This is a genomic window from Lysinibacillus sp. FSL M8-0216 (assembly GCF_038595555.1).
Taxonomy (GTDB): Bacteria; Bacillota; Bacilli; order Bacillales_A; family Planococcaceae; genus Lysinibacillus; species Lysinibacillus fusiformis.
In genome coordinates, this window is sequence record NZ_CP152007.1 from 1,383,600 (window position 1) to 1,441,270 (window position 57,671).

The window sequence follows — 57,671 nt, forward strand, 5'->3', positions numbered from 1 at the left end:
GTCGAGCGATACTTCTCCAAACAACGCAATGTATCACACTATTATTTTAGTCACGCTTTCTTTTATAATAAAAGAATTAATGTGCAGGTGGTGCCCCCGATGATATCAAATCAAGAAACCCTTAATTTAAGTCCATATATGGCGATCTACGATATTGTTGTGCCAAAAGATAATATACTTCGCCAAATCAATGAACTTGTTGATTTTTCATTCATTTTAGAAGAGTTAAAACCAAAATATTGTTTAGACAATGGACGTAATGCCATTCCTCCAATTCGTATGTTTAAGTACTTATTATTAAAAGCGATTTACGATGTATCAGACGTCGACCTTGTAGAGCGTTCAAAGTTCGATATGTCATTCAAATATTTCTTGGATATGGCGCCAGAAGATCCAGTCATTGATTCAAGTTTGCTTACAAAATTTCGTCGGCTTCGTCTTCAAGACGTAAGCTTATTAGACATGCTCATTGGGAAAACAGTTGAGATCGCATTGGAGAAAAATATCATCAACCGTCAAACGATTATTGTGGATGCCACACATACAAAAGCACGTTACAACCAAAAAACGCCTAAAGAATTTTTACAAGAGAAATCAAAAAACGCTCGAAAAGCTGTCTACAAAATTGACGAATCAATGAAAGAGAAATTCCCCGCAAAGACCACTTCTAACGAAGTAAAGGATGAATTAACTTACTGTAAGGCAGTTATTTCAGTCATTGAAAAGGAACCACAAATTGCACAAATGCCATCTGTCAAAGAAAAGCTGAATATTTTAAAAGAAGTCGCAGAAGATTTCCAAGAACATCTAAATTACTCTTCTGATACGGATGCGCGAAAAGGGCATAAGACATCGGAATCTTCTTTCTTCGGGTATAAGACACATATCGCGTTGAGTGATGAACGTATTATTACAGCGGCTGTCATTACAACAGGTGAAAAAAGCGATGGAAAATATCTTCAAGAGTTTATTGAAAAAAGCACACAAGCAGGTATGAAAATTAATAAAGTTATTGGAGACGCAGCTTACTCCGAAAAGGCAAATATCGAATATACAAAAGAAGAGAAAATCGCGCTCGTTGCAAAGCTGAATCCTATTCTTACACAAGGACCACGAAAAGAAGAAGACAAGTTTGAGTTTAATAAAGAAGCTGGAATGTTTGTAAGGCCGGTCATCTCGCGACAAGAAAAGCCCGTACGGGTAAAAAAGGAACGAGTAAGAGTCAAAGTCAGACATATTATTTTAACGTTGAAAGATGCAGAGTATATCTAATGAGAGAGGGCTGTTATAAAGAAGGCGCAAAAAGTAAAACATATTCTGTCACAATTAAGTCGGATACACATGTCGAACAAGAGGCATTTCAAAATACGGAAGCATTTAAGCAATTAGCCGTAAATCGCTACAAAATAGAAGCGAAGAATAGTGAATTAAAAAACGGACACGGGTACGATAAAGCATCGACTGCGGGTCTATTTGGCATGGAAATTCAAGGTGCTACAACGATATTCGCTGTCAATTTGAAACGGATATTAAAGCTACTAAACGAAAATGAATAAGGAATAGAGACAGAAATAAGGCACTTCCTGTTCAAAATTGAACAAAAAGTGTCTTATTTTCAACTGAAAAAGGTTCGCTTGTATGAAGACGAAAGTTTTTCAGTGCCCTAGGATTTCCACAGGGCTTTTTTGTTAGTCCACATAGTTTCTACTATTATAATAGGCAACATTATTTATAAGGAAACTCTTTCGGAATCGGTCCGAATGCAATCCAATGATATTTAATATATTTTCCCACCAGAAATACTACAATCCATGTAGCAAATAGAGCAACTATAAAGCCTCCCACACTCCAAACATGAAATAAGAGACTATTGCCACTTACAGGTATTTGACGATAAAGTAAGAGGAAAAAAGGATGTAATAAATAAATGCCAAATGATAGTGTCCCAAGGTTAATAAGGGCATTTACAAAGGTTTTATTCCCTCTTTCATAAATCCAGAAGGAAAGTTGTAACACTACAATACAGGCCGATAAAGATTGGAGCTGAAAAACTAGTTCAAATACGATACTGTTGGCTAAATAGGTTTGGGATGAGTAAACAAAATAATATAGATAAATATTATAAATAGTAGAAAATAACCAAATAGCCCAAATGAAATATATAGAAACAGGGAAGTTTTCTTTTGTTAGCTGGAACCATCGTTTATACTTTTCAAAATAAATTCCTAAAAATGCACCAGCCAGGAAATAAAGTATATAAGAGAATGAAATACTCCCTCTGAATGGATACTGCCAAAACTCAGCATTAAATTGGATAAAAATCCATTGAAGAGCTAGTCCTATCCATATCAGGTGAGGGGATAGGGCGGGTTTTTTCTTTAAAATATATAAGAATAATGGGAACAATAGATAGAACTGCACCATAATAAATATATAGTATAAATGAGTATATGTTTTTCCAATTAGTAGTTTCTCAAGAAATTCAACACTAAAAAGGGCGTGCCATGTTAATGAAAAATCATGTGTCACATAAAATTGCATGGCCGCATAATAAAAGACGGAAAAAAAGAGATAGGGAATAAGTATTTGGGTAACTCTTTTTTTATAAAAACGAACAATCAGTGTTTTTGTGAAATCCTTTTGTATATAGTTGTAAAATAAAACAAACCCACTTAAAAAAATAAAAACAGGGACAGCGAATTTGGGAAAAATATTCAAAAATACGTAAATGGAGTAGAGTCTTGATTCGCTGGATAAAGCTGTAACAGGTGTACTAGTAGAATGGATAAGAAGTACAGCTAGTATAGCTAAGGCTCTAGTAATATTTAATTCATCAATATGTGCTCGTTTCATATGATCATCTCCAAAAATAGTTGATAGTTTTTGAGTTCCCTGAATTTAATGCTCATATACATTAATGGTATGTTTGAGAACATGAATTTAGACAATTTTTTATAACGCTTGACTAGAAGCAACTAGTGATACGTTCATGGCTTACTATAAAGAGCTTTTATGTCAGGTAGATGTCAAACAAAAAAAGCTACCATGCTGAGGCATAGTAGCTTGTAGGAATGAAAGTAGCATGATAAAAGCCTTCCTACATTCATTTGTAAGAAGGCTTCGTTTAATTTATTTATAATTTCACAAGGAATCTACCTCTTGCTTGACCTTTCAGTAACATAGGTAAAACATCTGGAAGTTGCTGCAATGTTACCTCTTGATGAATGAAGCTTTCAAGGTTTGTCGGTTTAAAATCTGTCGCTAAACGATTCCATATTTTCAATCGTACATCCATTGGACAATAAACAGAATCAATTCCAAGTAAATTCACGCCTCTTAAAATGAAGGGGAAGACACTTGTAGGAAGGTTTGTTCCTGCTGTTAACCCACTGCTAGCAACTGCACCTCCATACTGAATTTGGCTCAATAAAGAGGCAAGTGGCTCTCCTCCAACAGAATCGACAGCTGCAGCCCATTTTTGTTTGCCTAACGCTCTAATTTTCCCATCAAATACGTCTCCACGATCTACAATTGAAGTGGCTCCAAGGTTATTCAAGTATTCATGTTCTGAATCTTTTCCTGTACTTGCTTCTACTTGATAACCTAGTGTTGAAAGAATCGAGACAGCAAAACTGCCTACACCCCCAGTTGCACCCGTAACAAGGACTTTTCCTTTCTCAGGATTAATGCCATTTTCTTCGAGTCTTTGAATAGACAAAGCAGCTGTAAATCCGGCTGTTCCTATAATCATCGCCTCTTTGAGAGATAGACCGCTTGGGAGTGGAACAATCCATTTAGAAGGAATACGAGCGTACTCACTAAATCCTCCAAAGTGGGCTACGCCAATTTCATAGCTTGTTGCAATTACCTCGTCACCTTCATGGAAACGGGGATCTTCAGAGGATACAACAATCCCAGCTAAATCAATACCGGGTACGAAAGGATAGGAAGTAACGATTTTACCGTCTGGTATAGTTGCTAAACTGTCTTTATAATTAATGCCAGAGTAGCTTACTTTAATTAATACTTCACCATTTGGTAGATCATTTACAGTAAGATTATTAACTTTCACCGAAAAATTCTCATCTTGATTGACTACCAACGCTTTAAAGTTTTCTAATGTCATCCTAAACATCCTCCTACAATATAATTCCATTAAACAGTATCAAAATTATTCTGACCGGTCAATATAAAATTGGAAATGGCACTCTGTTCATGTATAATGACTTGTATCAAGTCATTGGAGGCTTTTATGAAAAAGAAAGAGGAAGAACGAAAGAAACAAATAATGAAAGCAGCCTTTGAGGCTGTTTCAAATTTAGGCTATGATAATGTTACATTACAAGATATTGCCGATCATGCAGATGTTTCGAAAGGTGTCGTTCACTATTACTTTACGAGCAAGCAAAACATATTATTAGAATTACTGGAATCCACAACAAACAAAATCTATAGTTTTGAAATAAAAGAAATTGCCAAATACGAGAAGGCAATAGAAAAACTTCATGCCTATATAAATGCTGTTTTTGTATCCCCTCAGGACAATAAAAAATTTTACAGAGTGTATTTAGATTTTTTAGCCCAAGCGAATGGAAATGAAGCCTATAAAAAAATAAACTTAAAATTTTATGAGAATTGTTGGGGAATTGGACAAGAAATTATTGAGTTAGGACAGCATGAAGGTGTGTTTTGTGAAGATATGGATTCCTTAGCAAGTGCAAAAATGGTAAGGGCGATGATTGATGGTTCTTTGATACAATGGTTAACCGATGATTTAGAAGAACAACATCAATATTATAAAGAAACGTGTTTGAATAGTATTTTAAAATTATTAAAAACTTAGCAGTTTTAAGGCCCTACTAGCTACGTCGTAGGGCTTTTTTTCTGTCCAAATAATTGACTAAAGCTATTTTAAATAAAATTTTTAGTAGAAAAAAAGAGTGCCTAACATAAACAAAATAGGATGTATTTTCAATATTATGACATTAAATAGTGTTGAAACCTTAAATTACCTTGAAAATTTTCAAAAAAAACTATAAAAAAAGAATAGTTTCACTGTTCTATTTTTGAAATTTCTGACAATAAATGATGTAAAATTGTAAAATATTGTTTGTGTATTCATTACTTTGCTGTTTATGCATTCATTTATGCATGATGAAATCTATGTTTTTAATAATCCAAACTGTATAAAAATTAAAAATAATGTCGAGTTGAGTCAATTTTTCATTTTCTTTATACTGTGAAAGTAATTATTGGAGAGGAGAAAATTATTATGCGCAAAGAAGTGACAATTATTGGGGTGCCAATGGATTTGGGTCAAACGAGAAGAGGAGTCGACATGGGGCCGAGTGCCATTCGATATGCTGGTCTAACAGATCGACTTGAGGGTCTTGGATATTCCATTCAGGACGAAGGGGATCTGACTATCGAACTCGTTCATAAAGATGTAGAAATAGAGGCAACAACTAACTTAAAAAATTTAAAAACTGTAGCTGATGCTAATGACAAGCTTGGTCAAAAAGTAGATCAAGTTATTTCCTCAAAACGCTTTCCTTTAGTTTTAGGTGGAGATCATAGTATTGCCATTGGTACATTAGCAGGTGTTTCCAAACATTATGAGAATCTAGGCGTTATTTGGTATGATGCCCATGGTGATTTAAATACAGGTGAAACATCACCTTCAGGTAATATTCATGGAATGTCTTTGGCAGTAAGCTTAGGACTTGGTCATCCGGCACTTACGAATATTGGTGGCTATGCGCCAAAAGTGAAGCCTGAAAATGTTGTTATTATTGGGGCACGTGATTTAGATCCAGGTGAGAAACAACTAATTAAGGAAATTGGCATTAAGGTGTATACGATGCATGAAATCGATCGTTTGGGCATGACGACAGTAATGTCCGAAACGATTGAATATTTAAAGGAACGCACTGACGGTGTCCATTTATCTTTAGATTTAGATGGCCTTGATCCTAATGATGCTCCAGGTGTAGGAACTCCAGTGGCAGGTGGTATTAGCTACCGAGAAAGTCATCTTGCTATGGAAATGCTATCAGAAGCAAATATTATTACTTCTGCAGAGTTTGTAGAGACAAACCCAGTTTTAGATCAATATAATAAAACAGCTATCGCTGCCGTAGCTTTAATCAGCTCACTCTTTGGCGATACATTACTTTAAGCAAACGATTGGGAAGATGAATGAGCCTATAAGGAAGAACTTTTTTAATAAAATTAGGTCGGCACAACCGAATATTAGAAAATTGCTCTCCCTCATTATAGTTTACAATAGAACGAATTAATGCTCTAGACTAAACGGGAACTTTTATTTGTCAGAAAATTGACTGTTCACAAAATAGATTAAATTTTATAAATCAAATCTATTGATATTTCTACTAGTTATCTTTTTGTACTTACAAAAGTAAGTGCTTACAAGGTAATAGCATAAGGGGTTTTTTTATGGCATCAGAACAATATGAATTAAAAAGAAGTATGAAAGCTAGACACTTGTTTATGATCTCACTTGGGGGTTGTATAGGAACGGGGTTTTTCCTTGGATCAGGCTTTACCATTAATCAAGCCGGACCAACTGGCGCCATTCTTTCTTATTTAGTAGGCGGATTAGTGATGTATCTAACGATGCTTTGTTTAGGTGAATTATCAGTGGCTATGCCAGTATCTGGTTCATTTCAAACATACACGACGAAATTTATAGGTCCTGCTACTGGTTTTGCTGTTGGCTGGCTTTATTGGCTAGGTTGGGCAGTAACGGTTGCCCTTGAATTTTTAGGCGCTGGACAACTTATGCAAAGATGGTTTCCTGAATCACCAGTATGGATGTGGTGTTTAATATTCGGGGCACTGCTCTTTTTGTTAAATGGTTTATCAGCAAAGGCATTTGGTGAAGCAGAGTTTGTCTTTTCTAGCATTAAAATTTTGGCCATCATTATGTTCCTAGGAGTTGGGGGAGCAGCTATGTTTGGCTTGATCGATATGAAGGATGGAACGGAGGCCCCATTCCTTACTCATTTTTATGAGGGTGGACTATTTCCAAATGGTGTAACAGCATTGCTTATAACGATGATCACTGTGAATTTTTCATTCCAAGGAACAGAGTTAATTGGTATTGCTGCAGGGGAAAGTGAAAATCCGGAAAAAACGATTCCTAAATCTATTAAACAAACCGTATGGCGTACACTTTTCTTCTTTGTTCTATCCGTGGTTGTGCTTGCAGGTATGATTCCTATGGATAAAGCGGGAGTTGTTGAAAGCCCATTTGTAGTTGTATTGGATAGTATAGGTATACCTTATGCGGCTGACATCATGAACTTCGTTATTTTAACAGCGTTATTATCGGTTGCTAACTCTGGTCTATATGCAGCAACACGTATGTTATTCTCTCTTTCCGTTGAAAAAATGGCTAGCCCACTTTTAGGGAAGGTTAATAAGAGAGGGATTCCTATGAACGCATTATTAATAACACTTGCTGTAGCCGGATTATCACTTCTGTCTAGTGTTTTCGCTGCAAAAACAGTTTTTGTTTGGCTTTTATCGCTAGCAGGTTTAGGCGCTCAAATAGGCTGGATTGCAATTACAGCATCACAAATCGCCTTTAGACGATCTTATGTGCGACAAGGGGGAAAAGTGGAGGATTTAAAATTCAAAGCTCCACTTTATCCAATCATTCCAATTATCGGTTTAGTCGCAAACTGTATTGTTATGGCTAGCTTGGCATTTGATCCATCGCAACGATTAGCACTTTATTGTGGTGGAGCATTCTTTATCGGCTGTTACATCGTTTATTACTTAAAAGTGAAGAAGACTAAGGCGATAAAAATAAGCCAACAAGAAGTACAGTTAAAATTAGATCAAAAAATGTATCTTTAAGTATGGGGAGTAGCTGCTAAGACGGCTACTCTTTTCTATTTTTCCTCCTCAATCCCACAAATTTAGAAAAATGAAGGACGTATCTCATAAAAAATTGTTCCAATAAAAAGTGAAATATTTTATCGTTATTCGATAAAAAAATATTGAAATTAGATAATTTATCGTATATTCTTCATACAAGAAGAATTTAGTTTTGCACGCTAAGTTCCTCATACTTTGTATCATTACTGAGGTGAATGTATGATGAAGAATTTTTTGAAAGACTTAGGCTACTTTACGTACCATCAATCATTATCTTGTATTTTTCCTGTCGTAATATTTATTACTCTCGCGCTCTCAAAAGTAATTCATATACCAGGCGTTGCAAGATACGATTTCATTTTAATAATCTGTCTTGTGACACAATACTTGATGTATAAATTTGGTCTAGAAACGAAAGATGAAATAAAAGTGATTTGTCTGTTTCATATTATTGGGCTTGTTCTTGAACTATATAAAGTGAATGTTAATTCTTGGTCTTATCCAGAAGAGGCTTGGTCAAAAATTGGAGGTGTGCCATTATATAGTGGCTTTATGTATGCAAGTGTAGCCAGCTATATTTGCCAGGCGTGGCGCAGGTTTGATTTAAAGATTGTCAATTGGCCAAAGAGTTATATTGCTATTCCACTAGGTGCCATGATTTACTTGAATTTTTTCACACACCATTTTATTTACGATTTAAGATGGCTGTTAATGGTGTTACTTTTCATTGTGTTTTACCGTACAGTTGTCAAATTTACCGTACGCAAAAACATCTATCAAATGCCGATTGTCGTATCTTTCTTTTTAATAGGGTTTTTCATTTGGATTGCTGAAAATATTGCTACATTTTTTGGTGCATGGTCATACCCTAATCAAGAAGTAGCCTGGACGATTGTTCATTTTGGGAAAATCAGTTCTTGGTTTTTACTTGTCGTTATTAGCATTATGATTGTGGCACAGCTAAAGTTATTTTATCGAGATTCGGGTGAGTGAATGAGGAATTAGAGTCTCTTTACATTAAATAGTTTGAAGTTGTACCCACAGGTTTTCATCAAACTGTCCCTTTCGTAGGCGCCCTTCCTGCTGTAGACTCCTCTGTAGAAGAGAAATAGGGGGTTAAAAAATGAAAACGGACATTCGAGTGCATCTAAGAGCCTGTACAGATGACAACCAAATAAAACAATTTTTAGAGGTCGCACAAACTGCTTTTCTTGGTTTAGTGGATGAACAAATGCCATATGTTATTCCATTTAATTATGTCTTTAAAGATGAATATTTTTATTTTCATGGAGCGAATGAGGGGAGAAAAATAAATATTATCGAGACCAATCCACATGCATGTATCACAGTATGCGAAACTTTTGGAACAATGGTAGACCCCATTCCTGCTGAAACGGATACAGCATATATGAGTGTGGTTGCGCATGGTCAAGTGGAAATAGTAACAGATTTAAATGAAGCAACTGCTGCGATGCAGGCAATGCTTGATAAATATGTACCAAACTATTACCATAATCAATTATCGAAAAAACATATCGAAAAGTATCAATCTTCTTTAGGGAGTAAAACACTTGTCTTGAAAGTGAAACCTATTACGATAACAGCAAAAGAAAATAAATTAAATGAACAAATGAAATTTTATCCAGGGAGAATAGTAAAACAAGATATGTCCCAAAAATCTGCTCCTACTGCCATCCATTCTTCAAATTAATGCGCTATAAAACAATTAGCTTTACAGAATGGCTTTCCTTTATTTGGTTATAAAGATTTGGAAATATGTTATTTCCGAATCTTTTTTTAGTTGGTTTCGAAAATAAACTATTCTTATTTATAGATATAGCAATAAGGAAGTGCTATAATGCGTGTGAAAAAACGTGGGAAATTCGAGGATAGAAGGAGGAGCAGTTTGTTTGAATATTTTAGTAGTTGACGATGAAAAAGAAATTGCAGATTTAATAGAGCTTTATTTAAAAAATGAAAATTATAATGTATTTAAATATTATACAGCTCAGGAAGCATTGGCTTGTATGGAGCGTGAAGGTTTAGATTTAGCTATTTTAGATATTATGATGCCACATATTGATGGCTTTACCGTTTTACAAAAAATACGTGAAACCTATAATTTCCCTGTCATAATGCTGACCGCTAAGGAAGAGGAAATTGATAAAATAAATGGCTTTTCTTTAGGAGCAGATGATTATATTACAAAGCCTTTTCGACCATTAGAGTTGGTCGCTCGCGTTAAGGCACAGTTACGAAGATTTACGTTATACAACCAAAGCTCGAAGCCACATGAGGATACGATTGATTTTGCAGGTTTAATGATGAACAAGAATACGAGACAAGTCTTGTTAAATGAAAGACAATTATCCCTTACACCTACAGAGTTTTCTATATTATGGTATTTAAGCTCGAATAGAGGAAAGGTTATTAGCTCAGAAGAGTTGTTTCAGGAAATATGGGGAGAAAAATATTTCAATAGCAATAATACAGTTATGGTTCATATTCGGCATTTGCGCGAGAAAATGAAAGATTCTGTAGAGAACCCTAAATTTATTAAAACGGTTTGGGGAGTGGGGTATACAATTGAAAAATGAGTTTGGAAGACTGAAGAGGAAAATGGTTTTACAAATTATTTTTATTCTTGCTGTGGCCATTATATTCGGTTTGATTATCAACTTCGCCCTCATCGATGGTGTTTTGCAAGCGCCTTTCGCTAATGCTTTTATGTCCTTCTGTGAAAATATTTTACAATTAGATTATTATGCAGCCCGACAAGCTTATTTTGTATTATTCCAACAAAATAAACCCCTTTTGCTAACGATAGGATTTATTTTATTACTGCTCGTTATTTTTTATATGGCCTTATCTCGTTTTACTCGTTATTTTCATCAAATTAGTTCAAGTATCTCCATGCTTTCTGACGAGTCAGAACAGGAAATCCACCTACCTCCTGAGCTAGATTTTTTGGAGAAAAAATTAAATGATGTAAAAAATAAATTAGAAAAACGGGCAAGAGATGCGCAAGAAGCAGAGCAACGGAAGAATGACCTTGTTGTTTATTTGGCACATGATATTAAAACCCCTTTGACTTCGATTATTGGCTACTTAAGCCTTTTAGACGAGGCTAAGGACATGCCTGTGGAGCAAAAAGAAAAATATGTAACGATTACGCTAGAAAAATCTTATAGGCTTGAGCACTTAATCAATGAGTTTTTTGAAATCACTCGATTTAATTTACAATCCATTATTTTAGAAAAAGATTCAATTCCTCTAAACTATATGTTGATGCAAGTCGCCGATGAATTTTACCCATTGTTAACACCTAGAGGTCAAAAGGCAATCGTCCATATCGATGGAGATATTACTATTTATGCAGATGGCAATAAATTAGCAAGAGTATTTAATAATATTTTAAAAAATGCCATGGCCTATAGTGATCCTAATAGTACAATTGAAATTACTGCTAAAAAAGAAAATAATGAGACATTTATTTCGTTTTCAAATACAGGAAAGACGATCCCTCCTGAAAAACTAAAGATGATATTTGAAAAGTTCTATCGTTTAGATAATGCAAGGTCCACACAAACTGGTGGTGCTGGACTAGGTTTAGCTATTTCAAATGAAATTGTACAAGCCCATGGCGGAACAATTACAGCTACTTCTAGTAACGAAAAAACGATCTTTACTGTCATGATTCCGGGTAATTCTTAAGAAACCTTAAGAATTCACTAATAGTTAATTAAAATAAAGCTCCTCTTTTTATGTTTGAATAAAGACATAATGAGAAGGAGTTGTTTTTTATATGTTCAAGAGAAAAGGTATTTTAACTATACTATTCATTTTCGTCATGATGTTTGTTTATTTTATATGGGCTAAAGAAACGCCTGTATCCTTACAAGTCAACACGCAATCGTTTGACATTCCAACAAAGAGTGGCGATATGATGAATGTTAATTTATATAGCCCGAATGCTATTTTGGTGAATTTGGATGAAAATAAAGTTCTGATAGATAAAAATAGCGAGGAAGTTATTTACCCTGCGTCATTAACAAAAATGATGACGGTTTTAGTGGCTATCGAGCAGATTCCTAATTTACAGGAAGAAATTGTTTTAGGGAATAATATATTTAATCATTTATACGAAGCGAACGCATCACTTGCTGGCTTTCTCCCAAATGAAAAGCTTACGCTAGAGGATTTATTATATGGTTCTATGCTGCCATCAGGCGCTGAGGCTTCCATCGGTTTAGCTGAATATATTGCTGGCTCGGAAAGAAAATTTGTAAATTTGATGAATGAAAAGGCCCAACAGTTAGGCATGGAAAATACTCATTTTATGAATACTACTGGATTGCATCATACAGAGCATTATACGACTGTCAAAGATATGTCTTTACTTTTGCAATATGCATTAACAAATGATGAATTTCGTCAAGTGTATACAGCGGAAAGATATTCTATCAAACCTACAAATCGTCATCCAGAGGGGATAACCTTTACAAATAAAATGTTTCAAAATATGACAACAAGAGCATTACCAGGCGGAGAAATTTTAGGTGGGAAAACAGGCTATACAGACGATGCGGGTTTATGTTTAGCAAGTTTAGCTACAATAAATGGACAAGAATACATCTTAGTAACAGTAGGGGCTGAAGGGAATTCTCGAACAGAACAATATAATATAACAGATGCATTTTCTGTGTATAGTCAATTATAAATTAGTTTCATGTAGCTTTAGAGATTCATCTGAAATCATGTAATATTGAATTGATAGAAAATTAATAATTATTTTATTTTTCATCTTATAAAAAATGCTTTATAGTAAATGTATTCAAACATATTTGCATCGAAGGAGGATACAATGGGGAGATTAGTTCATTTTGAAATTCATGTAAGTGACATGGAGAGGGCAAAGAATTTCTATGGGAACGTATTTGGTTGGTCATTTCAAGATTGGAGTGACTACGCAGGAATGCCGTATTTTGGAGCGGTAACAGGTGTTGAGGATGAGCATGGCATTGATGGTGCTTTAATGCAACGTCAAGGTCCGCCTCCAGAGCCTAACCAAGCTATGAATGGATTCGCTTGTACGATGGGCGTAGAAAGTTATGATATAACGGAAGCAAAAATTCTAGAAAACGGTGGCCAAGTAGCTATGCCAAAGTATGCATTACCAGGTATGGCATGGCAAGGATACTATAAGGATACGGAAGGCAATATATTTGGTATTCATCAGCCAGATAAAAATGCAAAGTAAGAATGAATAATGTAGCATTTGAAACCCACAATTAATCAAAATTAACCATCTAAAATAACCTGGTAAGACTTATGTTCCTTTACGGACATAAGTCTTTTTTTTGATGGGTGACATCGCAACAACAAAAGGGGCAAAAATGGTGAAAATTTCAAGTTAATGATGTTTTATTTTGGTAAATTTGTTATGGTAAATAAAGGTATTTAAAATGTATCATAATGATCGAGGAGTAATCGTGATGAAAAGAAGAAAACGAATGTTATTTTTGGTGGCGCCCCTATTACTTTTAAGTGCTTGTAATAGTGAGATGGAGGGGGACACGAACAATGAGAAAAAGTATATATCGTCTATTCAAAAAAAGGAAACTTATGAAATTCAACATCCTGCTAAATTTAATATTGCTAGAGGCTCCATAATCAAGAATATGAATAATGCATTAAATATGAATGAAATAGAAAGAGGTTTAATGGATTTATCCATCCATCAATTTTCGACTGATAAGTTTTATTTGCAGGAAGGTCAATATTTAAGTGATGAAACGATTAGTCAATGGCTAAGTAGAAAAACAAATGATGATGTGGGTTTAAACCCTACTATCGAAAATAAAACCGATAATGTTTTAGAGGATGAAAAAAGGTATCCCTTAATCCTTTCCCATGTATTGGAACAAAATTTTATTAATAAAGAAACTAGTAAAATGGAAGGCATGTCGATCGCCATATCGTTAAATGAATATTATGACATACGAGTAACTGATGATGAAGGTTTAATTTACACTGGGCAAGTGAAAGTAGACCAAAACGATGATGGTGTCGATGATGTCAAAAACTTTGGTAAAAAAGTAGCTGAAAAAATAGTTAAAGATATTAGGGGAAATGTAAAAATACCGAATGTTCCTATTTACCTTACGTTATTTCAAGAATCGAATATAAATGATATTATTCCAGGGGTATTTTTAGCGGAAACGTTTATTGCTCAGGGGGAAGCTACCATTATAAAATGGGCTGAAATAGATAAGAAATTTTATATATTCCCCTCGGAAGCGTTATATAGTTTAGATCAAAATATGTATACTAAATTATTACTTTTCAAAGAGGACATTCAGGAAGGATTTAAACATTTAAACCCAAAAATATTTGGCAAGCTACGATATGAAGAAGGTAAATTAACAGATATTCAAATAGAGGTGAACGCTCCACTTATAAATGAACCAGAGTTGATTGGTCTATTACAGCTCATAAGTACCAATTTAAATAGGATATTAATCGATTATATTCCCATTACAGTTCGGATCATTGATCAGCAACAAGATGTAGGAATTGTCCTTTGGGACCCTATTGAAAAACAAGTTTTTGCAAAGCCTATTTAACTTCTCGACAACGTAAATGTTTATTTATAACTAGTATTTGCATGAATTGAAATTAGGGGAACTATTCACATTATTAAAGCTTATGACCCATAGGCTAGCTGTTAATAAAGAGGTCAAACTTTTCATGGATACCACTGCCTTTGGTGATATCTTTTATTATGATAATAGCTATATTTCTCTTTAAAGTAAGTGTTTAAAATAATAACGTCTAGGTGCTCATTCAACTGAGGCACCTCTTTTTTATGGCAAATATGCATTGCAATCTTATACATGAATGAGTATGATGAAAATGATAATCATTTTCATTTAAGGGGAGTGGAGAATTCATGAAAAGACATCTCATTATTGGTATGCATTTAGCTGTGCAAAATAAACATGGTGAGAAAGATGTGTTGATTGATGAGCATATTGCATTCGCGAAGCGTGCGGAGGCGGCTAAATTAGATTTTTTATTTAAAGCAGATTACTTAATGGCTCATCCAGAATTAATGGCTAAAACAAAAGGTACAGTTGGGTTAGACCCTAGCTTTTTATTGACAGCAGTGGCAAGAGAAACGAAGCAAATAGGTTTAGTAACTACCATTTCTACATCCTTTATACCACCCTATTTAATTGCCCGACAATTACAATCCTTGAATTGGATTAGTGGGGGACGTGTAGGATGGAATATCGTGACCTCCATTGATGGTGCCTATAATTTTAGTAACGAGGCTATGCCTTCCTCAGAGGAGCGTTATGCTAAAGCGGCTGAATGTACTAAGGTTGTGAAGCAGCTATGGCATAGTAATCCTTATGAAATGTTAGAAACAGATGGCAATATAGAGAAAATAAAAGAACTTATGAAGCCAATCAATCATGAGGGAGAGTTTTTCCATATAAAGGGACCGTTAAATATACCGATGCATCCGGCGGGAGAAATTCCATTATTTCAAGCAGGAGCATCGGACGTGGGGCGACAATTTGCAGCAACCGTATCCAATGCCATTTTTGCGGCGACACCAGCTATGGAAGTTGGTATTGAAATGCGCAATGATTTACGGAAACGAGCTGTTAACGTGGGACGTACAGCAGATGATATACGTTTATTACCAGGACTCTATTTCTTTATTGGAGATACATATGAAGAAGCATTAGACATGTACCATCATGCACACGCACATTTAACCCTGGAGCGTCGTTACGATGCTTTAGAGTCAGTCATTGGTTTGTATATTCGACATATGGCACTACATGATCCTGTAACAGTGGATATGTTACCACCCGAGAATCAAAAAGTACGCAGTCGAACACATGCTGATCTTGTTCGTCGTTACATCATGGAAAATGAACCATCAGTTGAAGTACTGCTTGCTCGTCCAGAAGTAATTGGTTCAGCACATCTTGTAGCAATCGGCACACCACAGCATATTGTCGATCAAATCGTTACTTTTTATGAGGAGGGGGCATTGGATGGCTTTATTGCTGTTCCAGGTGGTCCTGCGAAATCTTTGGATTTATTCTTTAGCAAAGTTATCCCTCTGTTAATAGAGCGTGGGTTATTTCGAGCTGAATATGAAGGTAGTACATTAAGTTCCCATTTAGGCTTAAACGCGCAATTATCTAATAAATAAACAAAAAAGGGCAAACAAATAGTTTTGCCCTTTTTTTGCTAGAAGCTCATCCGAACATTAATAGGATAAAGATAGGGTGATTCGGGTAGTTCAATTGTTACCCAATTATCAATATGGATGACAGGTAAGCTTGCCCCCCCATATGTTGTTTGACCAATGGTACCGACTACTTCAAGCCATGTATCTTCTGTGAGCGTAGGTGCCTCAGGAAATTCTGTTAGAAAGCCTACGATACTTGCATCAGCGACACAATGGGTAATAAGAAATCTTGAAATAACTAGTTGCTGCTCTGTAAAGCTTTCCTCTTTTAAAACAAAGCCCTTTATTTGAATTTTCTTCCCTAAATAATTAGACAAATTTTGATTGATTTCTTCATAGTAAATGGTATAGTCCTCATCGGTCATTTTCAGCATAGGCTGTTGTGAGAGCCGTTGCTTTAATTGTTCATATTGTTTTTTCGTCATCTCCTGTTTTTCTTCCAGAAGTCGGGGGTCAGCATCATGCTCATCATAAATATTTTCATCGATCATTTCATTTGAAGTCAGGTAATCCTCTATTTTAGATGATTGATTTTGCTGAGTGATCATAAAAGCACCACCCTTTTTATCAGCGATGGCAGCATCCAAAATTTTAGCTGGCACGAAGAAGCCTGTCATGATGGGGGTTATGATAATAAGGTAGGCTAGCCATTTTTTTCGTGTAGAAGGAGCGTGAACATGGTCGTGATTAGAGCAGCAAGCTTGTCCGATTGGATGATATGGATGGGAAGTCTTTGAGAAAGATATAACTGTTGTTGATTGCACAAGAAAAAGTATAAAAAATAAAGCGGCAGCTGTTTGACTAAGGCCTTCATATTTAGGGTTGATGAATTTTGTTAGTTCTCCGGTCCAATGCAGATTGGCTATCATAGCCGAAAAAGCGAGGAGCATTAAGGCTCTTAGTGCTTGTTGCACGTGAAATTTCATAGTTTACCCCCTTAGAGATACGCTGAAAGAATCCATATACTAATGTAGACAACTGTAGCCACTAAGGCGATTAACGAGAAGACAAATTTTAAGCGAAATACGCTCATCAACATGATAGTATTTTTCAAGTCAATCATCGGTCCGAAAATAAGAAATGCAAGAATGGATGGTGTGGAGAAAACTGCGCTAAAGGATGCGCCAATAAAGGCATCGGCCTCCGAACAAAGGGATAAAATGAAGGCTAAACCCATCATGACCAAAATTGAGGAGGATACACCATCTCCAATTTCGACGAGTGCCTTGGTAGATACATAGGTTTGCACAAAGGCAGCTAAAAACGCCCCAATAATGAAGTATTTGCCCACATCAAAAAATTCATCAATGGCATGTTTAAACATATTCATTAGTTTTGTGACGAAGGATGTTTGTTGATTAGTAGTTGTCAATGAATAGGGCTGTAAGGAACGTTTAAATTGTGAGCCTTTAAAAAACAAGCTGATGAGTAATGCGACTACAATGGCAATGACAAAGCCAATTAGCATCCGAAGGCTAGCTATTCTTAAATCATTGCCAAATGCCATATAGGTAGAAAGAATAACGACTGGATTAATGAGCGGGCCAGTTAACATAAATCCCATAGCTGCATGTATAGGTACCCCTTTGGCAATCAATCTTTTAACAATCGGAACAATTCCACATTCACAGGCTGGAAATAAGGCTCCTATAAGACAGCTCATAACAACGGCCAACAGAGGGTTTCGAGGGATCCACCTTTGGATATGTTCCTCTGTAATAAAAATTTGAATAAAGCCAGCAATGAGTATCCCAATTAAGACAAATGGTAATGCCTCAATTAAAATACTTAAAAAAATGGTGTTCAAACTGAGTAAAGAGGAGCTTAGATTGTTCAGTGCAGAGATGTTGAACAAGATTAGCGATAGAATGCTAATAAATAGAATGAAGAGGAACCAAAAATTCAATCCATATTTAGAGTAAGCAAGATGTACCACAAATACCCCACCTTTAAAGTGTAATGATTACGTTTTAATACAAGGTATGTGATAAAAGTTTCTGTTAGTACTTTCAAAAAGAAAGAGAAAATAAAAGCTAGTTCCCACCAACTTATTATTTTCTCTCCTTTAATGATGATTATATTTAGTTCTATATTGCTTAGGGGTGATACCCGTAAATTTCTTGAAAACTTTAATAAAATAGCTTTGGTCAGTGAAATTAAGTAAAGAGCCGATATCTAAGATTGGATAGTTTGTAAATGTTAAGAGCTTCTTCGCCTCATCAATCCTTTGCTGCTGAATATATTCAGTAAAGGAAATCCCTACTTCCTTTTTAAATAGGGAGGAAAGATAATTAGGGCTTAAATGGCAAATAGCTGAAAGTTGATCGAGTGTTATATCTCCGTATAATTGATTTTCAATATAATGAATACAAGTAGTAATGGGAGCCGAATATTTCCTTGTTTTGGCTTGTGCTACACGACTTGTATAGTCGTAAATAGCTTCCTCCATTAACGAAAGAATGTCGATTATACTATTTTGATCCTCTAGTTTTTGAATGTAAAAATCACTTAGTGTAAAGGCTGTTTCTTCGTTTAACCCACCTTCAATTGCTGCACGACAAATTAGGGCAATCCCTGTAATCATCAAATATTGGACACTTTTTAAATTATTACGCTTTGAAAGTACGCCTAGTTCCGCTTGTTCAACAATGGAATAGTTCAAGACTTCTGTTAATTTCTCCATACGCCCATTTTTCACATTGTCTAATAATATTTTTTCATAGTAAAGATTTGTATGAACAATATCATTTCTTCTGGCATACGAAAGCTCAAGCGCTGTATGTCCCTCATGACGAATAAGAGGCTTTAGCTCTTGGTTGTAATGAATTACCGCTGTTTTATTTAATTTCCGCTGATAGATGGAATAATAAACAAATAAACTAATAGCTAAGCGCTGCTGATAATGAAGAGTAGGAATCGGCTCGTGCTCATGATAAGTGGCTTCCTCCAATTGTGGTGAAAGAGAGGGACCGACAATTATGGCTCCTAAATGCTGTTTGTTTATGATGAGGTTGATAAAGAAGAAATTAAAATTAGCGATTGTGAAAAAAATCGGATAGTCCGATGAAGACGTATGGTAAGGATATATTTTCAATTGTTCCTTTATAGAATGATAGGATGGATGATTGAGACATTCCGCTGATGCATATTCAAAAATTATTTCTCCCGATGCATGAATATAAGAGACAGGAAGATGATGTGTTTCATAAACGAGTTGACTTATGTATTGAAGGTCGATAGTGGATATTTTCACGTGTTACACACCTCAGTTCTTCATGGTGCTTTCAAAATGAAAGCAGTTACAATTTTTATGGACAGACAATGGGAAAGTACTATTTTGTGTAAAATAATACAATAAAAAAGGGGAAAGTAGCAATAAAATAGACCATGTATTCAACATACTAGGGAGGAATGGAAGATGGAACTTTTAAATAAAATTGCCGTAGTAACGGGTGCTGGAAGCGGTATTGGAAGAGCAAGCAGTTTAAAGCTTGCTAGCAACGGTGCAAAAGTCGTGATCGTTGATTTCAACAAGGAAACGGGAGAAGAAACATTAAAATTGGTGAAAGAACAAGGCGGAGAGGGAATCTTCGTTCAAGCTGATGTTTCGAAAAGTGAAGATGTAAAGAAATATGTGAATGCTGCCGTTGAAACATACGGTCGTATTGATGTGTTTTTCAATAATGCAGGAGTGATTCAAAAAATTTCCCCATTAACAGAGATTGCTGATAGTGAATATGATCGCATTATGTCAATCAACGTAAAAGGAGTTTTTCTTGGCTTAAAACATGTGATTAAAGTTATGGAAGGACAAGGTAGCGGCTCTATTATAAACACAGCTTCAACGGCTGGTGTTCGCAGCGAGCATAGTATGGCTGTTTATTCTGCAAGTAAGCATGCAGTTATTGGTTTAACAAAATCTGCTTCATTAGAGTATGTGAAAAAAGGTATTCGAATCAATGCGATTTGTCCTGGTGGAGTGGAAACAGCGCTAACAAACAGTGTAACTGCTATGTTTGAAACAGGGGGCTATATTCCAGAGGAAATTCCAAATATGAGAATGGGACGTTATGCTAAACCAGAAGAATTAGCAGAAATGGTTGTTTTCCTAGCATCAGACAAAGCAAGCTATATGACAGGCTCTATCGTAGTAGTTGATGGTGGCTTAACATTATAAAATGAAGAAATCCAGTGAACAACTAGTCACTGGATTTTTTTATGTTTATTTGACAAGCTATAATGTGAATTTTTTAAGCTCACTCATTAATGTATCCGTCATTTTTTGAAGATCGACGATTTTTGTATTTATTTTTTGGAAGGATACTAGTTGTTCCTGTGTTGAGGCTGAAATTTCCTCTGTACCTGCGGCTGTTTCTTCTGTAATCGCAGAAATATTTTCAATCGTACCATTCACTTGCTGGCTCATTTCATTTGTTTGCATCATTTCCTTAGTGAGATGCTGTAAATCATGATGGATATCAGTAATATGATTAGTAATGGCTGCAAATGAATGTTCCGTTTCTAGCATTGATTGTGCTTGCTCATTTGAAAGGTCATGCCCTCTTTCAGCCGTAGCTAGGATGTGATCTATACCACCTTGAATATGAGTAACCATTGAAGAAATTAAATTTGTCGCATGTTCCGTTTTAGAAGAAAGCTTTTTAACTTCATCGGCTACGACGGCAAATCCTTTTCCTGCTTCGCCAGCACGAGCTGCTTCAATAGCCGCATTTAAAGCTAGCAAATTTGTTTGACTGGCAATTGTATGAACAGCATTAGCGGCTCCTTCGATTTCTGTTGTAAATTGTGAAAATTGAGTAACAGCATTTTTAATTGCTAGTGAGGCACCTTGAATATCCTTCGCAATAGTAGATTGTTTTTCCAATGTATATTGCCCATTTTGAACGGCATCCAATGCCTGTTTACCATGTATAGCTGATTGCTCTGTTGTGTGAGCAACGGATTTAAATTGATCCGACATATTATTCATAAGAATCGCGACAGATTGAATATCTTCTGACATCGTGTAACTACCCTTTGCTAATTCGTCCGTAGATACTGCTACTTGATTGCTACCTTCGTTAATATTTTGCATATGGCTTGTTACATCCTGTGTAAATAAACTAACATCCTTGCCTATTTGATCGATGGACAACACGGTGCTCTTTAAATTCGTCATCATTTGTGAAAAACTTTCAGTCAATCGATCAATTTCATAACGGCTATTTGATTGATAGGAAAGGGTGGAGGTATCTATCGTGAGATCCCCAGTAGCCGCGCTCTGTGCACATTCTACAATTTGGTTGATAGGTTTCGTAATTCTTTTAGCAGCTACATAGGAATAAACAATTGTTGCTAAGATTAATAGGACACTACCTATGATAGCTGTTGTAATAATAAAACCGATTTTTTGCTTTGTTACTTGTATCATTTCTTGATACCATTCATTCGTTTCTTTTTTGAGCAAATACATATCATTTAAAATGCCTTTAATTCGAAGAGATTGCTTTTTAACTTCTGGACGATTGTCCTCTTGCAGGCCCGCTTTTGTAGCTTTTTCAAGAGCTGCAAATTTATCTGTAATTTTACTAATTAATTTCTGATGTTCAGGAATTTTCGATAGGGATGCTAATGCATCTAAATTGACTTTTGTTTCTTGTAAGATAGCAAGTGCTTCGTTTTTATTGGCCTCACTATCTAAATAGGTGTAGTTATTTAATGATTGGCTAGCAACTACGAAGCTTTGTTCAAGCTCTTTCACTGAGAGTAATAGTGCGGTATCATCTTGAGCCGTTGTTTGAATGGAAAATGTTTGAACAATAATAAAACCAATCATCCCCATTGCCAGCAAGATGGGGATCAATGTGTTCATAAATAATTTCTTTCGTAGTGTCACTGACTATCCCTCTTTTCTGCAGAAACTTTTATCGAGCCTGAAACAATTGCTTCACGGGCTTTTTCAATGGCGGCTTGTTGCTCAGACGTTAATGTAATCACACGGATATCAGCTAGTCCTACACCTTGCTCGGCTAGTCCTAGAGCCAAGGATTTTTCAGTTAATTTACCTTCGTCCACCAATGTTTTTGCGAGTTGAAAAACGGCATGGTCAACATTCTTTAACATAGAAGTGACGACTGTTTTTTCAGCAATATAAAATTGATCGATATCAACCCCAGCTGCATAAATTCCCATCTCTTCAGCTTTTTTAATCGCCCCAAAGCCTGTAAAACCAGCAGCGTGGTAAATAAAATCAACTTGATTTTGGATATATTTATCAGCGATTGCCGCACCAGCCTGTGTATCATCAAAGGTTCCTGCATAGTCACTCATAATTTCAATATTTGGGTTTACATAGCGAGCTCCTTCTATAAAACCATTTTCAAAGTGATGGATAACAGGAGCATCTGCCCCACCAATAAAGCCGATTTTTCCTGTTTTGCTTGTCATAGCAGCCACCATACCAACTAAGAAACTTCCTTCTTGCTCCTTAAAGGTAATAGAGATAATGTTGTTCACATCTGACTGTCCATCAATCAATACAAATTGTTGCTCAGGGAATTGCTTCGCAGTCTTTTCTAGTGCCTCTTGTACAGAAAAACCGAGACCAATGATAATATCATATTTTTCTTCTACAAGCTCCTGTAGCTTTTCCTCATAATTTCCATCTGGTGCCTCTTTATAATCAAATAAAATACCAAGTTCATCCCGCGCCTTTTCAAGTCCTTTAAAAGCAGAATCGTTGAATGATTCATCTCCAAGTCCAGCATCCGATAGTAAAACTCCTATCTTATAACCTTCCGTGGATGTTTCTGTCTGAGCCGATGAACAGCCTGCTATTAATAGAGCAATCAAAAGACAAGCCACCATTAATTTCTTCAAAATATGTACCTCCTGTTGTTTCTAGTTATAAAGTATATATCGGCAAAAATTTAATATTTTTAGTCGGATGTCAGACGTCGAATAAAATAAATTTCTGTACGATCTATAAGAATATATATCCAAATTTATATACATAATAAGTTAATAATATAAAGCTAGATGACTAATCAAGTAATATATTTATTAAAGTTTCCCACTTTTCCACGGATGTACAATAACAAAAAAGCCCAACGCAATTTGCGTAGGGCTTTTATCTAGATTTAAACAGCTCCAAATAATTTTAATAAATTAATAATAATAATGCCGATAACACCAAAGTCTGAATCACCAAAGGTCGTACCTTCATAACCGATATCTCCCATAAATATTAGAAGTATCGCGGGAATAAAGCTAATTAATAAACCGTTAGCAAAGGCACCTGACATAGCACCGATTCTGCCTCCTGTAGCATTGCCAAACACACCTGCTGCAGCACCAGTAAAGAAGTGGGGAACTAGCCCTGGAACAATTACTTTCAGTCCGATGAAAGGCAGTATAAACATTGAAACAAGTCCAGCTAAAAAGCTAAATAGGAAACCAATGATCACAGCATTCGGGGCAAATGGGAAAATAGTTGGGCAATCGAGTGCGGGCTTAGTATTGGGCACAAGTTTATCAGCAATGCCTTTAAAGGCTGGAACAATTTCAGCAATTAACATCCGTACACCAGCTAAAATGATATATACCCCAGCAGCAAATGTAATCGCTTGCATAATGGCGAAAATAATGAAGTTAGATCCACCAGATAGTTGAGCCTCTATATAGGAAGGTCCCGCAAATAGCGCTACAATGACAAAGAATACACTCATCGTTAAAGAGATAGCGACAGATGTATCACGTAAAAAGCCAAGGGACTTAGGTACCTGTATATCTTCTGTTGATTTTGCTTTATTACCAACGAGCTTTCCAATTTTAGCAGATACATAGTAACCAACACTACCAAAGTGACCGACAGCAAAATCATCACTGCCTGTTATTTGGCGGACAGTTGGTTGCAAAATAGCAGGGAACACTACCATACAAAGTCCGAGTATAATAGAACCGACAATGATAAGAGGTGTCCCACTCATTCCGCCAACAGATAAAGAGGCAGCGATTAAACAAGCCATGAATAATGTATGATGCCCAGTTAAAAAGATATATTTTAATGGCGTAAATCGCGCAAGTAATAAGTTCATAATCATCCCAAATACCATAATGAGTGCAGTGGCTGTTCCAAAATTAGTTTGAGCAGCTGCTACGATGGCCTCGTTGTTAGGAATAACTCCCTGTACGTGAAAAGCATGATCGAACATTTTACTAAAATGATCTAACGAGCCTATTAGGACAGTTGCTCCTGCCCCTAGGATCACAAAGCCCATAATCGTTTTTAAAGTACCAGAAAGAATAGTGGAGCTTGATTTCTTTTGAATGAATAAACCAATAAATGCGAATAGGCCGACTAATATAGCTGGTGTTCCTAAAATGTCATGCATGATAACATCTAACATACCAACACCTCATCCTATCCAAATTTTTTTTGCTTAAAGCCAAGGTTCCAGCTTTTCCTTAATTTCCGATATATTCATCATATTGACGATACTCACAATGATTGCGTTGTCTTTCGCTAATTCATTCACAATATCGGCCGCACCTAAATAAATATCAGCTTTCTCCGCCTTTGCGGATGCTAAATCCGTATGGGTCACCTCTGCCTCTTTGCCCATAGCCTCTAATGCCTTCTTTACATTTAATTCTAAAATAAAGCTACTTCCTAATCCGCTACCGCACACGACTAATATTTTCATCCTGCTGACTCCTTTGTCGTATATTGTTTGATCTTCTCTCGTATGTCTTCTTCATGCTGACAAGCAATAAGGCTATCAACCTGATCCGGATGTTGTAGCACTAAGGTTAGATCAGCCAATGCCTGTAGATGTGATGTATTGTCGATTGCAGCTAAAACAATAATTAAAAAGACAGGCTGATTAGGGCTGAAAAAAACAGGCTGCTGTAAACGTAGCAAACTTACTGCTAAGGCATGAACACCGTCTGTAGGCCGTGCATGTGGAATTGCAACTTTCGGCGTAATGACGACATAAGGACCATATTGCTCAATGGATTGAATCATTGCCACGATATAGCGTTGTTCAATTTTATTTTGACGTATTAATGGTTTGGCAGCTAAACGAATGGCTTCTTGCCAGGACTGAACAAAGTTTGCAACTTGGATACAATCCTTTGTCAGCAATTTGGTTAGCAAATACATTCCTCCTTTCTAATAAATATATCCCCATTGCATTTTATTACGGCGATCTGTGGAATTATGTCAGAACTGAAGACATTTTTAATCGCTGTGCTACTTCGTAAATCGACATTTTGACAAACTCATCAATGGCATTATCTAACCGCGTTTTAGGATATATAAATTGAATCTTTCTCCGAAGCGTCACATCTTGTAAATCCTTTTTCATTAGTAGACCCGATTTTAATTCTTCTTCGATTAAGGCAGCGGAAACGAAAGCCAAGTTCTTTCCGAAGGTCAGCATTTTTTTTATTGTACTTACCGAATCCAATTCGATGGTATAAGTAGAAGGCTGAAAGGGGTCCATCCACTTTTCGATGAAGTGATTCGTGGAGCTAGATGAAGTATGCAATAACAGTTTATTTTTAAGAACATCCTCTCTGGTGATGAACTTTTTAGATGCGAGTGCATGTGTTGGGCTTAATGCTAAAACAAGGGCATCTTCTCCGATTGTCTCGTAATGAAGGGCGGTATTTTCCTGTTTAGTCTCCATAATGAGCCCAAAATCTAATTCTTGAAGGGCTACTTTATTTTCAATTTCAGGAGCTGTTTTCACCTCTAACGAAATACGAATCTCTGGATAAGCCATTGAAACTTGATGGATTAAATCGGGCATGAAAATATGTGCGGGTAATCCACTTGCCCCAAGTCGGAGGGAGCCGATATGCCCAGCTAATAGGTTTTCAATATAGCGATTCATATCTTTTTGCAGCTGTACAATTTGACGAGCATAATGATAAACACCCTCGCCCGCTTCAGTTAAGCGGTACCCGCCTGCATTTGTGCGAAATAAACGAATACCATATTCCTCCTCAATTGAACGAATATGAAAGGACACAGTTGGGGCTGTAATGCCGAGTTCTTTGGCGACCGGAGCTAATTTTTTTAATTCAACGAGTAAGCAAAATGCCTGTAATTTTAAATTATTCATTTTATCCTCCTAAAGTAAATTAGAAAAAATCTTGCATTTACTTAAGTTTATTAGATTTTTTTTAACGAGTTATTAATAGTAGATTAATATTTTCTAAATATGTGGAATTTATAGTAGTTAGTAACGAGGAGGATACTTATGAAAATCTCATTAGCTAATATCGAGAAAAAATATGGGCAATCTCAAGCATTATGGCCTATTAATGTGGAGTTAGATCAGCAATTCATTACGATTCTCGGACAATCAGGCTGTGGTAAAACCACTTTATTAAAATTGTTGGCAGGTCTTGAACAGCCAACGAAAGGGGAAATTCGATTTGATGACACTGTCATTTATTCTTCGGAATCTCGTAAAAATGTCAAACCGAATAAACGCAATATCGCCATGGTTTTTCAAGATTTTGCCCTATGGCCCCATATGACCATCTTTCAAAATATCGCCTTTGGTTTAAAGGGGATTATTCCAAAGTCAGACATTCCAGCACGTGTAGAGCATGTGATGCAATTAGTAAAAATGCAAGGGTTTGAGAAACGTAAGCCAGGGGAGTTATCAGGGGGTCAACAGCAACGAGTGGCACTGGCAAGGGCTTTAGCTACAAACCCACAATTAATTTTATTTGATGAGCCATTATCTGCCCTAGATGCAGTGCTTCGAGAGCAAATGCAGGATGAAATTATGCAACTTATCCATGAGCTTGATTGCCAAGCCATTTTTGTTACTCACGATCAAACAGAAGCGATGACCATGTCAGATCAAATTATCATTATGGAAGAGGGAAGAATTGCACAAATCGGCTCCCCTGAAGAAATTTATCGTGCGCCAGCAACACCTTATGTAGCCGATTTTATTGGAAAAGTAAATTGGTTACAAAATGGACAATCTATTGTGCGTCCTGAAGGTGTTTCTAGAATACAACGTCCAGGCACGATTGCTAAGCAAGCGAAGATTGTGAAAAGTACGTTTGTTGGAGACCGTTACTTAGTACAGGCTCAAGTGGAAGGAAAAGCATGGAGCTTTTACGAGAATCAGCCACTAGAACATGGAAAACGATTACAAGTATTTATTGATGAAAATCAGATCTATCAAATGGAGGGTTTACATTGAAAAAGCGACGTTTTAAATTATGGGCAACTGCGGGAATTCTACTAACATTGGCATTAGCTGGCTGTGGGAACAAACAGGTGGAGGAGGAACAACAGGCAAGTGCAAAGACACAAGAGGAGCAAGTATTAACAGTGTATTCTGCGGGCCCTGATGGCTTAGCCGCAAATATTCAGCAAGCTTTTGAAGAAAAAACAGGTATTAAGGTTGAGATGTTTCAAGGTACTACAGGCAAAATTCTTTCTCGTTTAGAAGCGGAAAAAAATAATCCTGTAGCCGATATTGTCGTACTAGCCTCTGTAGCTTCTATGGATGGTCTTAAGGCAACTGACCAGCTACAAAGTTATAAAGATGCCGAAAATAAAGAGAACATCAATCCTACTTGGTCAGACGGAGAAGGGTATTATTTCGGCTACAGTGCCTCGGCCTTAGGTATTGCCTATAATACGAAAAATACAAAGCAGGCACCGACAGATTGGGCAGATTTAGCAAAAGCTGAGTGGCAAAACAAAATTAATATACCGGATCCAAGTTTATCAGGTTCAGCTGTCGATTTCTTATTTGGCTATACGGAGGCAGAGAAAACGGCATGGGCAACAGTGGATACGTGGAAGAACAATGGATTACAAGTCAATGGCGCAAATAAGGAAGCGTTAGACGCAGTCATTACAGGTGAGAAAAATGCGACAATAGCAGGCGTTGATTATATGGCTTACAAAGCAAAAGCAGATGGAGAACCAGTGGAAATCGTCTATCCGAAAAGCGGCACGGTCGTTAGTCCTCGTGCTGTTGGTATTTTGAAGGATGCGAAACATGTTGAAGCTGCAAAGGCATATGTTGACTTTTTATTGTCAGATGAAGGACAAAAGCTTGTAGCAGATGCTTACTTATTACCAGGAAATAAGGAGATTGCGGTAAAAAATCGTGCGGCATTAGATGAAATTCCTCAACTACAAGTTGAGTGGGCAGGTGCTGAAGCCAAGCAACTTGACGTATTAACAAAGTTTATCGATTTATTTCGTTAAGCGATAGGGAGGTACATAGTTCTCTGTTGAGTTTTCAAATAGAAGGGTTGAAGTAGTCATGATCATGGAAGGAAGACGAACTTTTGGATTTTTAATGACAATTGTCGTCGTATTTGCTATCGCTCCTTTAATGGCGATTTTGTTCTATACGTTTACAAAAGATGGGCATTTTGATTTTTCACAGTTTAGCCGAATGTTTGCACATGAACGATTATGGCAGACACTTGGAAATTCAATAGGCTTAGGGATTTTCGTTATGTTAGGTACAACGTTAATTGCCTTTCCTATGGCATTTATACGAACGAAAACAAGCTTATATAAACATGAATGGCTTGATATTGTTTTGACCATTCCATTTATGACACCCCCTTATATTGGTTCTATGGGTTGGATATTGTTTATGCAGCATAATGGTTTTCTTCAACAATTAGTTCCGGGCGCTGCTTGGTTAACGGATTCATTCTTTTCCTTATTTGGAATGGTTATGATTATGAGCTTACACCTATTTCCGTTTTTGTATTTAATGTTAAGAAATACATTACTACGAATGAACGGTTCCTTTTTAGATGCAGCATTGATTTTCGGACGGAATCCGTGGAGAAATTGGGTGAAAGTCGTTTTACCACTTATTCTATCAAGCTATGTTTTAGGCAGTTTACTGATTTTCATTAAAACGCTTGCGGAATTTGGAACACCAGCTACATTTGGTAGTCGTATTGGTTTTCAAGTATTTACAACAGAAATTCATTCATATTTATCCAGATGGCCGGTCGATATTAGGATGGCGACCTCTCTGTCTTTATTTTTACTTTCGGTTTGTTTAGTCATTTGGTATTTCCAAAATTTAATGGGACGCAAATATACTTATGGCGTGCTTTCAGGGAAAAGTCATGGAAAACGTGAGGTCACAGATAAATGGTATATAAAAGTCATATCATGGACCTTTGTCGGGTTGATCCTTTTATTATCTATTGGCATCCCTTATTTTTCGATTATCGTCACCTCTTTGCAAAAGGTGAGAGGAGATGGTTTACAAGCAGGTAATTTTAGCTTTGCCTCCTATCAGGAGCTATTCACAGTTGGCAGTGCAGGATTAACAGCATTTTTAAATAGTATTGTTTTTTCCATCATGACGGCCGTGATCACAGCAATTATTGGCTTGCTTTTGGCACTCTATATAAAAAAAGGGGAAACAAAGAAACAGCAAGTATTAGACTTCCTTAGCTTAATGCCTAATATTATTCCAGGTATTGTCTTTGTCGTAGGATTGATTATGTTTTGGAATGCTCCATGGCTTCCCGCAACCATCTATAACACAAAAACCATGGTTGTGGTGACATACTGTGTTCTTTTCTTACCCTATTCTGTACAGTATATTAAATCTTCGTTTTCTCAGTTAGATGCTTCCATATTTCAATCGGCAGCAATTTTTAGTCGTAGTAACTGGGATATTTATCGCAGAATCATCCTTCCGTTATTAATGCAGGGCATACTTACGGGTATGATGATGACCTTTATTATTTCGATGCGAGAGTTAGTGGCCGGTCTCTTAATTTTGCCACCTTCTGTCGAGACAGGCGCAACGTTTATTTATAGTCAATTTGAGCAAGGGAATGTAGGTGTTGGGATGGCTGTTGCCGTCATCACCGTCTTCATCACGGTGATTTTTATGTTTCTACTTGATTGGCTGCAAAAACGTGGAGGGCAAGCACATGTTTAAGATTGAAATTTTAGGCGGGGTGGGGGAGTATGGGCGCAATTGCTTTTATATCGAAAATCAAGGGAAGGCGATTTTACTGGATTGCGGGGTGATGAAAAATTCACAAAAAACCCCACCAGCTATAACACTTAATCATGTAGAAAAACTAAAGGCAGTTTTTATTTCTCATTCCCATATTGACCATGTGGGCGCACTACCGCTACTTGAAGAAATGGGCTACAAAGGGCCGGTTCTAATGAGTCATAAAACTTCTCAGCAGCTTCAACATCCTATTTCGCATATCCGCACTTTCCATCCAGATTCGAGAGGGACTTGGATAAAGGTGAATGATTATTTGGCCTTTCAATGGGGATATAGTGGCCATTTAATTGGAAGTGTATGGTATAAAATTCGCTTTTTTGAAAAGGTAATTTTTTTCTCAGGTGATTATGTTCGTGATTCCTATTTGCTCAAGGCTTCCTTACCAGTAGAAGATGGGACGATTTATGATGTAGCATTCATCGATAGTGGCCATATTGAAAAAAATATTGATAATCATGAGGTATTACGGAAACTTGAAACTTATGTAAATGAACATCCAAACAACGCTTTTATTTTTCCATCATCCTTTTCAGGAAAAACCGTCGATATTGTCACCTATCTTGCTCAGCGAACTTCGCGAGCCATTTGTATAGATACAAAATTACAGTCCCTGTTTAAACAGTATGAAGAAGAACCTGAAAATATTTGGCCGCACAGAATGACGTTACAAGTCGGTCACAAGGAATGCACTGGCGATGGTCATACACTCTATTTTGTTAGGGAACAGGATGAAGCTAGACTTGAAGAACTAGCAAAGGAGCATCCAACGGCCATATTCATTGAAACAGGGTATTCGCGTCCGTCATTCAATCAGCATGTTTCAATGCAACCTTCTCAGGAATTTTTCTATAAAACCCATCCCGACTATCAGGATACAATTTCGCTATCGCAAAGTATCCATGCACGACAAACTATTTATTTTCACAGTCCACATACACATTTAGAAACAACCATACAAAAGGAGGAAGTAAATAATGGCTAAATTGAAGAAATGGGCATTTTATATGTGCTTCATGGGTTTGACAATTATTAGTATGATGTATATCCATCCAACAGAGGCAAAAGCAGCAATAGAACCAGGGCATGAAATTAAATTTAATATCAAATCAGACATTTTAACAGAATCAAATATAGCAAATGTTTTTCAAGCAACAAAAAAAGACGATGTAAAAATTTATTTCTATGATACGTCTGATAAAATGTTTCTCCAAAGTGATTATATTCATCGCTTACGTGTATATAAAGGTAGCAATAAGATGGATATTACCTATAAAAAACGTTTTCTTCATACACCGTTGAACGAAGCGATTGCTGAGGCAACAGATCATGGCTTTACGGGGTCAGAATCTAATTATAAATTTGAATTAGATATAAAGGGCGACCAGCGTACATTTACGATTAGCCGTAAAGAATCCTTGAAAACGACTTCCAATGTTTCTTACGATTCTGTAGATACAAGTGCTGCTAAAAAACTCATCCTTGATCATTCGCCTAAGAAAATTTTAAATTGGGATGCTGAAGCCTGGTATAAAAATATATTATCTCAAGCTGTTGTCTACGGTCCTGCCAAAGCTACTACCTATAAAGGAAGCTTTTTAGGACATGACGCCGATATTGAGGTTTGGGTGTATAAAGGAGATATAATGGTCGAGCTTTCTACAAAAGTGGATGATAGCGCTCTAGCTGCTGTTATCGAACAGCAATGGTATGACCAACTATTATCCGCAGGCTATTTAAGTGCGGATCAACGTGGGAAAACAACATTTGTAATGGATAAATAACAAGCATTTTCATAAATTCGCGACATGTTGAAACAATGAGAAGGATATACTGTCCTCATTGTTAGAAATGGAGCGAATTTTTTCTTGTAAAAAACAGATGATAAAAAGTAGGTCCATATTTGTTCTAACTTTGATAATTTCGCTTACACTTACTATAGGACGAACTTTGGGTAATATGAGGGGGAATTGACATAGCTAAAAAAATGGGCATTGTTGCGCTATTACTTTTCGGTGTTTACGTGCTTTGTATGTACTGGTATATATTCCATAGCGGAGGAGGCAAAATACCAAGTACCTTACAGGGAACTGTTGCTGATCCAGTAATGTTTATGTCTGGTAAGGAACTTCTTTTAAGTGGTGAATATTCTAAAATACGGAACTTTTTATTCTTTGTAGCTACTCCTTTAGAATGGCTTGTTTACTTCATGATATTACTGCTAGGTGTCTCACGTTATTTAGAGAAAGTAAGCACATCTCAAACAAAGTGGAAGCTTTTGCAAAATGCAGGCTACTTATTTTTATTGTCATTATTAGTATATGTCGCATTATTCCCAATGGACTATTATCGTTATTATCTCAGTAAAAGCTATGGCATTAGCAACCAAGCATTTGGATCTTGGATGAAGGATGGTGTCATTGATTTTTGGGTGAACTTTGGAATGACCTTGATCATAGTGACAGTGCTCTATTGGCTCATTAAAAAGAGTGAGAAAAGATGGTGGCTCTATGCATGGCTATTAACCATCCCGTTCACAATGTTTGTGATGTTTATCCAGCCAGTTGTGATCGACCCTTTGTACAATGACTTTTATCCGTTAAAAAATAAAGAGCTGGAAACTAAAATATTATCACTTGCTACCGAGGCACATATCCCAGCAGAGCATGTTTACGAGGTGAATATGGCTGAGAAGACGAATGCCTTAAATGCTTACGTGACAGGGATAGGTAGCAATTCAAGAATTGTTCTTTGGGATACTACATTAAACAGACTAACAGATAATGAAATTTTGTTTATTATGGCGCATGAAATGGGACATTATGTTGAAAAGCATATTTATTTTGGCATTGCAGGCTATCTTTTACTCTCTTTAGCTGGTTTATGGCTAACAGCTAAAATTATGCGACGCTTCGTTACACGATATGGACAGGTATTCAAAATTAATAAAATTAGTAATATTAGCTCCTACCCATTATTTTTACTAATTACCTCCATATTATTATTTGCTTCCAATCCCGTTTCTAATTACGTATCCAGATACCAGGAATCAAGGGCAGATCAATATGCGATTGACTTGATGAATGATCGCAAGGCGGCTGTAACGGCATTTCAAAAGCTAACGATTTCGGGCTTAAGCGAGGTCAACCCACCGCTTTTGGTGAAATGGTTCCGTTATACGCATCCTCCAATGCTAGAGCGTATTAATAACGTTGCTGATAAGGGCGAATACAAACAAGAGGGTCCTTTAAAGGAAGAACAGAAGAAAAATAAGTAAATAGGTTTTCCCAGTAAGTAAGTTGGGTAGTCTATGGAAAAGATGTATCAAAATTTGGTCGTTTATAGGGGACATCAACATGCGTAATGTGATTATTATTACACTTTCTTCCATTTTAGTGGCCTTTGCTTATAATTTTTTGTTAATTCCTCATGAAATTTTAAGTGGGGGATTAAGCGGTATTGCCATTATGCTTGGGATTATTACTCCGCTGAATACCGGGGTGCTAAACCTACTACTGAACTTGCCCTTGCTTATTTTAGGTGTGATGAAGCTTGGGAAACGATTTATTAGCTATACGATTTTATCGGTGGCTGTTTTATCAGTGAGTTTATATATTATTCCGATTTACAAGGCGACACAAGAGCCCATTCTTGCTTCCTTATTTGGTGGAGTCATCGTAGGTGTTGCGATGGGATTGATTTTCCGAGCAGCAGGCTCCTCTGGGGGCTTCGATATTATTGCCATGCTTTTAAGCCGTAAACGTGATTTTCCGCTTGGTACTTTAATTGCTGCTATGAATGGTATCGTAGTGGCAGCTTCAGGCTTTGTCTTTAGTTGGGATGCAGCGCTATTAACGCTTGTTTCCATTTATGCAACCGGAAAAGTAGTGGACACGATTCATACAAGTCATATTAAATTAACCCTTATGATTATTACGAATAAAGGCGAAGAGGTTAAACAGCAATTATTAGAAAAACTTCATCGTGGGGTAACGATCATCGATGCGAAAGGAGCCTATTCTGGCGAAGGCCGTCAAGTATTAATTACGGTTATTACACGCTATCAACTGGCTGATGTGAAAAGTACGATTAAAGAAACCGATCCTAAGTCGTTTGTGAATATTTTGCAAACAACCGAGGTGATGGGGATGTTTGATCGTGGTACAAGTAAATAACGCTATCCTCAACACATGTTTTCGATTATACTTACTATAATCGAACATGTGTTTTTGTTTTAGGGGTAACTAGTTAATGTTGAAAGGGGAATGGAAATGGAAAAGGAAACGATTCATGCAAATTGTCTTCAGCTGCAAGGAACAACGTATGACTATAAGGAAGAATGGCAAGCAGATCGCTATCTTATAGGTGGGAAGATGTATACCATGATTGGAGGAAATGCCACAGGTCGGCCAGTGCTAACGTTAAAATGTGAACCTGCGCGAGCAGAGGAATTACGAGAAGCCTATACCAGCATTATACCTGGCTACTATATGAATAAAACGCATTGGAACTCCATTTATATGGATGCTGAAGATGTTCCGATGGATTTGGTAGAGAAACTTATTAAGCATTCGTATGAACTTGTTTTCAGTAAATTAACGAAAAAAGCACAGCAGGAAATTTGCCTATTGAAAGCAAAACAATAACAAGACTTTTATGAGTAAGGGATAGCGCATCTACCTTTATTATTGGTAAATGCGCTCATCTTTGATCAATTATAACCGCGCTCACCATAAGGATTTAGCGTATCGAGCCATTTTTGCTCTAGCTTTTCAAGCTCTTTTTTGGCATCGAAATAACCCTCTTCCTTCTTCTTTAAATACTCAACGATTTTCACCTCGAAAGCTTCTTGACCAAATGAATTATAGTCCGCTTGAAGCTCCTTGTTCGTATGTGTATTCGTTTTGAGCATAAACTGAAAACCATTTAAACGCTTCAAATTATTAAAGCTACCGACAAATACTTTATCTGTTTGTGTATTCGTCATAGTAAAAACGCCCGCTTCAATTTTCATGTCCTTATACATTTCTTTTAGTTCTTTTTTATGATCCATTTTAATGACCTGCCTTCTTATTTTTTAACCCAGTAAGCACTGCCGTCAGATTGGCGGTCCAGAAAACCGTATTCAATTAAGTAGCGGCGTATATGAACATAGTCTTCATACATGGGCTTGATGATTTCATTCAATTCTTTTTCTGTATATTGTTTTTCTTTGTCAAAAAGCATTGTGATGGCACGAAGTACTATAATTTTTTGTTTTTCACGCTTAGGAAAACGAACTAGCTCCTTACCAACACCGTGTGGGAATAATTTCGCCAATACTTGTTGTTCTTCTGAGAGAGTGACGTTATAGCGATCGTCAACCATTGTAGCTGTTTTATGAATAGACACAAACGTATCCTCCTTTCGATCTTGTTCCTTCAGTAATTCCATCATTACTAACAACGTCTTGGCTTGACGTTCTTTTTCCTTTAAAGCAAAGCGGTGATGACGAATAGTCGTGGCACTGCCAATTTCTAATTCCTTTTTTATTTCCTGATCTGATTTACCTTCATAAAATAAGCCTAAAATATGACTTTGATGCTCAGTTAAGCCGGTCATTTTTTTATTGAGACCATTTAAGTAATGAAAAACAGACTGGTGTGTAATCGTAATATGATGCTGCATCATTTTTTCGGCTTCATACAGTAAGCCGTCGTAAGGGTAAATAATTCCTTTTTCTATTTCTTCTCCACATAGTAGACAAGTGAAATGTGTCTCATCGTCGATATAACCCTTTTTTAGATTATCGATAGGCGCTTGCCAAAATAGTTCATTTACATCCATTAGGAATCCTCCGATAAAAACAAACGATTTTTATTTTTGTTTGCTTATTTATTATTAAAATAACAAATTGTTTATGATAAAGCAATAAAAAACACATCGTTTTCTAAACGATGTGTAAAAACGTTGGCAACTATTTATTTATATTTTCTTTTAAACAAAAGGAAGGAGGCGATCGCTAGGACGAGGATTGTACCAATGATAATGATGATGCTCGTTGAGGCACTAAGGGTATTACCATGAAGCTCGTAGACAATACCATAATTAATTTTGTAGTCATTCACATAGGAGACCGGTGTACCCTCAAAGACATTGGCAATGGAGCTTTCCATAAATGTGTTTCGTAAGAGTAATGTAGTATGACTAACTGGGAAATACATAATTAAATTTTGTGCAAAGCTTGGTAGAGCACCGAGTGGGACATAAACACCGCATAAAAATCCGAGTAGTGTACCGACAATAGTTCCTAATGTTGAGAAGGCATTTTGTGTCGACACAAACAAGGAAAGAAATAGATTCAAGACACTTGCGAGTAAGACAGATAATAAGATAATGCCAAGTACTTGAACAAAATGTGCAAGGCTTAAAAGCTTACCGCCTGTTGCTACGATAAAAATTTCACAGCCAATTAATGCGATAAAGGAAAAAATACAGCCAATTATTAATGCATTGAGTACATAGCTCATTTGTATTGTGGCGCGGGAAAGAGGGGCGGTTAAAAAATCGGCCATTGCCTTTGATTCCTGATCCTTTATGGCGATACCGTATGCACTAAGTGTTGACGAAACGGCAATCATCGATAGTAACCCTGCTACAACCCATTCGTTCACCATGGTAATCACTTCAGGTGTGGCTTCCGTGATTCGTTCAATTGCATCTACCTGCATTTTTTGGAGGAATAAGGCGTAAAGCACGATGACTATAATCACCGATAGTAGAGAGAAGAACACTTGTGTTTTATCTCGTCTAAATACTTTACTATTTCGTTGTACTAAGCTCATTAAGGCTTCCATTATGCAACATCCACCTCTGCCATAATATGAAGAAAGACATCATCCATCGTTCCTTTAATCACTTCAAAGGAGGCGATGAGTGGCTCCGCTTTCTTTAAAAGGGAGAGAGCTTGTAGAGTGGACTCTAAACGGATTGTATAGATCTCCTGTTTCTCGGTATAGGTAATGACGTGTTCTTCCAGCCATTTAACACCGTCTAGTGGATTATTGAAAACAACGGCCATAGAGTCATAGGCATACTTTGTTTTCAACGCATCAGGCGTACCTTGTGCGACAATTTTTCCTTCCTTTAAAACAAGGACCTGATGGGCGACTGCCGCTTCCTCCATATAATGGGTCGTTAAAAACACAGTCATATTCGTTTCGAGTTGAAGCTGCTTGATGGCCTGCCAAACTAATTGTCGAGTTTGTGGATCTAAGCCGGTTGTAGGTTCATCTAGAAATAATATAGTTGGACGATGAATAAGTGCACGTGCAATGTCTGCTCGTCTTTTTTGACCGCCTGATAAGGTTCCATATTTTTGCTTTTCAATATCCTCTAAATGCAAATAGGAGGAAACAAATTGATAGTTTTCAGCAAGCTGTGTTTTTGATAATCCATATGTTCTGCCTCGGTGTAGAATGTTTTCCTGCACAGTTAAACGATCATCTAATAAGCTTTGCTGAAACACAACACCAATGGATTTACGGATATCTGCGTTATGATTGCTGACATCTAGTTTAAAGTTATTGATAGTGACATTGCCGCTGGATTTTTTTAATAAAGTACAAAGGATTTCAATTGTTGTCGATTTGCCAGCACCGTTTGCTCCTAAAAAAGCAAAGAGGGTACCTCGTTCAACCGCAAATGAAATATCATTAACCGCATGATGATCACCATATTGTTTACATAAATTCTCTACTTTTATTGCGAAGGTCATCCAGATTATTCCTTTCTTTTTCGGATTTCTCGATTTATTTTTTCAATATCATTTAATTGAAGGATATAAAGAATACACCAAACGATGATGTAAATAACGGCTTCAGAAAGCAGCACATATTTCACACCAGAATGCATAAACCAACCACCAAAATAGCCAGCAATTAAAACACAGATTGTCACAGCGATTAAATGCAAGAGTAGCTGCACCATAAAAGGGATCGATTCAATCTCAAAAATACCAGATATAAGTCCGATGGCAATGCCAAGTATGGCTGCAATAACAATTTGCTCTAGTAATTCTGTGCCTGACACCATCGCATTATTTGATAGGACGCTAAATGTCACTAAGACATATGAAGAGCTAAGGGATATGAGTAGTCCGATAATCATCATGCTTACATATTTCATGCTATAGATCCCTCCCAATACCTAAGTGTCGCTTCAATTCTTTTATATATTTACGACTAACATGAATGGTTACATCATTTTCAAGCAGTAATTGTGTTGTACCGATTTTGCCCATTTGAATAGAGGAGATTTTATGGATATTGACAAGTGTAGATTTACTTACTCGTACAAAGTCCTTTGAAAGCTGTGCCTCTAGTTCATATAATTTTCGTTTAGACTCAAACTCTTGCTCATTCGTTTGTAAAAATACTTTGGCATCCTCTGCATAGATGGAATAAATATCAGAAATTTTTAGTAGATGAATTTCTTGTTGAAAGTACCCATCTAGCATAGTCGTTTGGGACGCTTGTAATTGCTGCATGAGTCTTTCAATTTGTTCGTTGTATTCTTTCGCATGTATATGAACCTCTGTTTCTTCAAGTTCATGGTGAATAGTCAAATGAATTTTCATAGGAGGCCTCCTTTATTTTCCCCTCAAAGGGAAAACGCTGAATCAGGTAATAATAATGTAGCATAGATAATTTTAGCAAAGGTAAATTATTGGATAAGAGGTTCAATTTTATCGATAACAGGTTATTTTTTAACGATAGCAAACCATATAAAAGTCGCTTCAATAGAAAAAAAGGTTAAGAAACGTCATAATATAGTTATCTAGTGTTGTAAGGGGTTGCTAGTATGTTTGTTTTTGGTAGGCATATGTTGATTACATTATGCATTGGCCTCATAGGTGCTGTCGTTTTTCAACTACTTCATATACCAATGCCTTGGTTGCTAGGCGCTATTACAGCTGTACTTATCGTGCAATTGTCGACCAATGTACAATTGAGATGGCACTCTTCCTTCCGTAATTTTGGCTTAATCGTAGCAGGGTATTCTATCGGCTTTGCCTTTACTCCAGAAGCGGTGCAGGATATTAAGCTTTTTTTAGGGAGTATTGTCGTTATAAATGTGATTTTTATATTATTATTTTTTGGTGTCAGTTATTTAGTAGCCAAACGTACAGATTTGGATTTTGCAACGGCATTGACATGCTGTGTACCTGGTGGCATGGCACAGGTTGTGGCTTTTGCTGAGGAGCAAGGCGATATGGATATGGTGGTCATTACATTCTTTCAAATCCTCCGTGTTCTTTTAATCGTCGGCTTTGTCCCGCTAATGTTGACAGATGTTGGTGGAAACAGCACTATGAACAACGGAATGTATACATGGGGCCTTATCGGTATACTAATTGTTTGTGGCTTAGCAGGATGGATTGCTCAAAAGCTTAAAATTCCAACAGGTTATATGCTCGGCCCAGTATTTTTATTGATGGGTATTAATATGGTGGGGATAGAAGTGCCTAGAATACCCATATCTCTTCTACATATTGCTCAATTGATGGTTGGAATCCATATCGGGTTATTGTTGAAAAAAGAAGATTTACATTTATCAAAGAGGCATATTTTTTATGCATTTGTATCAGCTGGCATTTATATAGGAGCAGCGTATGGCTTAACATTTTTAATGAAAAGTTTATACAGTCTCGACTTTAAGACAGGCTTTTTAAGTATTGTGCCTGGGGGACTTGATCAAATGGGGATTATTGCGGCTTCTGTACATGCCAATGTGACAATCGTCACAGCTTTTCAACTCTTCCGAATCCTAGTGATTTCAATTTTCCTTGTGCCTGTGGTCAAAATGTTTGTAAAAAAAGTGAAAACATGAGGGATAGTGATCAACTAATCCCTCATGTTTTTTTGCTGGTCGATTTAATATTTAAATTGATGGATTAAATCTTGCAATGTTTCGGCATTCGCTGTTAGCTGTGACGCTGCCTGATTAATATCATCCATTGATAGAAGATTCGTTTCAGCAATTTGTGTGACGATTTTTGATTGTTCACGTGCATCCATAGCAATTTCAGCCATAATTTGTGTTGAAGCATTCGCCTGTTCAATTCTTGCATACAGCTCTTCGGCAATGCCTGACACCTCTTGAATTTTGAGTGTCACAAGTGACACCTTTGTAGTAATATCTGCAAAAGCCTTGCTAGTTGTGTAGACCACCTCAGCGCTTGTAGTGGCCTCTTGTTTACTTTGCTGCATATACACCCGTGCTTCCTTAGACAGTTGTTGCATCGTGTGAATCGTCTCTGTAATTTCTGCTGCGGAGATTTTGGATTGTTCGGCAAGCTTCCGAACCTCTTCTGCAACCACTGCGAAGCCCTTGCCATGTTCGCCCGCACGAGCCGCCTCGATCGATGCATTGAGGGCTAATAAATTCGTTTGATCAGCGATGGCATGAATGACCTCCACAATCTCATCTATTTTATTGGCATGTGTATCAAGTGCTGCAATGGCTTCTGCACTTTCCTGAACGGCATTGGTCATAGCACGCATTTGAAACTGCATATTATGTGCGGCATCCTCACCATGCTTGGCCGTATCGAAGGCATCCGACGCATAGGAAGATACCTCACTATTAGTTTCTGTAACTAGTTGAATTCCACCTGCAATATCTTCCATCGCTTCGGCATTCTCATGAGCACTATGCTTTTGAGTACTTGCACCACTTGCAAGCTCCTGCATATTGGCTGTTAATTGCTCCGTTGTTGTCGTGGTGGAACCTGCCGTTGCAGATAATTCCAGTGAGGATGCAGACACTTGATTGGCTGTTGCATCTACTTGTTGCATCATACTACGTAAAGTTGCCAGCATGGCATTAAACGACTCTGCCACATGGCCGATTTCATCCTTTGATTGCACTAGTAGCTGCTGCGTTAAATCACCTTTCCCAGCAGAGATCGTTTCTAGCTGGATGTTTAATTGCTTTAAAGGTCTGACAATGCCACGAATAAAGAGCATACCTGCAATGACTGCAATAAGGGCTGAGATGACAGCGATAATTCCAGTCTTTAATAACATCTTTTGTGCGACTACATCAATATCAGCGGAAGGTACCCCAGCAAAGAACATGCCAATCGTTTCGCCGTTTTTATTTTTAATGGGCTCGTATTTTGTAAAATAGGGGTTGCCTAGCACTTCGGCAGTACCCGTGTACGTTTTCCCTTGCTGTAAAACAGTGTCAGCTACTTTTGGGTCGACCGTTGTTCCAATAGCACGTTGTCCATCTATGACAATATTTGTATTAATTCTCGTTTCTCCAGCGAAAATTGTAATGGCAGCCTGTGATAATTCTCCTAAAGTATCAATAAGTGCCGTTTCATTGGCTACGTTTACATTGCCTTTGTAAAGCTCACCATTTTTTAATTGCCATTCACCAGGTAATGTTTGGTCGAGGTTAAGTATACTTAAATCTAAAATTTGATGGAGCCTTGTATTGTACTCATCTCGTAATGTTTTTTTCATTTCGGTTGTGTTCATAAGACCTATAGCAATGAGTACAAATCCAATAATAACCACAATTAATAAGCTCATTTTCTTTTGCATACTTAGCTTTTTCATGAAATGTCCCTCCACATTCTCCGTAAAAAACCCTACTACCAATCGCCTAAATATTGATATAATTTGGGAAAAAATTTCTATTTTTTATTAGTATATAACTAGTGTGCCAGTTTGTATATTTATAAAATAAAATGATTGTTCATTTATCCCCTTTTCAAATTATCTGAAAAATGGTATTATATGTTTAACTATATTGAACGGAGGTGAAAAAGAATGAATAAAAACGCTACGGACACATGTATAAAAGTGGATACAGCTATGTATTTTGCACGTGTCATTACTTTCGATTTTGCGAACAACGGGATAGGTCTGTCCATTTTTAAGCAAAATCAAATAACTAACGTAGCGAATTAACCATTCTTTTTCACACATTTTAATGAGAAAAAGACTGCTTGTTAATGAGCAGTCTTTTTTGTGTTGTCAAGATGTTTTCGCGCGTTTCATTGGAGGAAAAAACGATGCAAATGAAAGCTGAGCAAATACAAAAAATTATGGGTGGCAATATATTATTTGAGAATTTACAACTGGAGGTAAATAGTGGGGAGCATGTTGCTATAGTTGGCGTAAATGGTAGTGGTAAAACAACTTTATTGCAGCTTCTATCGGGTGTAGATTTTCCCGATCGGGGACGTATCATAAAAAGTAAAGATGCCACAGTCGGCTATTTACATCAAATACCAAATTATCCGGGTCATTCAGTAAAGAAAGTGTTAGAAGAGGCATTTGCTGATATTTATGCATTAAAGGCTAGAATGACGATACTTGAGCAAGAGATGCAGTCAAACGTAACGGATAAAATTTTATGGCAATATGGGCAAGTACAGGAGCAATTCATGCTACAGGGGGGCTATGAGGTGGATGCCCAATTAGCGATGATTGCAAATGGGCTAGGCATTATGGAAATGTTGGCACAGCCATTTAGTAGTTTAAGTGGTGGAGAGAAGACGAAAGTAATGCTTGGGCAAATTTTATTGAGCCAGCCAGCTATTTTATTGTTAGATGAACCAACGAACCATCTTGATATGCAGGCAATCGAATGGCTTGAAAATTACGTACGCAGCTTTGAGGGAATTGTCATTGTCGTCTCTCATGACCGCCAATTTATGAATCAGATTGCACATAAAGTCATTGAAATTGAAGATGGAGAGGCCTTTACGTACACAGGTAATTACGATGCATTTATAGCACAAAAAGAGGCAAAGATTGAACAGCAATTTGCTGATTATGAAGAGCAGCAGAAGAAAATTAAGAAAATGCAAGAAACGATTAAACGATTAAAACAATGGGCTAATGAAGCAAATCCACCAAACGCTTCTATGCATAGACGTGCGAAAAGTATGGAAAAAGCATTAGCACGTATCGAACGGGTGAAGAAGCCTATATCAAAAAAGAAAATGAATCTCGCTTTAACGATGGCTGAACGCAGCGGTAAAGAGGTAGTGCAATTACAAGACATTTACCACGGCTATGATAAGCCTTTATTGATAGACAGTAACCTAGCTGTCTACTTTGGAGAAAGACTAGCGATTGTTGGGAACAACGGTAGTGGTAAATCAACGTTATTAAAAATGATGTTAGGGGAAATCGTTCCTAATCGCGGTGTTTGCCATGTAGGTAGTAATGTGAAAATTGGTTATCTATCTCAGCAATTGGAACATAAAAATCCAGCTATCCGATTAATTGATGCGTTTCGTGAAAATGTAGCGGTGTCTGAGGCCGAAGCACGCCATATTCTCGCACGATTTTTGTTCTATGGCTATGATGTCTTTAAAAAAGTGAAGAATTTAAGCGGTGGAGAAAAAATGCGCCTTCGGTTAGCTCAATTAATGCATGAGGATATTAATGTGCTCATTTTGGATGAACCAACGAACCATTTAGATATTGAAGCAAGAGAGGTATTGGAGGATACGCTAGAAACCTTTGAGGGAACCATTATTGGTGTGTCCCATGACCGCTACTTCTTACAAAAAATATTTACCAAAACAGCATGGCTAAAGGATCAAACTATTCATGTTTTTGAAGGAGATTATGAGTGGGCTAGACAAAAACTTGAGGAGCTCTGGGAAAAAATAGTAGTTGAAGTTGAAAATGAAGCGGCACCTAAAATACAATCTGTCAAAAAAGAGCTAACGATTGAGCAACAAATTGAAAAACTAGAGGCAAAACTAGAGGAACCTTCACTTGCTAAAGAGCAACGGCAAAAGCTCGAACAGCATATAGAGGAGTTATATGAAAAATGGATGGAAGAGGGAACGGAACATGCTTAATTTAGAACACATTATGCAGCTTGATATAGATTATGTAAAGAGTTTTAGTGAAATGGAGGCATGTAAAGAAGGAGTTTTATTCTATAATAAGGCAATTCCGACCTATTATGATGCTAATCATGCACATGTTTGGCGAAAGATCGAAAAACCTGTTCAGTTTTTAGAAGATATAAAAACGTTCTATCAATCTAAGTCGCTTATCCCACGGCTGTATTTATATAATCTTGAGGATAATCAAGCGTGTATAGAGTCTTTAGAGATGCATGGCTTTCAATATGAGCAGTTCGTCAATGAAATTCAGTGCTGGAATGGTGAGTTTCGTCAACTCTCACCACATCCAGCGATCAAAATTGAACGGGTAACAGATGCAAATTTGAACGAAGCCTTGGCAGTGGAAATGAGCATTTCTGCTTTTGGAGATCCTGAATTAATTAAAATGGCCTTTGAGCAAGCGTATTATTCGCCAAGCTTTACGTACTATTTATTAAAACTTGATGGGGTGCCATGCTGTTCCGCAAATCTATTTGTGTCAGGAAATCAAGGAAGGATTGAGAGTGTAGCAACAATTGAAAGCCATCGAGGTCGTGGTTTAATCGGCTATATGTTGCAGCATATCCAACAGCAGTCAGTGAATCAGAAGCTTGAGCAGCTTTGGATATGGCCAATTAACGATCAAGTTGCTAAAGTCTATGATAGGTCTAACTTTAAATCGGTTGGATCCATTGCCTCCATTCATGCATTTACAGAAGGTAAAAGTATTCAAGATATACGACAAAATTCTTAATCTAACATATATAAAAACCCGCCAAATTCCTGTGAAATTTAGAATTTGGCGGGTTTTTTAGTATTGTACTTGCCAATTATGATTACATGTCGCTTGGACAATGGGCTGTTTTAACAGATAATCGGCAATTAGCTCGGTCATATCAATCTGAATCTCTTTCACAACAGGGCGATTTCTTAAAAAGTCAAAATTTCCTGCACCAGTCGCACGATAACTACTCATTACGACATCGAACTCTTCCTCCCTATTTATAGCTGCACCATGATATGAAAGTTTGGTAACACGTTCACCAATAGGCTTTGAAATATCCAAGATATACTCAATACCTTCCCACATATCATAATTATAAGGTTGCGCCTTCGGGAAAAGGAATGAATCCGCTACATGCAATTGACCTGCTGTTACAGTAAAATAGCTAGCGGATTGTTCAAGGGCAAGTAAAATGTCCTGTCCTGAGAGTCGAAGTACTTTTAATGTATTAGCGTAAATATAGTTTGTCACAATGTCACGCATCGTAACGGCTTGTTTGAAGCCACCTGGTTCATCATGAAAAAGAGCTGTACAGGAAATAGATGCCTCCGACACAGCCATTTGAATGCGGTTGATAAATTCAATATAGGGATGTTCCTGAATGCGCGCAAGAAATGGATCTTCAATTTGTAAATCTCCTTGGATCATGCCGATTGTTTCATCTAACCATGCTTCGGTTTTTTCAAAGGTTGGTGAGATGATCTGACAAACAGCATCATGAGGTTGCGTATGCTCTGAACTATAAATGAGCGATGGGGTATGACAAATCGATTGGATTTTTTGCTGATGATCCATGTCAATTTCTAGCTCTATTTTAGCGATACAAACGCCCTTCGTCCCAGGTTGAACGACTGATTTTCCCATAATGGTTGTGCTAATTTCACGATGCTGGTGGCCAGAAATAATAATGTCTACTTCTTCTATTTCAGCACACATACGGTATCCTTGATTTTCTCCATCCTCAGCTTCAAGTAGTTCTCCTGATTCAAGATCTCTCTCGAATCCACCGTGATAACATAAAACTAGAACGTCAATTTGTTCATTAGCACGAATCCATTTTGCCCAGTAGCTAGCACTTGAAAAGGCATCTTCAAAATGAAGTCCTTCAATGTGAAGAGGTTCCTCCCACTTAGTGACAAAATGTGTTGTCACACCTAAAATGGCTATTTTAATGCCATCTATTTCTTTAATGATATATGGCTTTGTAAATGGTCTCCCATCCTTGGTCACGATATTGGCGCCTAGCCAAGGGAAATGTGATTGGTGAATCACCGATTGTAACGTCTGAAGTCCATAATTAAATTCATGATTACCGAATACGATGGCATCATATTGAAGCTCATTGGCCACCTGAATCAAAGGATTCCGTTCCTGCGTATGAAATTTTTGATGATAAAAGGTCATGGGACTGCCCTGAATAAAGTCACCATTATCAATTAAGATGGTTTGCATTTCAAGCCTTTTTTCTTCAATAATTGTTGCAAGCTTGGCTAACCCAAGCGCTTTATTTCGATCATGTCGAAAGGTTGTGGGCATGATATAGCCATGAATATCACTGGTTGCAAGTATTTGTATCGTTTTCGTAGACATAATAGATCCTCCGATCATTAGTATATCCATAGTATATAAATTAATTTCGTAGGAAGTTAGCTTATTTACACTATCAAAATATTATTTTACCAAGTAGAAACATTAATTTACGCGCTATTAACACTAGGGAAATATTTACTGTATATACTGAAAAAGCATTTCAAAAAGGGAGGATAACATTTTGAAGAAACTACTATTTTTCACGTTAACATGCATGCTTACTGTGTTCCTAATGGCATGTGGAAATGAAGCTTCGGACACATCTAAAGATAATAAAACGACAGATGTGGCTGCAGAGGCAAGTGGCAATGAGTCTATAGATAAATTATCGCTTGGCTTTGTACCTTCTCGTAATCCAGATGAAATTATTACGGCAACCGAACCTTTAAAAGGTTTGTTAAAGGACGAGCTTGCGAAACTAGGTTTTGATGTAGGTGAAATTGATATTACCGTTGGAACTAATTTTGAAGCAGTAGGGGAAGCCTTGTCTGCAGGTACTACAGATATTGGCTTAATACCTGGAGGGACTTATGTGTTATATGATGATGGCGCAGAAGTAATTTTAACTGCTACACGTGCTGGATTAAATAATGATTCTGATAACCCAGTGGAGTGGAATAACAATAAACCAACAGCACCAACGACAACACAGGCTACATCATATAGGGCTATTTTAGTGGCAGGTCCATCTGAAAAAGGTAAAGCATTAGCAGCGAAAGTGAACAATGGTGAGAAATTAACGTTTGAAGATTTAAATAATGTCACGTGGAATGTTATGTCCTCTTCTTCACCAGCAGGCTATATTTACCCTACATTATGGTTACATGAGAATTTCGATAAAACCATTCCTGATTTAGCGAAGGTTGTTCAAGCTGATTCTTATGGGAATGCCTTTGGACGTTTAGCTGCTGGACAAACAGATGTCTTGGTCACTTATGCAGATGCACGTCGTGATTATGAGGAAAGCTGGCAAGGAGATTTCGGACGCACTGCTTCCATTTGGGGTGAGACGGATTTAATCGGGGTAATGCCTGCCATTTATAACGACACTATTAGTGTAAGTAAAAATTCCAAGGTCATGACTGACGACCTGAAGAAGGCAATTCAGCAGGCCTTCATGAATATTGGTAACACAGATCAAGGTAAGGAAGTAATTGCTATCTATAGTCATGAAGGCTATCAGGAGGCAAAAGACAGTGACTATGACAACGAGCGTAAGGCACAGGAATTAGTGCAAAACCTCGGTTCGAAATAAGGGAATGAAGAATCTGCGTGGCCTGCGGTTTACTCGCAGAAAGCAGATTCTTCTTTTATATTTTCTAGATAGGGAGCGGTTCAATGATTGAGTTTAAAGAGGTAGAAAAACGTTATCCGAATGGCTTTCTTGCCTTAAATCACATTAATCTACAAATTGAGCAGGGCGAATTCGTGGCCATCATCGGTTTGTCCGGTGCTGGAAAATCAACATTATTACGCTGTATTAATAAAATGCACGACATTACTGAAGGTACATTGCGTGTCAATGAAGTCAATGTGCAGCATCTGAAGGGCAAGGGCATCCGTAATTTACGCAGAAATATTGGCATGATTTTTCAATCTTTTAATCTTGTGACACGTGTGTCGGTCTTGAAAAACGTGCTCGTATCCTTTGTGCCGAATATGCCAGTATGGCGAAAAGTTTTAGGCATATTTACGCAAGAAGAAAAGCGACAAGCATTAATGGCACTCGATCAAGTCGGTATTTTGGATAAGGCGTATGTCCGTGTCGACCAATTATCCGGGGGGCAACAACAGCGTGTGGCATTAGCTCGTACACTTGCACAAAATCCACAAATTATTTTGGCGGACGAGCCTGTTGCGTCACTTGACCCTGTAACAGCTAAACAAGTGATGGACGATTTTAAACGAATTAATAAACAGTTCAACATGACCATAATTATTAATATTCACCATGTTGACTTGGCATTAGCCTATGCGACACGCGTTATTGGTGTACGGAGCGGTGAAATTGTATTTGATGGGCAGGCAAGTGAAATAACGGAGGAAACGCTTGCCTTCATTTATAACACTACGAACCAAGGGAGAGGCGAAACAGAACATGTCATGGAAGATGCGATCACCGAAAAAAATAGTTTTGCCTAATGGAAAAGAAGTGCTGGAGAAACGCTCATTCCTGCCTGTGTTGTGGCTATTAATAGTTGTACTACTTTTTCTTTCAATTCGTATTACGGGCTTTAGCATAGAGGTGCTTGTCCATCGAATTCAAGAGTTCTTTGTCATCCTACAGCAGATGATTCCACCTAATTGGGACTACTTATCAAAGCTATGGCAGCCGCTATTTGATACGATTAAAATGTCCTTATTTGGCTCTGTAGCAGGTGCTTTAGTTGCGTTACCTATTGCCATACTTGCTGCCACTACTATCACGAAATATAAAGGAATCGCCATGGTAGCTAAATTTATGTTAAGTCTACTACGAACGTTGCCTACTTTGATTGTTGCCTTAATAGCGACGTTTATTTTTGGGCTTGGAACGATGGCTGGTACAGTGGCGATTTTTTTATTTACTATAGCGTATGTAGGGAAACTATTATATGAACAAATAGAAAATGCCAATATGGGGGCATATGAGGCAATGCATTCAATGGGCCTCACAACAATTCAAGCATTTCGTTATGCGATTATGCCGCAAATTTTACCCAATTATCTCTCCACCTCGTTATTTTGCTTTGAGGGAAATGTTCGTTATGCGTCGATTTTAGGGTATGTAGGTGCAGGAGGAATTGGGTTACTTCTGAATGAAAGTTTGGGATGGCGAAGCTATGAGAATGTGGGGATGATCCTTCTCATGCTGGTTTGTACGGTTTTTCTAATTGAATCAACAAGCGAATATTTCCGCAAAAAATTAATGTAGAGGTGATGTAATGAATGCTATCGACAAGCAATTACAACTACAACCAAATCGACGCATGTCATACATCATGACAATGATCATACTTACTTTATTATTTATTTGGTCTGTAACCGCCATTCATTTCGAGAATGTTTCGGCAAGTGGTACGAAAATTGCAAAAAATATCTTCGTAGGCTTGCTGAATCCTGATTGGTCATTAATAATGAATGTGACAACTGAAGGTATACCCTATTTATTAATCGAAACAATGGCCATAGCGTTTCTAGGTACTATTGTAGGGGCATTGCTAGCGATCCCTCTAGCCTTTTTATCCGCTTCTACTATTGTGCCAAAGCCTGTTGCATTTATTGTTCGCTTTCTATTAATTATGATTAGAACCATACCTGCCATCGTCTATGGACTAATGTTCATTCGTGTAACAGGCCCTGGACCATTTGCAGGTGTATTGACTATGTCTTTAACGTCTATCGGAATGCTGTCAAAGCTATATGTGGATGTTATTGAGGACTTAGATAAAAGTATACTAGAGTCGATGGAGGCTATTGGTTGTACGTTAATGGAAAAAATTCGTTTTGGTATATGGCCACAGTTAACGGCGTTATTTACATCTATTGTCATTTATCGCTTTGATATGAATTTGCGAGATGCAACTGTACTCGGTTTAGTGGGAGCAGGAGGCATCGGTGCACCCCTAATTTTCGCTATGAATTCGTACAAATGGTCAGAGGTAGGTGCCATCTTATTAGGGCTTGTTGTTCTTATTTTACTGGTGGAGTATGTTTCAAATCGTGCACGTACTAAACTGGTTAAAGGATAAAATTTTTAGAAGGTAATAGTTAGTAAAATTCCTGAATAGTATCGACTATTCAGGAATTTTGATTTATTCTTATAAAAGAGGAATTTTCATTGATTATAAGTTTTTTACTTGAAAAAATACCGTATTCGATTTATTGTCTTTAGAGATACTTGTTTATGGACTTGGAGGATATGGAATGCACGGAATTTATATACGCTATAATGTCTCAAAAGAAACTTCAGCAGCAAAATGGCCCAAAAAAATGGATGCATTTGCTTATGTTCAACGAGAAAAACCACAACAAGATAATGACAACTTGCTGTCACCAGAAGAGCTAAAAAACCATGCAATTCGTTATATTAAAAGCTTAAAAGACAATGCAAGTGAACATTTAGTAGAGCAACGTAACGGCGAAATAGAGCATTTTGATCGTCGCTATATGGAGTCCTTAAAATTAAAGGAAAGCATTGATTCACAACTGATTAATCTAGAAGAAATCCGTTTATTGCTGCAACTAATGAATGTTTTAAATTTATCGCATGCCTTCGGAGAAAATGCTGGAAAGCTCCTACGTCAAATTACACCATATGCAAAAGAGGTAGAGCATCCAACATTCCAAACTACTCGTGTGGAGCGCCATTTTTATTCAGAATTAATCGAACCAATAGAAGTCATTTACACACGCATTATGCGTCAGCACAACCCATCAACTACAGAAATGCAACATTCAGAGAAGCTCTGGACAACAGTCTGTGAGCAAGCAATAGAGAAGGTAGAAACCCGAATTGAACGCTTATCTTCTATCAAATTAAAACATGAAAACAATTTATTAGAGTTTAATCATTTAAAACAACAAAATATCGAGGCAAAGGAACGCCTAGATTTAGCCGTTCATGAATTGGATGAGATTTTAAATGTACTAGAATCTTAAAAAGCATGTCTACCGATTGAAATTTCAGTCGGTGACATGCTTTTTATAGTATAGACAGATAATAATGAGCAGGCCTATGAGTGTACTCTTTATTTTTTCTCAGGCTGATCGCGTTTAGATTGGCGCGAAATACGTAATAAATCCAACCCAAGCAATACAATAATGATATAAAACAGTGGGCTAGTAAACGACAAACCAATTTGTGACTGACCACCAAGCAATGTTAGTACAATCCATAATCCAACTGTATACAGAGTCAAACCAACATAGGCCTTCTTAGACATTTTTTTATATTGACCTTTATCTAAGGCTAGCTGTATGATCACTAGCACGACTAATATGAGAAGAATTATCTTTTTAGTCAAGATCGATGCAATCGTTGTGTCAGGGAAGAAATCATTTACAAATAATAATGTGAAAAATACTAGAATAAAGAAATTTAAGATCGTCGAGAGCTTCATGCTATATCTCCTTAGTTGCCAGAATCCTTTCTATTGTAACATGGTTCTATTAGATGGGAATGAATTTATGTTATATGTAAGAGAATTTTATGTATAAGGTATGAAAAAATTATTTTTTATTGAATGAATCATTGTATCTTTTAAGCATTGTGGCAAATTGCTCGCGCGTTAAGAAATTTTGAGGATTAGAGCCATCTGTTATACCTTTATTTTTTAACCATTCCCAAGCAGAATGATGTATTTTAGCGGGTTTCCGAGTTGGAATAATAGCCTGTTTCGTTTTTAAAGCTTCCTCCAGTTCGTTAATTTTAGTAAGTAACTCTGTATATTGTGACATCGTCAGCTCTCCTTTGTTATTAATAATAGTATTAGCTTCGTTTGCTAGAGAAATATATGTCATAGGATCAATTGCATTTGGCTGACCTATAGCCCATTTTCCGTTATGTATTTCAAAATGTAGATGGATACCGAATGCTCTACCGCTGTTCCCCATAATGCCAATTTGTTGACCTTGCTTCACACTTTGACCAACACGAACACAATAAGAATCTAAATGTGCATAATTTGTTTCATAGGCTTTACCATTAACAATATGTTTAATCATTACTACTTTCCCATAGCTACTTAACACCTGGGCGCGACTAATTATCCCAGCAGCACTAGCATAAATGGGAACTTTTCCTGTTGAAGCAAGATCGATGCCTTGATGCCACTCATTGCCATATCCGATATTTCTCCATCCAAATTTACTTGTTAACCTTGCATTTTTAACCGGGCAAATAAAATCTAGCATTATAGATCATCTCGTTTCGGTTTTTTATATCTTAGAGCCCGTGATGAATCACTTAGGCTAGCGGTAGTGGGATCTAAAACGGCATTATATGTACTTACAGCCATTAAGGCGATTACATATGGATTTGAAGCGGCGTTGACAAGTAAGGTCCTTACACTAGACCAGGTGGTTAAATCGGCTCCTGTAATCCCATAGTAGGCAAATAGGGGGGTAATAATAGATAATCCGACTGTAATCCAAAACTGAGGATTATTTATACGTACTTTCCAATTGATTTTCATAAATATCCATTCCTTTCTTACAAGCCTAATATTTTCAAAATTAGAGCTCCAATTATCACAGTGGGGATGAGAATCCACCAGTGTAGATATTGTTTGATCATGTCGCTAATTGATAGATTGTCTTTAGCAGTTTCCTGTTTCAAATCATCTTCAATGCTGTCAACACGCTTTCCAATATCTTTAACATCCTCTTGCAATTCAACTTGAGACATATTTAATTTTGTTAAATTCATATTGATGTTGTTAAAAGTCTTATCCATTCTATTTAATTGTATTTGCTGATGTTTATTCATTTCTTGCTGTTGTTCAGATACTAATGTTAAGCGATATAATAACTCATGATTACCTTCTAATTTTGAAATTCGGTTTTCCTGATTCTTAATTTCAACTTCTGCACTAGCTAATCTTTCACCAAATTTTTCATTTTGCACGTAATCACCAACTTTTGTAAAATAGAAAAGGATAGATGTAGTTATCCATCTATCCTTTAAAAATATAGACTGAGTACCCTCAGTCATTTAATAGTTCTATCTCTTCAAAAATTTCACAAAATCGATCATAGAGAACAGCCTTATTTCCCGTAAATTCTAAATCACAGTTTAAAATGATACTTTGTAAAATTGTAAGCATTTCAATTTTATCTGCCGTTTCTTCCATAATAAAATCCTCATTCATCATTAACATAATTTGCATTTGTGCTTCTTTTTCAGCTTCTTCACATTGAAATAATACAATCTCTTCTTCTTTGTTATGTATTTCTTTCGTTTCAGTAACGATTTCCCCGTTCTCATCTTTTAAAGCGTAATCGTTAATAAGTTGTTGCCTTTCTACCTTTAAGAGCTCTATTTGATCTTCCAGTAATTTAATAAACCTAGTCCGCATTCTAGATTCTTTGCCCTTAAGAATTAGATTGAAAAGGAATGATTGTAATTCTCCAATTTCATAGTTTTTTATTATCATAGTTAATATTCTCCATTTCTTTTACAGTATAAATGCGTAGCCTGATACTGAACCATTAACAGTAATGATTGTTAGTTTATTATTTACCATTAGGATACGAGGCTCAATAATAGTCGGAACTTCCTGGTCAGCCCATGTTGGAATGGTAATCTCTGTTTGAACGAATTTTCTGTTCACTGAAATTTCAGTATAAACTTGAGATACCTTTTTAATATCAATTACAGTATCGACTTGGCTAACAGCTTTTACGGTAAGTTCACTAAAAATATCTTGAACGAATTTAACGAATATTTCGGTATCTTTTTCTGATTTTTCATAAAGTTGTACGGCAATAGATACTCCGATAGAAGGCTTAGAAACAATGATTTCAGTGAAAACATCTGACTTAATATTAGGCTCAATTTCTACCAAAATGTCATTTCTATGTTTAATTTCAATTTCTGTTTCAATTTTTGGTTTTGAGACATGAACTACGGCAAAGAGATTACTATCTTTACCAACCCTAGGCGTGATTTCTGTTGCTATTTTATCCTTTGCTACAAAAAGTTCTGTGTAAACAATAGAAGTCCAACTATCATTAATTTCTATTTCTGTGAAAACTTCATTTTTGTCATGGAATGGTACAGAAATTTCAGCATGGATAGAAGGCCTTGTTACCGAAACAGTTGTATCCCAAGAACTAGTGTCAATTCGGGCGCAGTTTATTTGAGCTAAAGTAAAGGGGGTATTAATCGTAACTTCAGCAAATATTTCTCTATTAAGTGGTCTTCTGGCACCAATTTCAATCAAAATTTCGTCTTCTTCACGAATCGAAGAAATGATTTCAGTCTCAACATATGGCTTGGTGACGGTGATTTCAGCTTGTGCTTCAAAATCTAAAGGAACTTCTGGTCTGTGAGCATAGATTTCAGTATCTAACTTATCGAAACTGAAAATGGAATCAACAGTGACCTCAGTAAACCATTCAGAATGCTTTCTTTTATAGACAAAGATTTCAGTAAGTTGCTGGCTTCTTCCTTGAGAAAATATTCTGGAATCGAAATATTTTACAATTAATTCAGGAGGGGAAGAAGTTTCCCTTGTATAGAAAATTGTCTGTCCAGAAGCAGTTTCATTGGATAAACGAATAATAAAACCATTATTATTTTTTTCAAGAGAAACCCAAGATTCAACAATTTTAAATACATCAAATTCGATGTATCCTTGATTCCTATTAATAGTGAATTCGTCTGCAATTAAATCTATAGGGATTGGCCGATTCAGGTGAGTAAGGCTAGTTTCGTACCACTCGCTACTAGCATTTAGTATTTCTAGTTTAAGGTTTTCAGGAGCTTCACCTTTATAGTATAGACGTAAATAGGATTCTTTTAGCACATAAGAAGGATGAATAGAAGATAAGTCAAATTGCACAAATGAACGCCAAATATCATCCTTACTGCGACCAACAACCATAGAAGAATTGCTGCCATAGTTGATTGTTTGGTATGCTGTTTCCTCTCTTGTGAAAGCATCTTGGGTAGGATAGTACACATCTGTAACGATAGGCGGTTGTTGAACTTCATAAATGGCATACATTCTATTATGTGGTGGCACTTCAATTTCTGCTTCTAAGAAATTGTAACCAATAGGCTGAATCTCCGTATAAACATCTGAGTTCCCACGATACATGATGTTTAAATAGGTATCTTTATTACTAGCGTCTAAAGCACGAGAAATAAGCTCAGTTAGTACTTTACTTTCACTTAAAGGTCTAGCTATAATCTCAACATCTTGCTCTATTTTCCCTACAGCAATTAGTTTGTATGTTGCTTTAAAACTGTTGTGAGGACTTACTTCAATTTCAGTATATACTTCAAAGGATTTATCAAAGGGTATTGTATTCTCAGTTACTATTTCATTTCTATGAGAGGAAATGTCTGTTTCTAATCCAAAATCTTGATCCTCCATAATCTCACTTCCTTATCACATTGTATTGTGATTAGGCTTTGTCTGCTCTCACGATAATGTCAAATGAACCGTTAGCGTCAGGCGTTGAACCTAATTCAGTTTTTAATCGAATGAAGAATGACATTTCTTCGTTGTTTTTTAACACACCACCTAGTCTTAAATCAGGTTGAGGTGTAAAAGGGGATGAACTTGTACTAAATTCACAAGTCATTCCTGTAGGGATTTTTGCTGTATTAGCATACAAGTGTATATCTTTAATATCATAGCCATATTGGTTTTTAAGAATAACCTCATGTTCAACTGTAGTTTGACCTGCAATTATGACACCAAAATCAAGATATTGTAGAACCTCACCAATCTCACTTGAGTAGTATTGACCATACACATCTTTGAACATAAGACCTGAGTATGTTCCCATGAATTGAGTTGACCAATAATCAGTAGTTCCGAAGAAATCTTGAAACTCTATTCTTAGAGTATTCCAATCATCAATTCTAATATCTTTACTTCCAATCGCTAACTCAATATTTTGAGGGGATTCACCTAGTTTCGTAAAGCTTCCATCTGAAGGGTAGTAATAACCATTGTTTAGTAATACACGAAATTGAACACGCGTTAAATCATCATCACTTAACACAGCCTTAAGAACATTTGCGTCTAAGGAAATGTCAATTTTAGCAGTAGTGTTTAAGATGTATAGACTCGAGTTTTCAATAGTTGTCGTATCACGAGGGAGATAGTCTTCGAACGAGATTTCTTCAACAATCGTTTTAATTGTGTCACGAGGATTATCTGTAATAAACATACCAATATTGATATATTCACTAGTCCATGTTCTCCATTGCATGTCAGTGATACTATTTAAGTCTTTGTAAGTCATGCCTGTTGACATGATTGTTTGTAGGCTTGAAGTATCAGCAACAACGAATTTCTTTTCTTTTTTGTCCCATACATACCATTTATCAGGTGTTTCTCTACCGATAAAGTAACGAGCTTCATCACGATAGGATTGTGAAATATCATTGACAAATACATCTTCTAAAGAACCATACAAACGTTTAGGGTTAACTAATTTAACGAATTGAGGTTGTGGTATTGCTTTCATATCAAGCACTCGTTTAGCAGTGTCAGAGCCTTCCTCAGTCCATGTTACAACTTCGAAATCACCTTTGAGTTCATCAATAGGCGACCAATTAGCTTCAAGGATTAAATCAGCATTTGTTACAGTTTCATCATCTGTGTAATAAAGAACCTCAACACTTTCACCAAATTCATCATAAATATCAAATGGCTCAACATTAGTCGATACAACAATATCATCATTAGACTCTGTATAAATGGCTACTGTAGGTAATTCACCAATATAGTCATAGATACTATATGGGTCAACGCCTGTTTCTACTGCGATTTTAGAAGTGTCTGAATCAGTGTAGTAAATCGCTTGAGCTGAATCACCAAGTAAATCTTGGGCTTTAAAACTATTTTTATTTAATACAACAGACGTGAATTGCTTATCTTCAAAATCAGACCACATGATTACTGACTTATTTCCTGATAGCTCTTTCCATTGTTTTTCTGTAATATGGTTTAGATTGTTCAAACCATATTGGATGAAGTTTTCTTCTGTTGGTGTTGTTGATTTCCAAGAAGTGCCATCATGGTATTTGTATTGTGAGTTATGTTGGATGAGATATTTGTCTGGGATAGGGGAGATTACTCTGTCGTAGATTTCGATTTGGTCTAGTTGACCATTAAAAAATGAATAGTTTCCTGCTCCTGCCCATTTCCCAAGTGTTAAATTATTGACATAAGAAGTCTCTAAGTTTTTGGCTTGACTTAGAGCAATGGGGTTAATCATATCATCTATAAATAGTTTTACAGAATTAGGGTTTAATGTCCCATCCCATGTAAACAAAATATCATGCCACATATTGTCAGCTAAGTTTAAAGTTGTTTTAGGAACTTGAACTATAAAAGAATGTGTTACATTTGTCCAAGATGTTGAATCTCCATTAGCAGAAGCAATTCCAAAATTGTCGCCAAATAGTTCGATAATAAAGCCCTTTTGATT

55 protein-coding genes and 1 pseudogene (1 of these 56 only partly in view) are annotated in these 57,671 nt (G+C 36.7%); 30 read left to right on the forward strand and 26 right to left on the reverse strand.

Going from position 1 to position 57,671, the window contains the following annotated elements; all coding sequences use genetic code 11:
- The first annotated feature begins 99 nt into the window (after window positions 1-99).
- Window positions 100-1,556, forward strand: a pseudogene (locus tag MKX57_RS06495) (IS1182 family transposase).
- A 169-nt stretch (window positions 1,557-1,725) separates the two neighbouring features.
- On the opposite strand, the gene MKX57_RS06500 reads toward MKX57_RS06495, so the two are convergent.
- A complete protein-coding gene (locus MKX57_RS06500; RefSeq protein ID WP_107921753.1) occupies window positions 1,726-2,853 on the reverse strand; it encodes an acyltransferase in 1,128 nt (375 codons plus the stop codon).
- 280 nt (window positions 2,854-3,133) lie between these two features.
- Complete coding sequence (locus MKX57_RS06505; protein ID WP_008174407.1) at window positions 3,134-4,126, reverse strand: acryloyl-CoA reductase; 993 nt, start codon at window positions 4,124-4,126, stop codon at window positions 3,134-3,136.
- A gap of 126 nt (window positions 4,127-4,252) precedes the next feature.
- On the opposite strand from MKX57_RS06505, the gene MKX57_RS06510 reads away from it, so the two are divergent.
- The 11 genes from MKX57_RS06510 to MKX57_RS06560 all read left to right on the forward strand — a co-directional run bounded on the left by MKX57_RS06510 (window position 4,253) and on the right by MKX57_RS06560 (window position 16,141).
- Window positions 4,253-4,843, forward strand: a complete 591-nt coding sequence (locus MKX57_RS06510; protein ID WP_043989754.1) for a TetR/AcrR family transcriptional regulator — start codon at window positions 4,253-4,255, stop codon at window positions 4,841-4,843.
- 429 nt (window positions 4,844-5,272) lie between these two features.
- On the forward strand, window positions 5,273-6,178 hold the full coding sequence (gene rocF / locus MKX57_RS06515) for an arginase (RefSeq protein ID WP_089985488.1): 906 nt from the start codon (window positions 5,273-5,275) through the stop codon (window positions 6,176-6,178).
- A gap of 278 nt (window positions 6,179-6,456) precedes the next feature.
- Window positions 6,457-7,884 carry an amino acid permease gene (locus MKX57_RS06520; RefSeq protein ID WP_008174402.1) on the forward strand — a complete coding sequence of 476 codons (1,428 nt, stop codon included), beginning with the start codon at window positions 6,457-6,459 and terminating at the stop codon, window positions 7,882-7,884.
- A gap of 240 nt (window positions 7,885-8,124) precedes the next feature.
- Complete coding sequence (locus MKX57_RS06525) at window positions 8,125-8,898, forward strand: DUF817 domain-containing protein (protein ID WP_089985490.1); 774 nt, start codon at window positions 8,125-8,127, stop codon at window positions 8,896-8,898.
- A gap of 130 nt (window positions 8,899-9,028) precedes the next feature.
- Window positions 9,029-9,616, forward strand: a complete 588-nt coding sequence (locus MKX57_RS06530) for a pyridoxamine 5'-phosphate oxidase family protein (protein ID WP_008174398.1) — start codon at window positions 9,029-9,031, stop codon at window positions 9,614-9,616.
- A 199-nt stretch (window positions 9,617-9,815) separates the two neighbouring features.
- On the forward strand, window positions 9,816-10,502 hold the full coding sequence (gene vanR, locus MKX57_RS06535) for a VanR-ABDEGLN family response regulator transcription factor (RefSeq protein WP_089985493.1): 687 nt from the start codon (window positions 9,816-9,818) through the stop codon (window positions 10,500-10,502).
- A 22-nt stretch (window positions 10,503-10,524) separates the two neighbouring features.
- Window positions 10,525-11,619 (forward strand): HAMP domain-containing sensor histidine kinase, encoded by a 1,095-nt coding sequence (locus tag MKX57_RS06540; protein ID WP_170844076.1) that lies wholly within the window; start codon window positions 10,525-10,527, stop codon window positions 11,617-11,619.
- A gap of 91 nt (window positions 11,620-11,710) precedes the next feature.
- The gene (locus MKX57_RS06545) at window positions 11,711-12,625 is read left to right on the forward strand and encodes a serine hydrolase (protein WP_089985498.1); all 915 of its coding nucleotides are present in this window, start codon (window positions 11,711-11,713) and stop codon (window positions 12,623-12,625) included.
- Between the two features lie 144 nt (window positions 12,626-12,769).
- Window positions 12,770-13,165 (forward strand): VOC family protein, encoded by a 396-nt coding sequence (locus MKX57_RS06550; RefSeq protein ID WP_043989750.1) that lies wholly within the window; start codon window positions 12,770-12,772, stop codon window positions 13,163-13,165.
- A gap of 235 nt (window positions 13,166-13,400) precedes the next feature.
- Window positions 13,401-14,531: a CamS family sex pheromone protein gene (locus MKX57_RS06555; protein ID WP_171365228.1), complete on the forward strand. Its 1,131-nt coding sequence runs from the start codon at window positions 13,401-13,403 to the stop codon at window positions 14,529-14,531.
- Between the two features lie 350 nt (window positions 14,532-14,881).
- A complete protein-coding gene (locus MKX57_RS06560; protein ID WP_239354512.1) occupies window positions 14,882-16,141 on the forward strand; it encodes an NtaA/DmoA family FMN-dependent monooxygenase in 1,260 nt (419 codons plus the stop codon).
- A 38-nt stretch (window positions 16,142-16,179) separates the two neighbouring features.
- Here MKX57_RS06560 and MKX57_RS06565 read toward each other — a convergent pair whose 3' ends face one another.
- The 3 genes from MKX57_RS06565 to MKX57_RS06575 form a co-directional block, all read right to left on the reverse strand.
- The gene (locus MKX57_RS06565) at window positions 16,180-17,106 is read right to left on the reverse strand and encodes a TIGR03943 family protein (RefSeq protein WP_089985503.1); all 927 of its coding nucleotides are present in this window, start codon (window positions 17,104-17,106) and stop codon (window positions 16,180-16,182) included.
- An 11-nt stretch (window positions 17,107-17,117) separates the two neighbouring features.
- Entirely contained in the window at window positions 17,118-18,116 is a 999-nt protein-coding gene (locus MKX57_RS06570; protein ID WP_043989748.1) for a permease, read from the reverse strand.
- Between the two features lie 129 nt (window positions 18,117-18,245).
- The gene (locus MKX57_RS06575) at window positions 18,246-19,433 is read right to left on the reverse strand and encodes a helix-turn-helix domain-containing protein (protein WP_239354340.1); all 1,188 of its coding nucleotides are present in this window, start codon (window positions 19,431-19,433) and stop codon (window positions 18,246-18,248) included.
- A 165-nt stretch (window positions 19,434-19,598) separates the two neighbouring features.
- Here MKX57_RS06575 and MKX57_RS06580 point away from each other — a divergent pair, with 165 nt between their 5' ends.
- The gene (locus MKX57_RS06580; RefSeq protein ID WP_089985507.1) at window positions 19,599-20,357 is read left to right on the forward strand and encodes a glucose 1-dehydrogenase; all 759 of its coding nucleotides are present in this window, start codon (window positions 19,599-19,601) and stop codon (window positions 20,355-20,357) included.
- Between the two features lie 57 nt (window positions 20,358-20,414).
- On the opposite strand, the gene MKX57_RS06585 is transcribed toward MKX57_RS06580, so the two are convergent.
- The 6 genes from MKX57_RS06585 to MKX57_RS06610 all read right to left on the reverse strand — a co-directional run bounded on the left by MKX57_RS06585 (window position 20,415) and on the right by MKX57_RS06610 (window position 26,313).
- Window positions 20,415-22,076: a methyl-accepting chemotaxis protein gene (locus MKX57_RS06585; protein WP_342550856.1), complete on the reverse strand. Its 1,662-nt coding sequence runs from the start codon at window positions 22,074-22,076 to the stop codon at window positions 20,415-20,417.
- On the reverse strand, window positions 22,073-23,059 hold the full coding sequence (locus MKX57_RS06590; RefSeq protein ID WP_043989745.1) for a BMP family ABC transporter substrate-binding protein: 987 nt from the start codon (window positions 23,057-23,059) through the stop codon (window positions 22,073-22,075). Before MKX57_RS06590 ends, MKX57_RS06585 begins: the two co-directional genes overlap by 4 nt.
- A gap of 260 nt (window positions 23,060-23,319) precedes the next feature.
- Window positions 23,320-24,588 carry a PTS ascorbate transporter subunit IIC gene (locus tag MKX57_RS06595; RefSeq protein WP_107921761.1) on the reverse strand — a complete coding sequence of 423 codons (1,269 nt, stop codon included), beginning with the start codon at window positions 24,586-24,588 and terminating at the stop codon, window positions 23,320-23,322.
- A 33-nt stretch (window positions 24,589-24,621) separates the two neighbouring features.
- The gene (locus MKX57_RS06600; RefSeq protein WP_008174366.1) at window positions 24,622-24,885 is read right to left on the reverse strand and encodes a PTS sugar transporter subunit IIB; all 264 of its coding nucleotides are present in this window, start codon (window positions 24,883-24,885) and stop codon (window positions 24,622-24,624) included.
- The gene (locus tag MKX57_RS06605) at window positions 24,882-25,340 is read right to left on the reverse strand and encodes a PTS sugar transporter subunit IIA (protein ID WP_043989744.1); all 459 of its coding nucleotides are present in this window, start codon (window positions 25,338-25,340) and stop codon (window positions 24,882-24,884) included. Before MKX57_RS06605 ends, MKX57_RS06600 begins: the two co-directional genes overlap by 4 nt.
- 61 nt (window positions 25,341-25,401) lie before the next feature.
- Entirely contained in the window at window positions 25,402-26,313 is a 912-nt protein-coding gene (locus MKX57_RS06610; RefSeq protein WP_008174360.1) for a LysR family transcriptional regulator, read from the reverse strand.
- Window positions 26,314-26,451: 138 nt separating this feature from the next.
- Between MKX57_RS06610 and MKX57_RS06615 the strand changes: the two genes are divergently transcribed.
- From MKX57_RS06615 to MKX57_RS06650, 8 genes are all read left to right on the forward strand, one after another.
- Complete coding sequence (locus MKX57_RS06615) at window positions 26,452-27,417, forward strand: ABC transporter ATP-binding protein (protein WP_008174358.1); 966 nt, start codon at window positions 26,452-26,454, stop codon at window positions 27,415-27,417.
- Window positions 27,414-28,439, forward strand: coding sequence for an ABC transporter substrate-binding protein (locus MKX57_RS06620; RefSeq protein WP_008174357.1), 1,026 nt, complete (start codon window positions 27,414-27,416; stop codon window positions 28,437-28,439). Before MKX57_RS06615 ends, MKX57_RS06620 begins: the two co-directional genes overlap by 4 nt.
- Before the next feature lie 58 nt (window positions 28,440-28,497).
- Window positions 28,498-30,159 carry an iron ABC transporter permease gene (locus MKX57_RS06625; RefSeq protein ID WP_342550857.1) on the forward strand — a complete coding sequence of 554 codons (1,662 nt, stop codon included), beginning with the start codon at window positions 28,498-28,500 and terminating at the stop codon, window positions 30,157-30,159.
- The gene (locus tag MKX57_RS06630) at window positions 30,152-31,222 is read left to right on the forward strand and encodes an MBL fold metallo-hydrolase (protein WP_089985518.1); all 1,071 of its coding nucleotides are present in this window, start codon (window positions 30,152-30,154) and stop codon (window positions 31,220-31,222) included. Before MKX57_RS06625 ends, MKX57_RS06630 begins: the two co-directional genes overlap by 8 nt.
- Window positions 31,215-32,021: a hypothetical protein gene (locus tag MKX57_RS06635; RefSeq protein WP_239354343.1), complete on the forward strand. Its 807-nt coding sequence runs from the start codon at window positions 31,215-31,217 to the stop codon at window positions 32,019-32,021. The genes MKX57_RS06630 and MKX57_RS06635 overlap by 8 nt, the downstream gene beginning before the upstream one ends.
- 191 nt (window positions 32,022-32,212) lie before the next feature.
- The gene (locus tag MKX57_RS06640; RefSeq protein ID WP_043989743.1) at window positions 32,213-33,514 is read left to right on the forward strand and encodes a M48 family metallopeptidase; all 1,302 of its coding nucleotides are present in this window, start codon (window positions 32,213-32,215) and stop codon (window positions 33,512-33,514) included.
- A gap of 79 nt (window positions 33,515-33,593) precedes the next feature.
- A complete protein-coding gene (locus tag MKX57_RS06645; RefSeq protein ID WP_008174345.1) occupies window positions 33,594-34,412 on the forward strand; it encodes a YitT family protein in 819 nt (272 codons plus the stop codon).
- Window positions 34,413-34,508: 96 nt separating this feature from the next.
- Window positions 34,509-34,883, forward strand: a complete 375-nt coding sequence (locus MKX57_RS06650; RefSeq protein WP_239354345.1) for an MmcQ/YjbR family DNA-binding protein — start codon at window positions 34,509-34,511, stop codon at window positions 34,881-34,883.
- Between the two features lie 65 nt (window positions 34,884-34,948).
- Here the strand turns inward: MKX57_RS06650 and MKX57_RS06655 are convergent, their stop codons facing one another.
- The 6 genes from MKX57_RS06655 to MKX57_RS06680 form a co-directional block, all read right to left on the reverse strand.
- Window positions 34,949-35,290: a GIY-YIG nuclease family protein gene (locus MKX57_RS06655; protein ID WP_008174341.1), complete on the reverse strand. Its 342-nt coding sequence runs from the start codon at window positions 35,288-35,290 to the stop codon at window positions 34,949-34,951.
- Between the two features lie 17 nt (window positions 35,291-35,307).
- The gene (locus tag MKX57_RS06660; RefSeq protein ID WP_008174339.1) at window positions 35,308-36,063 is read right to left on the reverse strand and encodes a DUF2087 domain-containing protein; all 756 of its coding nucleotides are present in this window, start codon (window positions 36,061-36,063) and stop codon (window positions 35,308-35,310) included.
- Window positions 36,064-36,197: 134 nt separating this feature from the next.
- On the reverse strand, window positions 36,198-37,073 hold the full coding sequence (locus tag MKX57_RS06665) for an ABC transporter permease (protein ID WP_089985527.1): 876 nt from the start codon (window positions 37,071-37,073) through the stop codon (window positions 36,198-36,200).
- Window positions 37,073-37,993 carry an ABC transporter ATP-binding protein gene (locus MKX57_RS06670; protein ID WP_342532368.1) on the reverse strand — a complete coding sequence of 307 codons (921 nt, stop codon included), beginning with the start codon at window positions 37,991-37,993 and terminating at the stop codon, window positions 37,073-37,075. The genes MKX57_RS06665 and MKX57_RS06670 overlap by 1 nt, the downstream gene beginning before the upstream one ends.
- Before the next feature lie 5 nt (window positions 37,994-37,998).
- Window positions 37,999-38,403, reverse strand: coding sequence for a DUF3021 domain-containing protein (locus MKX57_RS06675; RefSeq protein WP_008174333.1), 405 nt, complete (start codon window positions 38,401-38,403; stop codon window positions 37,999-38,001).
- A 1-nt stretch (window position 38,404) separates the two neighbouring features.
- Window positions 38,405-38,854 (reverse strand): LytTR family DNA-binding domain-containing protein, encoded by a 450-nt coding sequence (locus tag MKX57_RS06680; RefSeq protein ID WP_089985532.1) that lies wholly within the window; start codon window positions 38,852-38,854, stop codon window positions 38,405-38,407.
- Window positions 38,855-39,078: 224 nt separating this feature from the next.
- Here MKX57_RS06680 and MKX57_RS06685 point away from each other — a divergent pair, with 224 nt between their 5' ends.
- Window positions 39,079-40,107 (forward strand): AbrB family transcriptional regulator, encoded by a 1,029-nt coding sequence (locus MKX57_RS06685; RefSeq protein ID WP_089985534.1) that lies wholly within the window; start codon window positions 39,079-39,081, stop codon window positions 40,105-40,107.
- Between the two features lie 44 nt (window positions 40,108-40,151).
- On the opposite strand, the gene MKX57_RS06690 is transcribed toward MKX57_RS06685, so the two are convergent.
- Window positions 40,152-41,846 (reverse strand): methyl-accepting chemotaxis protein, encoded by a 1,695-nt coding sequence (locus MKX57_RS06690; protein ID WP_096363922.1) that lies wholly within the window; start codon window positions 41,844-41,846, stop codon window positions 40,152-40,154.
- Between the two features lie 213 nt (window positions 41,847-42,059).
- Here MKX57_RS06690 and MKX57_RS06695 point away from each other — a divergent pair, with 213 nt between their 5' ends.
- The 3 genes from MKX57_RS06695 to MKX57_RS06705 all read left to right on the forward strand — a co-directional run bounded on the left by MKX57_RS06695 (window position 42,060) and on the right by MKX57_RS06705 (window position 44,897).
- Window positions 42,060-42,200, forward strand: a complete 141-nt coding sequence (locus MKX57_RS06695) for an RAxF-45 family protein (protein ID WP_008174324.1) — start codon at window positions 42,060-42,062, stop codon at window positions 42,198-42,200.
- A 104-nt stretch (window positions 42,201-42,304) separates the two neighbouring features.
- On the forward strand, window positions 42,305-44,113 hold the full coding sequence (abc-f, locus tag MKX57_RS06700) for an ABC-F type ribosomal protection protein (RefSeq protein WP_107921766.1): 1,809 nt from the start codon (window positions 42,305-42,307) through the stop codon (window positions 44,111-44,113).
- Window positions 44,106-44,897, forward strand: a complete 792-nt coding sequence (locus MKX57_RS06705) for a GNAT family N-acetyltransferase (protein ID WP_342550858.1) — start codon at window positions 44,106-44,108, stop codon at window positions 44,895-44,897. The genes abc-f and MKX57_RS06705 overlap by 8 nt, the downstream gene beginning before the upstream one ends.
- A 57-nt stretch (window positions 44,898-44,954) precedes the next feature.
- Here MKX57_RS06705 and MKX57_RS06710 read toward each other — a convergent pair whose 3' ends face one another.
- Window positions 44,955-46,517, reverse strand: coding sequence for a bifunctional UDP-sugar hydrolase/5'-nucleotidase (locus MKX57_RS06710; protein ID WP_342550859.1), 1,563 nt, complete (start codon window positions 46,515-46,517; stop codon window positions 44,955-44,957).
- A 181-nt stretch (window positions 46,518-46,698) separates the two neighbouring features.
- On the opposite strand from MKX57_RS06710, the gene MKX57_RS06715 reads away from it, so the two are divergent.
- The 5 genes from MKX57_RS06715 to MKX57_RS06735 all read left to right on the forward strand — a co-directional run bounded on the left by MKX57_RS06715 (window position 46,699) and on the right by MKX57_RS06735 (window position 51,158).
- A complete protein-coding gene (locus MKX57_RS06715) occupies window positions 46,699-47,772 on the forward strand; it encodes a PhnD/SsuA/transferrin family substrate-binding protein (protein ID WP_342550860.1) in 1,074 nt (357 codons plus the stop codon).
- Between the two features lie 83 nt (window positions 47,773-47,855).
- Window positions 47,856-48,659, forward strand: coding sequence for a phosphonate ABC transporter ATP-binding protein (gene phnC, locus MKX57_RS06720; RefSeq protein WP_008174314.1), 804 nt, complete (start codon window positions 47,856-47,858; stop codon window positions 48,657-48,659).
- Entirely contained in the window at window positions 48,616-49,431 is an 816-nt protein-coding gene (phnE, locus tag MKX57_RS06725) for a phosphonate ABC transporter, permease protein PhnE (protein WP_043989738.1), read from the forward strand. The genes phnC and phnE (MKX57_RS06725) overlap by 44 nt, the downstream gene beginning before the upstream one ends.
- 10 nt (window positions 49,432-49,441) lie before the next feature.
- Entirely contained in the window at window positions 49,442-50,248 is an 807-nt protein-coding gene (gene phnE, locus MKX57_RS06730; RefSeq protein WP_342532372.1) for a phosphonate ABC transporter, permease protein PhnE, read from the forward strand.
- A gap of 175 nt (window positions 50,249-50,423) precedes the next feature.
- Window positions 50,424-51,158 carry a hypothetical protein gene (locus MKX57_RS06735; RefSeq protein WP_043989737.1) on the forward strand — a complete coding sequence of 245 codons (735 nt, stop codon included), beginning with the start codon at window positions 50,424-50,426 and terminating at the stop codon, window positions 51,156-51,158.
- 89 nt (window positions 51,159-51,247) lie between these two features.
- Here the strand turns inward: MKX57_RS06735 and MKX57_RS06740 are convergent, their stop codons facing one another.
- The 7 genes from MKX57_RS06740 to MKX57_RS06770 all read right to left on the reverse strand — a co-directional run.
- A complete protein-coding gene (locus MKX57_RS06740) occupies window positions 51,248-51,619 on the reverse strand; it encodes a hypothetical protein (RefSeq protein ID WP_008174304.1) in 372 nt (123 codons plus the stop codon).
- 109 nt (window positions 51,620-51,728) lie between these two features.
- On the reverse strand, window positions 51,729-52,412 hold the full coding sequence (locus MKX57_RS06745; RefSeq protein WP_342532373.1) for a M23 family metallopeptidase: 684 nt from the start codon (window positions 52,410-52,412) through the stop codon (window positions 51,729-51,731).
- Entirely contained in the window at window positions 52,412-52,693 is a 282-nt protein-coding gene (locus MKX57_RS06750; protein ID WP_170844154.1) for a phage holin, read from the reverse strand. Before MKX57_RS06750 ends, MKX57_RS06745 begins: the two co-directional genes overlap by 1 nt.
- A gap of 17 nt (window positions 52,694-52,710) precedes the next feature.
- Window positions 52,711-53,211, reverse strand: a complete 501-nt coding sequence (locus MKX57_RS06755; protein ID WP_089986637.1) for a hypothetical protein — start codon at window positions 53,209-53,211, stop codon at window positions 52,711-52,713.
- Complete coding sequence (locus tag MKX57_RS06760) at window positions 53,204-53,653, reverse strand: hypothetical protein (RefSeq protein WP_089986636.1); 450 nt, start codon at window positions 53,651-53,653, stop codon at window positions 53,204-53,206. Before MKX57_RS06760 ends, MKX57_RS06755 begins: the two co-directional genes overlap by 8 nt.
- Window positions 53,654-53,674: 21 nt before the next feature.
- Window positions 53,675-55,600 carry a DNRLRE domain-containing protein gene (locus MKX57_RS06765; RefSeq protein WP_342550861.1) on the reverse strand — a complete coding sequence of 642 codons (1,926 nt, stop codon included), beginning with the start codon at window positions 55,598-55,600 and terminating at the stop codon, window positions 53,675-53,677.
- 31 nt (window positions 55,601-55,631) lie between these two features.
- Window positions 55,632-57,671: the 3' portion of a LamG domain-containing protein gene (locus MKX57_RS06770; RefSeq protein WP_342550862.1), read on the reverse strand. It continues 306 nt past the right edge of the window; the window shows 2,040 of its 2,346 coding nt (coding positions 307-2,346); its start codon lies beyond the right edge, outside the window; its stop codon occupies window positions 55,632-55,634.

Excerpts from the sequence above, each read along its gene's own strand:
- MKX57_RS06500 (WP_107921753.1), bottom strand. The coding sequence starts at position 2,853 with ATGAAACGAGCACATATTGATGAATTAAATATTACTAGAGCCTTAGCT.
- MKX57_RS06505 (WP_008174407.1), bottom strand. The coding sequence starts at position 4,126 with ATGACATTAGAAAACTTTAAAGCGTTGGTAGTCAATCAAGATGAGAAT.
- MKX57_RS06510 (WP_043989754.1), top strand. The coding sequence starts at position 4,253 with ATGAAAAAGAAAGAGGAAGAACGAAAGAAACAAATAATGAAAGCAGCC.
- rocF (WP_089985488.1), top strand. The coding sequence starts at position 5,273 with ATGCGCAAAGAAGTGACAATTATTGGGGTGCCAATGGATTTGGGTCAA.
- MKX57_RS06520 (WP_008174402.1), top strand. The coding sequence starts at position 6,457 with ATGGCATCAGAACAATATGAATTAAAAAGAAGTATGAAAGCTAGACAC.
- MKX57_RS06525 (WP_089985490.1), top strand. The coding sequence starts at position 8,125 with ATGATGAAGAATTTTTTGAAAGACTTAGGCTACTTTACGTACCATCAA.
- MKX57_RS06530 (WP_008174398.1), top strand. The coding sequence starts at position 9,029 with ATGAAAACGGACATTCGAGTGCATCTAAGAGCCTGTACAGATGACAAC.
- MKX57_RS06540 (WP_170844076.1), top strand. The coding sequence starts at position 10,525 with ATGGTTTTACAAATTATTTTTATTCTTGCTGTGGCCATTATATTCGGT.
- MKX57_RS06545 (WP_089985498.1), top strand. The coding sequence starts at position 11,711 with ATGTTCAAGAGAAAAGGTATTTTAACTATACTATTCATTTTCGTCATG.
- MKX57_RS06550 (WP_043989750.1), top strand. The coding sequence starts at position 12,770 with ATGGGGAGATTAGTTCATTTTGAAATTCATGTAAGTGACATGGAGAGG.
- MKX57_RS06555 (WP_171365228.1), top strand. The coding sequence starts at position 13,401 with ATGAAAAGAAGAAAACGAATGTTATTTTTGGTGGCGCCCCTATTACTT.
- MKX57_RS06560 (WP_239354512.1), top strand. The coding sequence starts at position 14,882 with ATGCATTTAGCTGTGCAAAATAAACATGGTGAGAAAGATGTGTTGATT.
- MKX57_RS06565 (WP_089985503.1), bottom strand. The coding sequence starts at position 17,106 with ATGAAATTTCACGTGCAACAAGCACTAAGAGCCTTAATGCTCCTCGCT.
- MKX57_RS06580 (WP_089985507.1), top strand. The coding sequence starts at position 19,599 with ATGGAACTTTTAAATAAAATTGCCGTAGTAACGGGTGCTGGAAGCGGT.
- MKX57_RS06595 (WP_107921761.1), bottom strand. The coding sequence starts at position 24,588 with ATGTTAGATGTTATCATGCATGACATTTTAGGAACACCAGCTATATTA.
- MKX57_RS06600 (WP_008174366.1), bottom strand. The coding sequence starts at position 24,885 with ATGAAAATATTAGTCGTGTGCGGTAGCGGATTAGGAAGTAGCTTTATT.
- MKX57_RS06610 (WP_008174360.1), bottom strand. The coding sequence starts at position 26,313 with ATGAATAATTTAAAATTACAGGCATTTTGCTTACTCGTTGAATTAAAA.
- MKX57_RS06615 (WP_008174358.1), top strand. The coding sequence starts at position 26,452 with ATGAAAATCTCATTAGCTAATATCGAGAAAAAATATGGGCAATCTCAA.
- MKX57_RS06625 (WP_342550857.1), top strand. The coding sequence starts at position 28,498 with ATGATCATGGAAGGAAGACGAACTTTTGGATTTTTAATGACAATTGTC.
- MKX57_RS06630 (WP_089985518.1), top strand. The coding sequence starts at position 30,152 with ATGTTTAAGATTGAAATTTTAGGCGGGGTGGGGGAGTATGGGCGCAAT.
- MKX57_RS06635 (WP_239354343.1), top strand. The coding sequence starts at position 31,215 with ATGGCTAAATTGAAGAAATGGGCATTTTATATGTGCTTCATGGGTTTG.
- MKX57_RS06645 (WP_008174345.1), top strand. The coding sequence starts at position 33,594 with ATGCGTAATGTGATTATTATTACACTTTCTTCCATTTTAGTGGCCTTT.
- MKX57_RS06650 (WP_239354345.1), top strand. The coding sequence starts at position 34,509 with ATGGAAAAGGAAACGATTCATGCAAATTGTCTTCAGCTGCAAGGAACA.
- MKX57_RS06655 (WP_008174341.1), bottom strand. The coding sequence starts at position 35,290 with ATGGATCATAAAAAAGAACTAAAAGAAATGTATAAGGACATGAAAATT.
- MKX57_RS06660 (WP_008174339.1), bottom strand. The coding sequence starts at position 36,063 with ATGGATGTAAATGAACTATTTTGGCAAGCGCCTATCGATAATCTAAAA.
- MKX57_RS06665 (WP_089985527.1), bottom strand. The coding sequence starts at position 37,073 with ATGGAAGCCTTAATGAGCTTAGTACAACGAAATAGTAAAGTATTTAGA.
- MKX57_RS06670 (WP_342532368.1), bottom strand. The coding sequence starts at position 37,993 with ATGACCTTCGCAATAAAAGTAGAGAATTTATGTAAACAATATGGTGAT.
- MKX57_RS06675 (WP_008174333.1), bottom strand. The coding sequence starts at position 38,403 with ATGAAATATGTAAGCATGATGATTATCGGACTACTCATATCCCTTAGC.
- MKX57_RS06680 (WP_089985532.1), bottom strand. The coding sequence starts at position 38,854 with ATGAAAATTCATTTGACTATTCACCATGAACTTGAAGAAACAGAGGTT.
- MKX57_RS06685 (WP_089985534.1), top strand. The coding sequence starts at position 39,079 with ATGTTTGTTTTTGGTAGGCATATGTTGATTACATTATGCATTGGCCTC.
- MKX57_RS06690 (WP_096363922.1), bottom strand. The coding sequence starts at position 41,846 with ATGAAAAAGCTAAGTATGCAAAAGAAAATGAGCTTATTAATTGTGGTT.
- MKX57_RS06695 (WP_008174324.1), top strand. The coding sequence starts at position 42,060 with ATGAATAAAAACGCTACGGACACATGTATAAAAGTGGATACAGCTATG.
- abc-f (WP_107921766.1), top strand. The coding sequence starts at position 42,305 with ATGCAAATGAAAGCTGAGCAAATACAAAAAATTATGGGTGGCAATATA.
- MKX57_RS06705 (WP_342550858.1), top strand. The coding sequence starts at position 44,106 with ATGCTTAATTTAGAACACATTATGCAGCTTGATATAGATTATGTAAAG.
- MKX57_RS06710 (WP_342550859.1), bottom strand. The coding sequence starts at position 46,517 with ATGTCTACGAAAACGATACAAATACTTGCAACCAGTGATATTCATGGC.
- phnC (WP_008174314.1), top strand. The coding sequence starts at position 47,856 with ATGATTGAGTTTAAAGAGGTAGAAAAACGTTATCCGAATGGCTTTCTT.
- phnE (WP_043989738.1), top strand. The coding sequence starts at position 48,616 with ATGTCATGGAAGATGCGATCACCGAAAAAAATAGTTTTGCCTAATGGA.
- phnE (WP_342532372.1), top strand. The coding sequence starts at position 49,442 with ATGAATGCTATCGACAAGCAATTACAACTACAACCAAATCGACGCATG.
- MKX57_RS06735 (WP_043989737.1), top strand. The coding sequence starts at position 50,424 with ATGCACGGAATTTATATACGCTATAATGTCTCAAAAGAAACTTCAGCA.
- MKX57_RS06740 (WP_008174304.1), bottom strand. The coding sequence starts at position 51,619 with ATGAAGCTCTCGACGATCTTAAATTTCTTTATTCTAGTATTTTTCACA.
- MKX57_RS06745 (WP_342532373.1), bottom strand. The coding sequence starts at position 52,412 with ATGCTAGATTTTATTTGCCCGGTTAAAAATGCAAGGTTAACAAGTAAA.
- MKX57_RS06750 (WP_170844154.1), bottom strand. The coding sequence starts at position 52,693 with ATGAAAATCAATTGGAAAGTACGTATAAATAATCCTCAGTTTTGGATT.
- MKX57_RS06755 (WP_089986637.1), bottom strand. The coding sequence starts at position 53,211 with ATGACTGAGGGTACTCAGTCTATATTTTTAAAGGATAGATGGATAACT.
- MKX57_RS06760 (WP_089986636.1), bottom strand. The coding sequence starts at position 53,653 with ATGATAATAAAAAACTATGAAATTGGAGAATTACAATCATTCCTTTTC.
- MKX57_RS06765 (WP_342550861.1), bottom strand. The coding sequence starts at position 55,600 with ATGGAGGATCAAGATTTTGGATTAGAAACAGACATTTCCTCTCATAGA.